We start from the raw sequence: 57,671 nt of genomic DNA on the forward strand, positions 1-57,671 counted from the left end.
TCCAGTTCATATCTTCATGAGCGGCAATAAATGATTTGGCAATACTCACTGCTTCAATCACATCATGACTATCTTCAATAAGATTAGTAAAAGTCCATTTTGGATTTAATTCTGAGCGACCTTGAATATCTTGAATTCGCTGTTTTTTACCTTCTCGTTGCAGCTGTTTGACGTCTCGGTTAGCTAAGGTTTCATATTCAGAGCGTAGATCAGAATATTGGGTATATTTTTCAGGAACATATTGGCGACCTAATGCTTTGCCTAGTCTTTGAATTTTATCTTTAATACTGTCCACGAGTTATATATTCCGATTGATAATGATGAAAATCTACTGTGAGTCTTTTTTACTATATTTTGCCACTAAATTTTTAGCGTTGTCGTCAGCTTGTATACCTGCTTTAGTTTGCACAATTTGTTGACCCACTTTTTGCACACTTTTAAATCCATGTGCTAAACGTTTTTTCTTTAAATTAAATACAAACTTTTGGGTCCATTGATACTCGCTAAATTGTGACTCCGGTCTACCTAACCAATAAGCAATAAAATCGCCCAACTCACTTGAATTATAATCATAATCGATAATGCCAAGTAGTTTTGCTAAATCGGCAATCAATTTTTCGTTAGGTAACCAGTCAATATGCATTTTATGCCAATTTAAGTGTAGCTTTGAATAGTCATCAATTTTCATTGTAGTAAGCGGAAGAACAAGGGTTTTACCGTTAAAACTGTGATTAAGTTCCACTTCGTTTTGGAAAGTGACTAAGCCTACACTTAGTAGCTCTTTTATTAAGCTGTTTACTTGTCTACCTAAAGTAAATTTTTCATCCTTAGTATTTAAAATGGATAACAATGATTTGTAGTTTAACGGTGATGTTATACCAGTTGAATCATTTGCAGTTGGTTTTATTCCAAGCATATACAATATTCGAGCGTCATTACTCAAACTTTGTAATAGGGCGGTTTGTTCTGCTTTATTGAAGTGCATCAAGATACATTAAGAGGTTACGCCAATTGTTGGTTGGTATTTAGCCAGGTTAAAATCCATTCAACGGCAATATCTTCAGGAATAGGATGATTAAGTACATCAATATGTAGGCTAGGGCAGATTAATTCGGCATCAGCCTCTAGCATGGCCTTTTCTAATTGTACTGAGCCAAAGCAGAAAGTGTCGTAACTGCTATCACCTAAACCAATAACTAAAAACTTTGTTTTGGCCAAATTTGCTGTTTTTAACTGCTCAGCAAAAGGTTGGATATTATCTGGTAAGTCACCTGCACCATGGGTAGACGTGCATATTAGCCATATCGCTCCGTAATCTAAATCGGATAACTGCGGGGTCAAATGCACCGTTGAACTTTGAGAGTGAGCTAATAAGGTTTCTTGTAAAGCATCTGCAACGTATTCACTTGCACCTAATACACTACCTACGATAATTTCAAACTTAGCCATTAATTTACTATTTTATTTGTTATTTATTGGTATTGTACATTGTGATTAATAGATCACCATGCCTAATTCTATCGTTAAATGTTATGTAGATTTATTATTTGCCAATGCAAAAAGATGAGAATATTTTGGTAAGTAGGTCGTCCGAAGTAAATTCACCGGTGATTTCATTTAGGTGTTGTTGAGTAATCCGTAATTCCTCAGCCAGTAATTCACCAGCTAGGTTATCCTCTAATTGGTATTTCCCTAGGTATAAATGTTCTGCAGCCCTGTCGATGGCATCTAGATGTCGTCTACGGGCAATGAATTGTCCCTCTGAACTAGCATTAAATCCCATGCAATCTTTTAAGTGTTCAGTTAAAAAGTTTAAACCCAATTGATTGCTAGCGGACATCGAAATTACTGGATATTTGCCGCTTTCATCAATGCCAACAGACTCATTACTCAGGTCTATTTTATTACGGATTACGCTGAGACCTATATTTTGGGGGAGTTGCTGATAAAATTCAGGCCAAATTTTTTCAGGTTGGGTTTCACTAGACTCAGTACTGTCTAACATAAATAACACCCGATCGGCTTGACGAATTTCTTGCCATGCTCGTTCAATTCCTATTTTTTCAACTGTATCTGGACTGTCTCTTAAACCGGCAGTATCGATTATATGTAGTGGCATACCGTCAATATGGATATGCTCTTTAAGTACATCCCGGGTAGTGCCGGCTATATCTGTGACTATGGCTGCATCTTTTCCTGCCAAGGCATTGAGCAAACTGGATTTCCCAGCGTTGGGTTTACCTGCTATCACGACTCTCATACCTTCTCTTAGTAGAGCGCCTTGTTTGGTTTGTTGCCGCAAAGTCTCAAAAGATTGGATAATAGTTTCGAGGTCTTTTTGAATTTTACCGTCGCTTAGAAAGTCGATTTCTTCATCAGGAAAATCGATGGCAGCTTCGACATACATTCGTAAGTGGATGACTTGTTCTACTAAAGCATGAATTTGTTGAGAAAATGCACCCTGTAAAGAACGTAGTGCTCCTTTTGCCGCTTGTTCAGAACTGGCATCGATGAGGTCTGCTATAGCTTCAGCTTGGGCTAAGTCTAATTTATCATTTAAGAAAGCTCGTTCACTAAATTCTCCTGGCTTAGCAATGCGAATTTCGGGAAGTTTCAAAATCGCATTGAGCAACATATCCAACACTACTTGCCCGCCATGGCCCTGCAATTCCAATACATCTTCACCGGTAAATGAGTTTGGCGCTTTAAAGAATAATGCTATGCCTTGGTCAATAACAGTGTTGTTGCTATCAGAAAATGCTAAATATTCTGCTTTACGCACTTCGGGGGTTTTACCTAATATTTTTTCAGCAACTATATTGGCGAGATTGCCAGAAACTCGGATTATCCCAACACCACCGCGGCCAGGAGCAGTAGCTTGGGCTACAATAGTGTCTTGTTGCAATGATAATCCTGAAGTGTGCATAAGGTGACTTAGTCTCTGAAATTGGTAAATTGTAAGGGTTGTTCTAAATCGGCTGCTTTCGCCAATGCCATAACTTGTTGCAAATCATCACGTTTCTTACCGGTAACTCGCACTTGCTCACCTTGAATTTGCGCTTGTACTTTTAATTTTGCATCTTTAATTAATTTGATGAGTTTTTTGGCAACAGGTTGTTCGATACCTTGCTTGAAGGCAATGGCCTGTTTGTAGATTTTGCCTATGTGCTGTACGTCTTTTTCTTCAAAGGCCGCAGTGTCAACGTTACGTTTTACGCAGGTACCTCTGAGGATATCGAGCATTTGCTTGAGTTGGAAATCGTTATCAGCGGTCATGGTAACTATTGTTTCTTTTAACTCGAAACTTGCTTCGACACCTCTAAAATCAAAACGTGTACTGAGTTCTCTATTGGCGTTTTCAACAGCATTACGTAATTCGGGCAAGTCAATTTCTGAAACTATATCTAATGATGGCATTGGGGTTCCTAAATTTTGCAGATGATGTTTATTAATTGTATGTACAAAAAAGCCCGTTTTATATGCTGATTAAGTATAAAACGGGCTTCAATTAAAACTAAGGATTTACTTGGTACTTAAGCCGCGCTTTTCCATTGATGCATAGATTATCTTAGCTTGAATCAAAGTAATAACATTACTTATTAACCAGTAAAGTACTAATCCTGCAGGGAATATAAAGAAGAATAGACTCATAGCAACAGGCATAAACTGCATTATTTTTTGCTGCATAGGATCTGTCATTGTCATAGGTTGCAGCTTTTGCAGTAAATACATGCTTAGTCCAGTTAACACAGGTAAGACAAAGTACGGGTCTTTTGCACTTAAATCTGTGATCCAGAATATAAAATCGGCATGTCTCAGTTCAACACTTTCCAGAAGAACCCAGTACAAAGCTAAGAAAATTGGCATTTGTAACAGTAAAGGGAAACAGCCACCCATAGGGTTAACTTTATCCTTCTTGTACATTTCCATCATAGCTTTTTGCATTTTTTGTTTGTCTTCCCCATAACGCTCTTTCAGCGCATCCATTTTGGGTTTTAATGCTCGCATCTTTGCCATAGATTCGTATTGCTTTTTAGTAAGGGGATACATTGCACCTTTTACAACTATGGTGATCAATATTATCGAGAATCCCCAGTTTCCTACTAAACTATGAATAAATTGCAAAAAGAAGAATAAGTATTTCGATATCATCCACAAAAAGCCGTAATCAACTGTCAGATCTAATCCTCTAGCTATTTCAGCTAAGGTATCTTGATCTTTTGGACCAAGATATAAAGCACTAGAAATTGTGGTGGTTTCGCCGGGTTGGATAGTGATTGATTGACCCGTAAAACCAATTACACCGTTGGTGTTTTGTAAAACTCGACTATATAAATTATTGGTTTCGTTTTGAGGTGGAACCCATGCTGATACAAAATAATGCTCTATCATGGCTGCCCAGCCAGCTGGAGTAGATTTCTTCAGATTTTTGTCGAGCATGTCATCAAAATCAAACTTCTCGTATTTGTCTTCTTCTGTTGAATATGCGGCGCCTCTATAAGTTGGCATAAACATACTGCCATCTTCTTTGAGCATACTTTGTTTAAGTTGACCAAACTGTTGTAGTTGTTTTGTATCACTAGTGTTGTTTTCAATAATATAACTAACGTCTATTTTGTGACTGTCCTTTGTAAATACAAAGTTCTTAGTGATTTTTACGCCTTCAGGAGTAACTAATGTAAGGGGGACCGTTAAAGATTCGCCTACAAGTGTATAGCTGTTTTCAGTTGCAGTATAAGTAGGACGCCCTTTACTATCAGGACCATCTTTACCAACTAAACCACTTTGAGCAATAAACAGGTCTTCGCCGGTTGGTCTTAATAAACTGTATGAGTCTTTTGAGTTTTGTTCGACAGGAAATTTAACTAGATTGGCTGATATAACGTCACCACCAACAGTATCTATTGTTAGATCAAGGGTATCGGTTTTAATCAAAATGGTTTTCCCAGACTGAACACTACTTGCTAGGTAATTTTGTCCATTTGAAGAGGCAACTGGAACGTCCTCTGAACTGGTAGGCATATCGGAAGTGATATTTTGTTGTTGATTAACAGTTTGAGCTGTTTCAACTGGTTTAGGTCCATAATCTAACTGCCATTGTTGCCATAATAGAAAGCCGACCATAGCAAGGCCAATCAATAAAAAACTGCGTTGGGATTCCATAAAATACTCTAATTAACTACTTATTATGTGTGTGACTTATTCATGTCAAAACATTAAACCACGGCGATGTTACTGTTTTACTTATGACCTGACTATTTATGAGGGCATAATTATAAAAATCATTGTTTATTTTGTTTTTTTTCTGGCACTGGATCATATCCACCATCATTGAGTGGATGGCATTTTAGTATGCGTTGCATAGATAACCAAGACCCTTTTATTATTCCGTGTTTAACAATAGCGTCAATTGCATAGTGAGAACAACTTGGATGAAATCTACAGGTTGGTCCTAGCATTGGTGAAAGCACCATTTGATAGAGTCTAATTATCCCAATTGGGATTTTTCGCAGCGCGACGCTAATTTTTTCCATAATTTACTCAGCAAAGAAAACAATTCCTGATTCGAAAGTTTATCTAATCCACTTTTACCTACTACTACTATATCAATATTTGGTAACGAATGACGTTGTAGACGAAAGCTTTCACGTATGACACGTTTAAGTCTGTTTCTGTCGTGTGCATATTTGACTCGTTTTTTGGCTAAAGTGATGCCTAAACGAGGATTATTTGAAGTATTAATTCTGGCAAGTAAGGTAATTTGAGGTGAAACAGATGGAATTGCATTACTGAAGACATATTCAAAGTGGGTGGGAGTAAGTAGCCTTAGCTCCCGAGAAAAATTATTTTCACCCACCTTGGATAATTAAGCTGATAAACGCGCACGGCCTTTAGCACGACGATTGGCAATAACCTTGCGGCCATTTTTAGTCGCCATACGGGCACGAAAACCGTGTGAACGCTTACGCTTTAAGTTGCTTGGTTGAAAAGTTCTTTTCATGACCTAGTCCCGCTATACATAAGGTTTAAACAAAATGAGCATTTATATGATAACCGCTTCGAGATAATCACCGTGCTCAAAAATGACGCTGAATAATAGAGATCACTTGGCTTGTTGTCAATATATTAGTCCAAGTATTAACGTTCTATTTTGCGTAGGGTTTAGGATTGGTTTCCATGAGAAGATGATAACTATTTAAAATGTTCATTTTATCCACAGTTTATTCAAATTATTACGGTTTATTTTGTGATTACACAGATATTTGGCATCAAAAATGCGTGTAAGCGGAAGATAATGTTGCTGAACACTATCATTGTAAATTATCGAAAAACATAATTAAAACAAAAAGATATAAGTATTTTTATTGTTATTTCAAATTAATTTAAAATGTATGTTGCGTTAATGAGGTGATTAGCGAGATAATTCACAATCAGTTTTAGGTTTGGCTTTTAACTGCTTAATAATAACTCAACTATTACTTTTCACTTTTGTGTTGTAATTCCTTTTTTGTCTTATTTTGACCCTTTATTTATAAGGATGGAGTCGTTTTTTTTGATGTCTATATGGAATCAGTGTCTTGATAGGTTACAACAGGATTTACCTATTCAGCAGTTTAGTATGTGGATAAGACCACTTCAGGCAGAATATGCCGACGCTTACATCACGCTTTTCGCACCTAATCGTTTTGTATTAGATTGGGTTAGAGATAAATACTTTTCACAAATCAATAATTTATTGGCCGAGTTTTGTGGTGATAAAGCTCCGCAATTGCGCTTCGAAGTTAAAGTAGCGAATATCGAAACAAACAAGAAGTTTGGGGCAACGAATTATCCACCAACTGTGGTTGAGCAAATTGGTCAACCTAAAGATAGTCCAGCGGTTTCCACCAACCCATCGGTTGCGGTTCCAAATATTGGTAGTACTGTACCAATAGCGGCGACCCATAAAAGCAATATTAACTTAACCTATAAGTTCGACAACTTTGTCGAAGGTAAATCAAACCAACTTGCAAGGGCTGCTTCACAGCAAGTCGCTGATAACCCTGGTGGTGCTTATAATCCTTTATTTATATACGGTGGTACGGGTTTAGGTAAAACCCATTTATTACATGCTGTTGGTAACGGAATAATGGACAAGAAAAAGAATGCAACTGTTGTATATATGCATTCCGAGCGGTTCGTACAAGACATGGTTAAGGCTTTACAAAATAATGCGATAGAAGAATTTAAACGATATTACCGTTCTGTTGACGCGCTACTCATAGATGATATTCAGTTTTTTGCCAATAAAGAACGCTCACAAGAAGAGTTTTTTCATACCTTTAACGCTTTGTTAGAAGGTAATCAGCAAATCATCCTAACGTCTGATCGCTATCCAAAGGAGATAGTTGGAGTAGAAGACCGTTTAAAATCAAGGTTTGGTTGGGGCTTAACTATTGCTATTGAACCGCCAGAATTAGAAACTCGGGTGGCTATTTTGATGAGAAAGGCTGTTGAAAACAAAATTTTCTTGCCAGATGAAGTCGCGTTTTTTATAGCTAAACGGCTAAGGTCAAATGTACGTGAGCTAGAAGGGGCATTGAATCGAGTTATTGCCAATGCTAACTTTACGGGACGTCCTATTACTATTGACTTTGTGCGCGAGGCGCTTCGGGATTTATTAGCGTTACAAGAAAAATTAGTGACTATTGATAATATTCAAAAAACTGTGGCTGAGTATTACAAAATCAAGATGGCTGATATTTTATCAAAACGACGCAGTCGCAGTGTAGCTAGACCGAGACAAATGGCCATGGCGTTATCTAAAGAATTAACCAATCATAGTTTGCCAGAGATTGGCGATGCGTTCGGTGGTCGTGATCATACGACTGTATTGCACGCTTGCAGAAAAATAGTACAGCTAAGGGAAGAAAGTCATGATATAAAAGAAGACTATCAGAACTTAATTCGCACATTGTCTTCATAAAAATTCACGAGTAAAAAGATGAAATTTAGCATCAGTAGGGAAAACTTCTTGCAGCCACTTCAGTTGGTTTCTGGCGCAGTCGAGCGTCGCCATACGCTGCCTATATTGTCTAATGTTTTGATTAAAGTTAGTGATAACTCACTGTGGTTAACTGGTACGGATTTAGAGGTCGAGTTGATTTCTAACGTAACATTGAGTGGTGAGTTTGTTGAAGGCGAAATTACAGTTCCTGCCAAGAAATTGTTGGATATCTGTAGAGGATTAAACGAGGGTAGCAACATTGATTTCAGTGTCGAGTCCAATAAAGCGTTACTGAAATCCGGTCGTAGTAAATATAGTTTATCTACTTTGGCTGCAGATGATTATCCTAATTTAGAAGATTGGCAGGGCGAGTTGGAGTTTGAGATACCGCAATCTGATCTTAAGCGACTTATTGACAGTACGCATTTTTGTATGGCGCAGCAAGATGTGCGTTATTATCTCAACGGTATGTCCCTTGAAACAGAAGATAACCTTATCCGCACAGTTGCTACAGATGGGCATAGGTTGGCGTTGTGTCGCCTCAGTTATACTAATGCCACTTTGCCAAATCGTCAGGTAATTATCCCACGTAAAGGCGTGCTGGAAATACTTAGGTTGATTGAAGATAACGATAAGTTAGTCAAGGTACAGGTCGGTTCGAATCATATTAGAATTTTCTCTACCGACTTTATATTTACTAGTAAACTAGTGGATGGGCGTTTTCCTGATTATAGGCGAGTGTTGCCAAAAGATGGTGATAAGAAAATTGAGTCGAGTAAAGATGTGTTAAAGCATGCTTTTTCGAGGGCCTCTATTTTATCAAATGAAAAGTTCAGAGGGGTACGCTTAAATCTCTCGAATAGTGAACTCAAAATTACTGCAAACAATCCCGAACAAGAAGAGGCCGAGGAAATAGTAGACGTCGATTATCAAGGTGACAGACTCGAAATCGGTTTTAATGTAGCGTATTTGATCGATGTTATGAATGGACTTAGTTGTGACGAAGTCCGTATTACATTGGCTGACTCCAACAGTAGTGCATTAATAGAAGATGCCAAGGATGACTCTGCGCTGTACGTAATAATGCCGATGAGATTGTAATTAGCGTTTATTCGAAGTTGCGATATTCATGAAACTGGACAAGCTCCAGATAAAGCATTTTCGGAATATTGATGATTTGTCACTGGTAGTCCATGGAAATATGAATATATTTCTTGGTGAGAACGGTAGTGGTAAGTCGTCTATTTTAGAAGCTTTACACTATTTAGGATATGCTCGCTCGTTCCGTACCCACAAACATAAAAATGTGATAAGTCATCAAAAATCCGGTTTTACGGTATTTTGCTCTACTGTAGAGGATAAGGATAAATATCAAAAATTTGGTATTAGTAGACAAACAGATGATAGTTGCGTTGTTAATATCAATGGTCAAAAGTCGAAACGAGCGACAGATTTAGCTAGTTACCTTCCTATTCAAATATTTACACCACAAAGTTCTGATTTGTTGTTGGGTGCGCCCAAGCTTAGAAGGCGCTACTTGGATTGGATGTTGTTTCACGTGGAACAGTCTTTTAACTTAGATTTTCAAATTTATAATAGGGGATTACGACAGCTAAACTCCCTTTATAAAAGTAGTTCTCATAGTCAAGATTATGGTTACTGGCAGGAACTACTTTGTGAAAGGGGAGAGCTAATAACCGATAATCGAGAAAAATTACTAAACGATCATCTTAAGCAGTTAATTTATACGAATTTAAAGACTTTTTTACCTGAGTTTTCCTTTGAAATTTCGTATTATAGGGGGTGGGATAAAGGTCACACGTTGGCAGAATCAGTCACAAAACATCGTCCTCGTGATCTTAAATATGGATTCCTTAGCGTTGGTCCTCATAAGGCTGATTTAAGAATCAAAACTCAGGGTTTGAACGCTCATGAGGTTTTATCAAGAGGGCAGTTACGAATGTTAGTCGCAGGTATGCAACTTGCGCAAACACAATATTTGCATCAACAGACTTCGAAAAGTTCAATTTTCCTATTGGATGATGTTGGTGCTGAGTTAGATGAAGAAAAGAGAAAAGTGTTTATTACAAGTTTAAACACGATTGACACACAGTTGTTTGTTACCGCTATAGATATCAAACAACTCGATTTTTTAAAGCACAATAACGATAAGAAAGTGTTTCACGTGGAACATGGCCAGGTGAAAGAGGAGACTTAGTCAAATGTCAGAAGAAAATGTTTATGATTCGGCGAGTATCAAGGTACTAAAAGGACTTGATGCCGTAAGAAAAAGACCGGGAATGTATATCGGTGATACAGATGACGGTTCTGGTTTACATCACATGGTTTTTGAAATTTTAGATAACTCTATTGATGAAGCATTGGCGGGACATTGCAGTGAGATTATCGTAAAAATTCACTTAGATGGCTCTGTTTCAGTAAGGGATAATGGTCGCGGAATACCTACCGCTATTCACCCTGAAGAAGGCGTATCTGCTGCGGAAGTTATCATGACTGTACTACATGCAGGTGGTAAGTTCGGCGGTGAAGATTCTGGATATAAAGTTTCTGGTGGACTACATGGTGTAGGGGTATCAGTTGTAAATGCCTTGAGTGACAAATTAGTATTAACGGTAAGACGTGAAGGCAAACTACATGAACAGGAATACCACTTAGGCGAACCAACTGCTCCTTTAGCCGTAATAGGTGATGCGACAGAGAGCGGTACAGAAGTTAGATTTTGGCCAAGTTCGACTATCTTTTCTGACATTACTTTTCACTTCGATATATTGGTTAAGCGAATCAGAGAACTATCATTTCTGAACTCAGGCGTTTCAATCCGCATTCTTGACGAACGTGACGAAGATAAACAAGAGCACTTCTTTTTTGAAGGTGGTATTCGTGCTTTTGTTGATTACTTAAACTTAAATAAAACACCAGTTAATACAGAAGTGTTCTATTTTTCACTAGAAAAAGACGATGGCATAATTGTAGAAGTTGCGATGCAATGGAACGATTCCTACAAAGAACAAATACTTTGTTTTACCAACAATATACCTCAACGAGATGGTGGTGCTCACTTAAGTGGTTTTAGAGGAGCATTAACTCGCACACTCAATAATTACATGAGTTCTGAAGGTCTAAACAAAGGAAAAGGTAAAAACGCTGTGGATGTCTCTGCAAGTGGAGATGATGCTCGAGAGGGCCTCACTGCCGTGATATCTGTAAAAGTTCCCGATCCAAAATTCTCTTCACAAACTAAAGATAAACTTGTTTCTTCAGAAGTTAAATCAGCAGTTGAACAAGCCATGGGCGAAAAATTAGCTGAATACCTCATCGAAAACCCAACAGTCGCTAAAAATATCATAATGAAAATTGTTGATGCAGCACGAGCACGAGAAGCAGCTCGAAAAGCCCGAGAAATGACTCGTCGCAAAGGCGCATTAGACATTGCTGGCCTACCAGGCAAATTAGCAGACTGCCAAGAAAAAGATCCCGCTCTTTCAGAATTATATATAGTGGAAGGGGACTCTGCTGGAGGTTCTGCAAAGCAGGGAAGAAATCGGAAAAACCAAGCCATATTGCCGCTCAAAGGTAAAATTTTGAACGTTGAGAAAGCTCGATTCGATAAAATGCTTTCATCCCAGGAAGTAGCAACATTAATTACCGCACTAGGCTGTGGAATTGGTAGGGATGAATACGATCCAGAAAAACTGCGTTATCATAGTATCATTATCATGACCGATGCTGACGTCGATGGTTCTCACATCCGCACCTTGTTACTTACGTTTTTCTACAGACAAATGCCAGAAATTATTGAGCGAGGTTATGTCTATATTGCCCAACCACCACTCTATAAAACTAAAAAAGGTAAACAAGAACAATACCTAAAGGACGATGATTCTTTGACTAAGTATCTAACGTCAATCGCCTTAGACAATGCATCGCTTCATGTAAACGAAAACGCACCTGCAATTTCAGGAGTGGCATTAGAAAGTTTAGTCAAACAGTATCAAGAGACTGTGGCTATGATTGCCCGTATCAGTCGACTGATGCCAGAAGTGATACTCAATAAGTTGGTCTACAGCGTTACTTTAGAGCCTGAAGATGTGAACGATGAGCAGAAACTAACACATTTTGCTGAAGAATTTACCAAAGGGCTTACCGATGATGAAATCGATGGAGCCACCTATTCGTTTGAAGTGCGCCATAACTCAGAAAGAAATAACTGGTTTGTGGTTATTATTATAAGACTTCATGGTATAGACACTGAATATAGAATCGACCATGAGTTCGTCAATTCAAATGAATATATACGCATCAAATCTCTTAATCAGGCAATAAATGGAATGATTGAGGCAGGTGGATACGTTAAGCGTAATGATAAAACCAAATCCATTTCTACATTTGTAGATGCGCTCGATTGGTTAATGGCTGAATCTAAACGTGGTCAATACATTCAACGATATAAAGGGCTAGGGGAAATGAACCCTAGTCAGCTGTGGGAAACGACAATGGATCCTGCCTCTCGCAGAATGCTTCAGGTGACTATCGAGGATGCTGTTGGAGCAGATCAACTCTTCACCACCCTAATGGGTGACCAAGTTGAACCAAGACGAGCATTTATTGAAGACAATGCACTTAAAGTTGCGAATTTAGATGTGTAACAATTAATAGTCAAAAAAAAGGCCGCTGATTAGCGGCCTTTTTTATATTTAAAATCAATGGGTTATATTACTTATCGATACTTTTGGCGCACCGAATCCACTGAAATCAATGGTGAATTCAAACAACCCAGTTTCCATAGGTGTAAATTGAAAGTTCTCATCTGTGGTATCACAGTTAGACGAGACTAACTCTCCAACTTCAATAATTCTATCCGATTCATTTGCAAAACCACAGTTCATCCCCGGAGTCCAACTAGAGTCGGCGAACTTAAAATCATAAGGTTGACCGTCAGCTATCAATTCAATCGATGTTGAATAAACCTGATCAGACACCTCTACTAACTTATATTTTTCGTCGGCTTCCCACCAAGAAAAAACACCTCTAAGATAGAGACCGTCATAATTTCGTTCAGTATTAAATGTATCAATAACATTAGTCGCACAACCACTTAGCAAGTTAGCAAGAATGGCCACAGATACAAAACCTATTTTCTTCATCTGATTTAACGTCCTAAAATTATTAAGTTTGCGAAATCTAATTTAATACTGATATATCTGCGCAGCACAAGAACAAACCTCTAAGACGTGATAATAATGATAATCGATTTCGCCTAATTGACTCATCTTCAGCCATTACCATAACATTCTCGAAAAAAGCATCAATCGGCTGTCTTAGTTCCGCCAACACAGTCAAAGCGCTAGCATAATCAGACTGTTCAATCATTGGTTGAATCTGCGCTTCAACAAGCTCCAGACCGTCTGCTAACGCCTTTTCAGCCGGTTCTTGAATCAGAGCAGAATCAAAACTGATCTCTTCATTAATGGCATTCTTAGCCAATATATTGGCTACTCGTTTATTCGCTGCGGCAAGCGCTTCTGCCGATTCCAATGTGTTGAAGGATTTCACTGCTTCAACTCTAGCTGCAAAATCAGCAGGACGAGTAGGGCGGTTAGCTGCTACTGCTTGTACTACACCAGCGGCAACACCTTGTTCGGCGTACCATGCTCTAAATCGCGCCAATACAAAATCAACTACCTTAGTTTGAAGCTCTTGCGTCTTTACTTTTCCCTCGAAAGTCGAAATCGATGCCCCAACCAAATCAACTAAATCTAAGGGCAGATTCTTCTCAACAATTATTCGCAACACACCAATTGAAGCGCGACGCAAAGCAAAGGGGTCCTTATCACCTTTGGGGGTTTGTCCAATCCCAAAAATACCAACTAAGGTATCTATCTTATCCGCCAACGCTACACATAGACTGACATCGTTCGTAGGCAATTTATCACCCGCAAAACGCGGCATATATTGTTCATTCAATGCTACCGCTACAGTCTCTGCTTCGCCGTCAACTCGCGCGTAATGCATGCCCATAACGCCTTGAACATCAGGAAACTCCATAACCATATTTGTCATTAAATCAGTTTTACACAACAATCCTGCTCGATAAGAGGCATCTTGATCGGCGCCAACCATTGCAGCAATATTCTTTGCCATAGACGCAATACGTTGTGATTTTTCGTAAACTGTACCCAATTGTTTTTGAAACAATACAGTTTTTAAACTCTCGAGACGCGATTCCAAGGTTTGTTTTTTATCAGTGTTAAAGAAAAATTCTGCGTCAGCTAACCTTGGGCGAATGACTTTTTCGTTACCGCTAACAATAGTCTGCGGGTCTTTACTTTCTATATTAGTGATAAAAATAAACTTGGACTTTAAATGGCCGTTACCATCTAACAAAGGAAAGTATTTTTGGTCATCTTTCATAGTGTAAATGAGCGCTTCTTTGGGAACCGCTAAGAAAGACTCATCAAAATTCGCCATTAGTGCTACTGGCCACTCTACCAATGCAGTTACTTCATCTAAAAGCTCATCGTTTATATCAGCAACGGCGTCTTCTTGTTTAGCTAAATCCTGAATCTGCTCAAGAATTATTGCCTTGCGCTGACTATGGTCTGCAATTACATAGTGTTGTTTGAGTTCGGTTAGATAATTGTTTGCATTGTTTAATTCAAATGGAGCGTCAGTATGAAATCTATGACCATTAATAATACGTGCTGAAGGCACATCTAGCACCTTTCCTTCAATAAGGTCCGCACCGTAAAGCATGGTAACCGTATGAATTGGCCTAATAAACTGCGTACTTTTTGCACCCCAACGCATTGGTTTGGGGATAGGTAGCCCTTTTAGTGCTTCTTCAACTATCGCGGCCAAAAGCTGTGCTATAGCCTGTCCTTTTACTTGCGCTTGATATAATAACCATTCGCCCTTATCGGTTTTTAAACGTTCAGCTTGGTTAACTTCTATTCCATTGGAACGCGCCCAGCCTTGTGCTGCCTTTGTAGGTTCTCCATTTGCATCAAATGCAGCAGAAACGGCTGGACCGCGTTTCTCTACTTGCTTGTCCGCTTGGAACTCTGATAAATTTTCAACTATCACTGCTAAGCGACGAGGTGATGCATACCAGTTAATCTGACCAAATGAGAAATCACTCTGACTAAATGCAGACTCGATATTATCTTTGAATGCAAGGGCCAATTTGGCCAAGGATTTTGGCGGAAGTTCTTCTGTTCCAATCTCAATTAATAAATTATCAGTTCGCATGGCTACTTCTCCTTCTTACACATTGGAAAGCCAAGTGCTTCTCGCGCTTCGTAATAAACTTTTGCGCAGGCCTTAGAAAGGGTCCTGACCCTTAAAATATAACGTTGCCGTTCTGTAACTGAAATCGCATGTCTCGCATCTAATAAATTAAATGCGTGCGATGCCTTCATCACTTGTTCATATGCAGGTAACGGTAGGTTAGCTGCAATCAACTTTTCGCTGTCTTTTTCACATTGATCAAAAGTTGCGAACAACGCCTCAACATCAGCATGTTCGAAGTTATAGGCTGATTGCTCTACTTCGTTTTGATGAAATACGTCACCGTACGTGACTGTACCCATAGGTCCATCTGTCCATACTAAATCATATATGCTATCAACGCCTTGAATGTACATGGCTAAACGTTCAAGACCATAAGTTATTTCACCGGTTACCGGAGAACACTCTAGACCACCCACTTGCTGAAAATAAGTAAATTGTGTGACTTCCATGCCATTCAACCATACTTCCCAACCAAGACCCCAGGCGCCAAGAGTCGGTGATTCCCAATTGTCTTCTACAAATCTAATATCATGCACTAAAGGATCAAACCCAAGCTCTCTTAGAGAACCTAAGTACAATTCTTGAATATTGTCTGGTGAGGGTTTAAGCATTACCTGAAACTGATAGTAATGTTGGAGTCTATTAGGATTTTCGCCGTAACGACCATCAGTAGGGCGTCTACAAGGTTGCACATAGGCACTGCTAATGGGTTCTGGGCCTATTGACCTTAGGAATGTCATTGGATGGAATGTACCTGCACCCACTTCCATATCTAGTGGTTGGATTATCACACAACCCTGTCGCGCCCAATAATCTTGAAGCGCCAAAATGAGTCCTTGAAATGTCTTACAATCAAACTTTTGCATATTCTCTAGCATTTCCTCAGCCAACTTAGGCCTTTCGAATAATTAATTTTAAAAAAACGCCGGCAAGTATACCTTTTGTCGCGGAGTCTATGTAGGCTTAAAGGCGATTAAAACAGCATTTAGACATAAGAAGTGAGCTCCAAATGGCAAAATTACGCTGTAGTTGGGTAAGTGAAGATAAAACCTATCAAAATTACCATGACAATGTTTGGGGAAGGGCGGTAACAAACAGTCAAGAATTGTATGCAAAACTCTGCCTTGATGGCCAACAAGCGGGATTGAGTTGGATTACTATATTAAAGAAACAAACCAATTATGAGGAGGCGTTTTGCAATTTCGATCCTACAAAAATATCAATATTCACTGAAGAGGATGTGGATCGTTTAATGCAAAACTCTGGAATCGTTCGTAACCGACTAAAAATCCAATCAATTATAAAAAACGCTAGAGCATATTTAGCTATAGAAGCGTCTGGAATGACTTTTAGCGATTATATTTGGCAATTTGTTGACGGCAAAACCATCGTCAATAGATGGTCCTCCAAAAGCGATGTGCCTACTTCAACGCCGCAGTCAGATAAAATGGCAAAGGCACTTAAAAAACAGGGGTTTTCGTTCGTAGGAACAACGATATGTTATGCATTTATGCAAGCTGTAGGCATGGTAAACGATCATACAACAAACTGTTTTTGTTATGAAAGTAGTATTCTGGACGCTAAAAGCTAAGATTTCGAGATTGCTAACAAATTAAAGGTTTTCAATATCGAAATCTCAATCAATATTTGTGTTTCTAGCTTAGCTTCTAGTTCTTCCCTATGGGTATCTTGGCGCCTGATTTCAATTTTACTTTGCGCTTTTCTAGCTTCATGAGTGGGTAGCATTTTTATCTGGTCGTAAAGTGAATATAGAATTGGAAACTGCTGACCAAAATTCGGTTTGTCTTTTATGGGTAAGGCTTCTAAAAGGTGATACAGCCTTATACTTCCTTCTGACAGGTTACATTGCTGTTGTTCCATGGCTTTGGCAATAGTTTGGATACTTTGGCATATGTTTTCGATTCGTTGCTGAGTTTTTTGCTCTCGTATTTGCTGCTGTAGTTTTAACTTAAACAGCAATGAACCTGCATAAAAAGCCAAGGTAGCAATAATAATTAATGGGACAAGCAACAACAGCATGTTCATATATAGCTACTTATGCTTAATCTTTAAAGTCATTAATATCGATAGATTCAAACTGCGAAAATACGTCGATTTCTTGCTCTGAAGTCTCTTGGTGATTTTCATCGTCGTTGCTAATACCAAGTAAATCACAAAGTACTTTATGTCTCGCTAAGGTTTGATCTACATATTGTTGATCTTCTCTGGATATTTTTTTATCCTTTTCAAGTTTGTTCAAAAGTGTAGCTAGCCGTGGATCTTGTTCAATTGCGGCCAGCTCTTGAGTCGGAGAAAAGTACTTTATTTTCTTGGGTACAGTTTTTTGTTCGCTTGTTTCTACAATCAAGCTAACGGGTTTCTTACTGCCATGCCTCGGATCCTTAACGACCTTTTTAGGTCCTTGGCTGTCTGTAAGTGCCGCGCTGTTGCGACTTCCAGCTGGTTTTCCGAGATGTTTTTTTACACGCTTTTCAGTTGGTTTACGTACATTTGAAGATGTTTTGGCGACACCAATTTTACCAACTTTACGAGATTTTTTCTGCCTAGCCATAGCTCACCTGTGTAGGGCCTTAATATGGGCGTGATTCTACCTTAGTACAAGCGTGATAACAGCGAATTTTTGACAGAAAAAAAGCGATAGTTGAACTATCGCTTTTTCATAGATAAGAGTGTCGTCTGACACTTCTCCCAATATTTGTTCATCCTAAACAAGATCAATCCTTTGCATCTTCACTTATTATTATTATTAACAAAGATACTTTATTGTTATAGGTCTTCCTGACACTTTATTTTTCGTCCGTGTTTTCCCGTAAGGCTTTCAAAGGCAAAACTACTGCTGAGGTTTTGCTACTTCCGTGACAAGCTAACAGCTTGTAATTCCATTTTGTTTTTATTTGCACGAGAGAATACAGGATAAATAAAAATTTACAACTTATTTACAATTGGGATACAAAAAAATGAACTTTTTCTGAAGAGTAACACCGACTAACCAATAATTGCGTCATTGGCTAGTCGCGAAAAACTGTGATTAATGAAGTCCAGCAACGTAGCTTGAGATAACTTCAATATCCTTGTCAGTCATTCTTTTGGCAATATCTGCCATCATTCCATTAAGCGAATTAGCTCTTTCACCAGAACGAAAAGCTTTAAGCTGCGCGGCTATATAATCAGAGTGTTGCCCGCTAATATCGGGAAATCCAGATAGGCTGGTACCATTCCCTTTTGGCCCATGACAAGCAATACATGCCGTGATACCACGCTGTAAGTCGCCACCAACATAGAGTTTGCTGCCTTGAGCTACGGCGTCTTCTGAAGCCTCCCCCTGAGTTGCTTCTTGACTAGAAAAATACGCAGATAAATCAAGTATGTCCTGCTCTGACAGTGCAGCTGCCATGCCATTCATCACAGCGTTATTTCTGCCTTCTTTACCGCCAGTTTGACTGGCCAATTTAAATTCTTGTAACTGCTTAACTAAATAGTTTTTATGTTGACCAGCGAGTTTTGGGTTGATAGCGATTAAACTATTCCCATCCGCCCCATGACATGCAGCACAGGTACCGGATATCGCTTTACCGTTTTCGGCGTCACCTGATTCAACCGCACTCACATTAAAACCTATAAACAAACAGACTAGCAGAACTATATTTTTCATCTTTATCTCATTAAGCAATTGATTAGCTGGCTATTCTTAAAAATCTTAACTGGGTATTTTACACATTTACGACGACAGTAAAATGAATTCATTACATAAGTTGTATTTTTATCTATTTTTAAGTGCGCAGCGATTACCCTTTTCCCTGATATAATCACAAAAATTAGTATAATAACAATAGTTTTGCAGAGATTTCAGGAGAACATGTGAGTCATTATAGTCAAGCAAAGTTTAGTATCAGTGCTCCTGATATTACGCACCTAGGACCGGATGAAGGAATTGAAATAGCCTTTGCTGGTCGCTCTAATGCTGGGAAATCCAGCGCCTTAAATAAATTAACTCGACAAAAAGGCTTGGCTAGGACCAGTAAAACACCCGGTCGGACACAATTAATCAATGTATTTCAATTGGATGAAAATCGTAGATTAATAGATTTGCCTGGTTACGGTTATGCAAAAGTGCCAATTGCCATAAAGAAAAAATGGCAAAAATCTCTGGGAGAGTACCTGCAAAAAAGAGAAAGTATTAAAGGGTTGGTAGTATTGATGGATATTCGGCATCCTTTCAAAGATTTAGACCAAGAACTAATACATTGGGCGGTTGCAGCAGACTTGCCGGTACTCGCACTTCTTACTAAGGCAGATAAGTTAAAGTCAGGTAAGCGTAAAAATCAATTGATGATGGTTAGAGAAGCAGCGATGGCTTTTTGTGGTGATGTATCAGTAGATGTGTTTTCTTCTCTTAGTGGTATTGGACTAGAAAACCTAGAACGAAAATTGGACAGTTGGTATGGGTATGAAAGGAAAACGGTTTAGCTCATAAAACATAAAAAAGCCCTACACAAATTAGGTAGGGCCAAAAAATTGAGAACACATAAAACTCTTTATATAGACCGACTAAATTAAAAAATATTTCCACCTTTCGTAATTAAACTACATTTTTTCTAATTCTATCGATATCTATTCTGCTGTTTATTAACGCAGTTACTTAAACAGGCTGAATTTTAGGCAAAAAAAACCCCATTAAAGAATGGGGTTAAAACACATAGAGACACACATAAACTGTACATAAGAGGTTTCTTAAATCATAAAGTTCAAAATTAATTAAAAAATATTTGCAGATAAAAAAAACCTCGGCACAAGGCCGAGGTTCAAGCAAAGGTTAGATAATATCTGACCTCTGTACCCTACGGCTCGAAGTCTAGTTAAAAAGTACTAATAAGCCAAGAGCGTTTTGGTATTAAATAACCTTTCTAAAATATGAGGCGCTAATGTGCTTCGTCCCAATTTTCGCCAACCCCAGCAGCAACAATAAGCGGAACATCTAATTGCACAGCTTGTTCCATTAGCGAAATTATTTTGTTTTGATACTCAGATAACTTTTGTTGTTTAATTTCAAAAATTAATTCGTCATGTACTTGCATGATCATGCGAACATCATCAAAAGGCAAAGTTTCAATCCACTGATCGACTACCAACATGGCTTTTTTGATGATATCTGCAGCCGTACCTTGCATGGGGGCGTTTATCGCTGCTCGTTCAGCTCCTTTACGACGCATGCCATTACTAGCATTAATTTCAGGAAGATATAAACGCCGCCCAAAAACAGTAGAGACATAACCTTTTTCTTTAGCAATTTGTCTGGTGTCTTCCATATAGGTTAATACCATTGGGTAGCGTTCGAAATATAGATCCATATATTTTTGGGCATCGTGTCTTGGGATATTAAGTTGTTTGGATAAACCAAACGCTGACATGCCATAAATAAGACCAAAGTTAATTGCCTTCGCATTTCTACGTTGGTCTACAGTGACTTCTTCAATAGGAGTATCGAATACTTCAGACGCCGTTGCAGTATGGATATCTTGCCCCGTTGCAAATGCGTTTAAAAGGCCCTTATCACCGGACAGATGTGCCATTATGCGCAACTCAATTTGTGAATAATCAGCGGCAACAATCTTATATCCATCTCTAGCAATAAAGGCTTGTCTAACTCTTCGGCCTTCTTCTGTTCTAATGGGAATATTCTGTAGATTCGGATCGGTAGAAGACAATCGGCCTGTTGCCGCGATAGCTTGATGATAAGAGGTGTGTACTCTACCAGTTCGAGCATTAATCATTTTTGGCAATTTATCAGTATAGGTATTCTTTAACTTACTTAAGCCACGATATTCCATCAATAATTTTGGCAAAGGATAATTGATGGCCAATTCCTGAAGCACTTCTTCGGCTGTGGAAGGTGCTCCCTTAGGGGTCTTCTTCAAAACAGGCAAATCCATCTTTTTATACAAAATTTCCTGCAATTGTTTTGGAGATCCTAAATTAAACTCTTCACCAGCAAGCTCATGTACTTCTCTTTCTAGCTCCAAGATACGCGACGCTAAGTCTTGGCTCTGTTGTGCAAGTTTTTGACTATCTATGAGCACGCCAAATTGTTCCATTTTGGCTAAAACTGGAGACAACGGCAGTTCAATTTCCTCAAAGACACTTACTAAGTCTTCTTCAAAACTCAGCTTTTGCCATAGAACATTGTGAAGCTGTAATGTGATGTCTGCGTCTTCAGATGCGTAGGGCGCCGCTTTTTCTATCTCGATTTGATTAAACGTAAGCTGTTTAGCACCTTTACCAGCAATATCTTCAAAATGAATTGTGGATTTACCTAGATAGGTTTCTGCCAAACTATCCATATCATGCCGAGTGGCGACACTATTGAATACATAGGACTCGAGCATAGTATCATAGGCTATACCTTGTAAATTGATGTTGTAATTGGCGAGTACGTTTTTGTCATACTTAAGATGTTGCCCAACTTTTTTAATCGAAGGGTTTTCTAAAAGAGGTTTAAGAGCATTTAATACCTGATTGCGATCAAGTTGTTCAGGAGCGTCCAAATAATCGTGGGCGACGGGAACATAGGCCGCTTCACCAACCGATACTGAAAATGATACACCTACCAGTTCAGCATCCATATAGTTTAGACTGGTGGTTTCTGTATCAAATGCAAATATATCAGCTGATTTGAGTTTTTCTAACCAAAGATCAAAATCGCTTTGGGTTAAAATAGTTTCGTAGTTAGCGGTATTAGAGTTTTGGTCTTTTTGTTCATTTGCTTCAGAACTTTGAGAACTAGAAGATTGTCCCATTCTTTGTTGAGTTTCGGTTACCAATCTTTTCAACTCAAATTGACTGCTCAGCGCAAGCAACTTATCTAAATCGGCCGTTGTCGCTTTTATGTCTTGTACTTTTTCAGGTAAATCTACATCAACTTTAATGGTTGCTAATTCGTAGGACAGTGGCAAATGACCAAGGGCATTACGCAAATGTTCGCCAACTTTGCCTTTTACGTTGTCAGCATTGGCCATGACTTCTTTAAGCGAACCATGTTCATTTAGCCATTTTGCAGCTGTTTTAGGACCACACTTGTCGACTCCTGGAATGTTGTCGACTTTGTCACCCATTAATGCGAGGTAGTCGATAATTTGGTCTGGTCTAACTGCAAACTTTTCGACAACACCTGCTTCATCCATTTCTACTTTGGTCATGGTATTGATAAGTCGTACATGAGGAGTCACCAGCTGAGCCATATCTTTGTCGCCGGTGGAAATGACAGTTTCCATACCTAATTTAGTTGCTTGATTTGCTAGGGTACCAATCACATCATCTGCTTCGACTCCCTCTATTACTAGCAGTGGCAAACCCATTGCTCGAATAATGTCATGTAGCGGAGCAATTTGAGTTCTAAGATCATCCGGCATAGGTGGGCGATTGGCTTTGTACTCTGAATACATATCATTACGAAAGGTTTTCCCTTTGGCATCAAACACCACCACAATATTTCCACCTGGATAATCTTTCTGTAGGCTTTTTATCATATTCAACACACCGGTTATTGCTCCAGTGGGTTGTCCGTATGACGTGGAGAGTGCTTGCAAATAAGGGACATGATATGCCCTAAACAAATAAGATGAGCCGTCTACTAGTACTAGCGGGTTGGAGAGTGTTTCTGCTTCAGATGCCATAATTGGAGCCCATTTATTTAATTTAAAAAGTTGTGAATCTAAGTGAAAGTAATAAAAGAAGAAATTTATCATAAATCCACATAAGATTTTGTGGATAACTATGTAGATAACGTATTAGATAATTAATATATTGGCGAGTGCATTTATAATAAAAAAGTAAAATTCTCTTAATAAACATGTATTTATAGAAAGAGTTTTATTTCAACAATGAAAAATTTAACGACTCTTGTTGTGTGGATAAAATTTTGAAGCTAGCTGACACGTATTCAAAATCAACGTAGAAGATACACTCATGTTAAACACTAGAAAAGAACATTTTTAAATTATTTTAAGTCTCTTTTAAGGGTAAGAGTTAACAAAAAATTATAAGCCTTGATTGGCGTATTGTGCAGCCCTATTGATGCATTTGAGGTGCAGCAATCTCATTACTAATTTTAGTTTGTAAGTGCTCGCAAACAAATGTGATGATAATTGCATTAACAAAGGTAGAAAACAAAATTTGTTATTCAGGTTTACCTCGATATATTCCTTGGGCGGGACCTTTCTGTTATTTTTTTAATCGAAAATCACGAACATTAATTACATAAGTTTATTTTTTGAATTAGACTTTGGCTCTACACGTAGCCAATGATAATTATAAGAAAAATAATAAAACCAATGATTTACCCAAGTTCGAACTTCATACCACTTATTTTGCCAAGAGTGTTGCGTGGCGTATATATTTTGAGTCAAAGCTAAGCTATGCAATACCGTACTATTATTAGAATTTTGGGACTGCTAGTGGCTTTGTTCAGCGTCACAATGATCCCGCCTGCAATCGTATCTGTGATATATGAAGACGGCAGTGGCTTGCCATTTTTATTGGCATTTGTTTTATGTTTAATTACAGGGTTAACCATTTGGTATCCAAATCGAAGTTTTAGGTACGACTTAAGAGCTAAGGAAGGGTTCTTAATTGTGGTGCTTTTTTGGACCGTGCTAGCGAGTTTTGCTGCACTGCCTTTCTTGTTGTTAGAGCAGCCACAAATGTCTACTACAGATGCATTTTTTGAGTCTTTCTCTGGGCTAACAACTACTGGTGCAACAGTGATCGAAGGTATCGATTATCTTCCAAAGGCAATTCAATATTATCGTCAGCAACTTCAATGGTTAGGAGGGATGGGGATCATTGTACTCGCTGTGGCAATCCTACCAATCCTAGGTGTTGGTGGAATGCAGCTATACCGCGCAGAAACACCGGGCCCCGTAAAAGATTCGAAGATGACTCCTCGAATTGCCGATACTGCGAAGCATCTTTGGTACATCTACTTATCATTAACGACTGTTTGTGCCTTAGCTTTTTGGGTTGTGGGTATGAATTGGTTTGATGCTATTTGTCATGCATTTTCGACTATTGCTATAGGTGGATTCAGTAACTATGACGCCAGCATAGGTCATTTCAATAGTGTCGGCGTAAACATAGTTTGTGTTGTCTTTTTATGGATTGCGGCATTGAACTTTGCACTACATTACGCGGCCGCAAGTGGACGCTCGTTAAAAGGTTACTTTTATGATCCTGAATTGAGGGCGTTCTTTCTAATTCAAATTAGTTTGGTTTTGATTTGTTTTTCGGTGCTAATTCAATTTAGTTGGTTTGCAGATTCAAGCGTCGCATTCGACCAAGCTTTGTTTCAATCAGTATCCATGAGTACAACTGCTGGCTTCACCACTACAGGCTTTTCAGACTGGCCAGTGTTTTTACCCATAATGCTAATTTTTTCAAGTTTCATTGGGGGCTGCGCTGGCTCAACAGGAGGTGGCCTTAAAGTTATCCGAGTATTGTTACTATACCTACAGGGAAAGCGGGAAGTAGACCGATTGATTCATCCTAAAGCGGTGTATTCGGTTAAGTTGGGAGACAGAGCATTACCAGATAGAGTGGTTGAAGCCGTATGGGGATTCTTTTCAGCTTATGCGATGATCTTCGTGATTATTATGGTCGCTCTCATTGCTACTGGTATGGACGACGTAACAGCCTTCAGTGCAACGGCTGCAACCCTTAACAACTTAGGCCCGGGATTAGGAGAAGTGGCAGCCACTTATGCTGAAGTTACCGATGGGGGTAAGTGGTTATTAATCGTAGCAATGTTGTTTGGTCGATTAGAAGTGTTTTCTTTGTTGGTGTTATTTTCTCCCACTTTTTGGCGTAGCTAGAATCTCTATAAAGACTGCTATTTAGATAGGTTACAGAGGCTAAAGTAGGGATAAAACCAGAATCGAATGCTTTAGCAGAATGACCTAAAGTGTTTCAACAAATAGAAACACTTTAAATCGACACTATTTTGTTTAAGGTAGTTTAGCTATGTCAGCCTTAAGCGCAACGCCGGCCATGATATTTCCTGCTCCACATTCAAATTCAGTTCTACTGGCGAAACTTTGATGCTTGTAGTTAGAAGTAATGTTAACAACCGCATTCATACCATCTCTTTGTGCTCTTTCTTGTAGAGCCTTTATAGCCGACAAAAAGGCCCACTCACAAGCTTCTTGATCTGATTTAGCAAAACCACTGGTTTTTTTGTTCGTAGTGATCCCTGATTGTTTACTAAGTGGTTTGGGATGAGACTGATCAGCAAAGTACAAAGGTACATCATATAAAGCATTTTTTGCTTTGTCGGTTTTCAGTAAGTCAGGGATTGAAAACTTGAGTCTATCATCTCTTGCTATTGCGGGTGATGCTAGAAATATGCAGCTTGTAACACAGGCTACTAATATTTTTTTCATAAAATTTGCTCCGAATTTTAAAATATTCTTATACTAAGACAAGCGCAGCCTGTCAGTTATTTTCCCTATAAACCTAGGTATTACTATTCACTGTCTTTCATAGCGATAGTTAACCCAACAGCGATCCAGAGGACACAGGTTATAATAAATTCATTTAACAAAAATTACCATTACAGCATGGTTAAGTCTGTCCTAATGTATTCAACAGGTTTCAGCAACTAACTAAAATAAAATTAGTACTGAATTTTACCTTGTTTGAGGGTATCAATTTTTATTTGATAGCCGTCTAAATAATGATTCATTAGGCTGCTATTAGTGCTGTGTTCCATGCTAAAAATTAATGCATTTCCACGCATAAAGTCACGTCTCTGCTGGTTTTTAGGGGAAAGGTTAATGTGTAGATTTTGAAGACCTAATTGACTCTCTTGTATTGGCCAATTAGCCAATTGGTAATATGCCAACATCACCCGCGCATCAATTTCTTTTGCCAAAATGTTGGACTTGAGCTGTATCCCTAGTTCTTGGGACCAAGATAACTTAAACAAAACTAAACCCGCTGCAGACAAACCCACCATATTAATTTGATTGGGGAGTAATTCTGTTTGCAGTAAAAGCTCATATTTGTCTTGGGGAGTAGTGATCATTAGCTTTTGCAAACTAGAGCGTCCCCAAAGTGCTTTTGGCACGGGTTGTAAATTAAATTGGCTGTGTTTGTCTAAGAAAATAGGCGTGTTTGGATTGTGCCAAGAAGAGCAAGCATTAAGCAACATCACAGCTATCAATAGTAAAATTTTCACACTTGAGTCTTACCTTGATTGATAATCTGTGATGGTAACAAATTGCACAATAACCACCCCAGTGAAACACCTAGTAAAACGGTCAGTCCGAATTGCCAGATGGCGGGAGTGTTACTGAAAACCATAATGCCAAAGGCCAACGCTGAGGTTGTGGCTGATAGAAAAATCGACTTTAAAACGTAGTTGAGTCGACCATGTTCTCGCAGGAAAAATACGTAATCTACATTTAAGGCTAAGATTAAAATACACCCTAGTAAGTTGAATATAGTGACCGAACCAACAATAAGCTGGGTGATTGCCAAAGAGCTAGAAGCCACCAAAATTGGTAGGCTAGCAAGTTTCAACGCCACTTGAACCGGGTAACGAACTAACATGATTAAAATTAAGGAAACCACAGCCATACCTAAAAAGTACGACACATAATGCCGCAACTTTTTTAAGGCCGCGCTGTATTGTGCGGGTTGATCATAATAATGAATTGCAAAGTCTAAGCGCTGCTGAATTTGCGTCACTAAATCTGCGTCTAAAGGACCCATGTAGCTTAAAATTCCCACAATTTGATTGTCTTGCTGAATAAATGATGGGTACAGTCGCCCAATAAAATCAGGTAACTTATCTTTGGTTAGCCACTGCTCAGAGTTTGAAATGAGTTTTTCTTTGGTGCCAGGAGCCATCACGTCAACAATAGGAGCTAGTTGTTGCTGTTCTATCCCCGCCTTAAGCCATTGAGCATTATTTCTTTGTGTGGCAATAGAAGGTAGCCAAAGATCAATTCCCTTGAGTTCATGGGCCGAAGAGGTTAAATCTTTTATGACTTTTCGAGCTTTTTCAAAACGTTGCAACACTTGCTGCTGGTTTTCACCATGAACACTTATAAATCTTGGATATTGGTGATTTCCTACCAGCTGACTGACCCTGACTTCACTATCCAATAGATGTTGAGGGGTGCTATTAAACATATTGATATTATCTTCAAATTTCCATTGAGATACAGCCACCACACCTCCCAAAACCAACAAACCTAAGAGTAATTTGAAGCTTTTCGGTGACCTAGCTTGGGGAGGGGAAATTTCAGTATTAGCAGACACTTTGAGCGGCCATCTTGTGATAACACTAAGGCCAGTGAAAATAGCGAAAAATATTCCGAACCCTACAAAAACAGCCACTTGTTGTAGTAGTAAAATAGGAAGCAATAACAATAATAAATAACTAAGTAAGGTGGTACCAGCCCCCATTAACAGTGCTGGAGCAAGGTGATTGATTAGGGCTTTTCCTTTTAACCCCGTAAACTTAGCGGCAAACATTATGTGGTACCCATAATCTACAGCTATGCCAATTAAACTGATGGCAAATACCAAAGATAACAAATGTATTTGATCAAACAGCAATATCAGAGCTGTCATGCCGGCTAACATCGAAGCTGCGACTAGTACCAATATACATAATAGCGGTCGTATATTTCTAAAACTCACTAATGTCAGTAACAGCACGCCTACCAATGACAAAACACTAAACAACTGCATTTCGAAACGAATTCGTTGAGTGACAGCAGCGCTATGAAAAGCTAAACCACTTTTGAAAACAGTGACTGGCTTAGATAAGTTGTTTACGGAAAGTGCCTGATCAAGTTGTTCAACTGTAGCAACTACCTGATCTATCTGTATGGACTGAGGAGTGAACTCTATAAATAAGGGATAGTAGCGCTGGCCATCATTTTCAATAAATAGAAATTCATCGTCTTGTTCCCATAGAGGGTGATTGAGTCGACCTGAAAACCAATCGGCGATATTCAGTAACGGAGCTTCAGCAATGCTTAGGGTAACTAGCGGGTTACTAGGCTGACTCAAAAGTAACATGTATCTTTGAATGATAAATCCATAGTCATTGTTATCCCTTGCTAGCTGCGCTTCGTCGCTTAGAAATGCCAAAGGATGTTCGCTATATGTAGAGATGAGCTGTTTGATTTCTACATTATCGCTGGGGTTGAAACTGGCAGAATGGATAGCAGTTTGTCTGGCCAAATTAACTTTTAACTCACGAAGGTATCGTTTGTTGTCTGACGTAGAGTTAAGTTCGAATAATAACAGAGCCTTGTTTTCATAGGGCTCTCTAGCTGCTTTTGTAAGTGCGCCGCTGTTATCTTGCATATCTAAGATATTTAAAATATTGGCGTCAAACTTAATTGATTGATTAATAACGTTATATAGCAAAACACCACCGCAAATAAGCGTAATGACAACCCAGCTATATAACAGACGTGATTGGGTCATTGATGAAAACCTATTGCCCCTGTTCACTTGAGTCTAATTGACTCAAAAAAATATTGGTGTAGTTGCCTTCAGGTTCGCGTAACACAATTTTTTGTATTTGATTGTCTTCTATTAGCACTGATATTTCCAAAATAATACTGGCAATTTGTGTCGATTTAGGAGTCAGCGTAAGGGTATTATCCTGCTGCTCAATAGAAAATTGCTGCTGTAAACTTTGTTGCTTACCGCTAAATAAAGCTAGTAACAACTCACTAAATTGTGAGTTTGTAGTAAGGGATTTGAAGTGCCCCTCTGCTTGACGTTCGCTTACACCATCAGTGGTGATCCTTAATAGACTTTCTACAGGGTGCTGAGTGTGCCAAATTAAACCAGCCTCGCTTTGATAATGATAGGTGCCTTTTGTGATAAAGGGTTGGGTCAATACCGCTAGGTGTTTTTCTTGCACAAATTGACCTTGTTGCTCAGAGGATGACTGCAGAGAAAAAGGTGCTGCTTGTGCCTTTGCAAAAAGCACGACTAGTAGCAATACTAGAGGTGTAAATTTGATACTGCGCATAAAAAACCTGTTCCTTACATCTGGCATTTTAACTAGCGGGAAGCTTATATTTGTATTTCTTACGAACTAGCCACTCAACTGCCGTCAATAAAGCCATGATACAGTATGAGATAAAGCCATTATAAAGTGTCCAAATTTCGATATCGCTATATACAGCTGTGTAAAACGCGATGATTCCATTTATTAAGAAAAAAACGCACCAGCTTATTGTCACTTTACGGGTGTAGGATATCGCACTTTCTGGTAGATCAGGCTCTCTAATTCGCGCTATACGTTCAATTATGCTTTGCTCAGACCATAGAGAAATAGCAAAAATTCCCAAAAACAACAAACTAGTCACTACAGGATAAAAGCGGATCCCATAGCTTGAATCGGTAATAAGAGAATATCCTAACACCACTATAACAGTAACAATAAAGAGCCTGACATAGGTGGTATTTAACAGCAGTGAGTGTCCGAATTTATAGCGCAGTAATAGTATTACAATCAAACCTAAGGCCACCAAACTCGGTGAACCATATGATAAACCTACGTAGGCAATAACGGGATATAATATCGCCAATATGCCTATCACCCATGACATCTGTTAGGCGCTCTGAATTTGTTGTAATTCGTTTACTACATCACCTACAGTGCGTATTTTTTTAAAAGCATCAGGTTCAATATCCAAATCAGTGAGTTCCCGCAATTTAACTAGAAGATCTATGGCATCGATGCTATCTAGTTCAAGTTCCTCATATAGATCCGTTTCTTGGGAGATCATATTTTCTGGTAGTTCAAAGTAGTTCACCAAGAGTTCTTTTAATTGTTGATAAAGTTGATTCTTCATATGTTCTTTTTCCGTAAAATATCGCTTGGCACCATACTCACCAAGCTCATTCTGGTCAGTCCAGTGGCTATTGATCAGAGTTTAACATTTAAAGTGTCGAATCAAAACGCGCTAATTCGTTACTGAACTCTTTTTGGATATCACGAGTCAATTTACGCACCGACAAACTAATATTGTCATGCAAATAAGGACTGACATCGAACTCTTCTAATACTGTTAAATGTAAATGGATTTGCCGAGGTGGAATTCTGTACCACGGCCAACCTTTGGTTAATGCTGGCGGTGACACGTGAATGAGGACTTTCTGGAAATTGGCGCCAGTGCGCAGTGCTAAATTAGCTGCACCTCTTTGAAACGATAGGGGGCTGCCGGGTTTGGTTCGAGTGCCTTCTGGAAAAATAATTAAATTGCTACCTTGACCTAAAGACTCCCCGCAGTCAGTAATTAAGTCTTGAGGTTCAGCATTATTGAGGTAACCGGTATTTCTCAAAATTCCTCTAGTAAAAATGTTTTTCCAAAGGGATTGTTTCACCACACAGTTGGCATTGGGGATCAGTGAAATCAATACCACAACGTCGATAAGGGAAGGATGATTAGCAATCACAATTTTACCCTTAAGATTACTGAGTTTTTCTATTCGGTCGGTAGTCACTTTAGTTACGCCGACACAATACATTAACCAAATAAAAGATTTGAAGGCGAGATGCACTGCATAACGGCAAGCCTTCTTACGAGATTCTTCATTGCGATATTTAATGCGGTATAAAGGTAGCCATAGAAGGGCCATTAATATGCCGCACAGGCCGAAGACCGCGAAACAAAATGCTGTTGCAAAAAAACGCCATACTTTACTTATTTGCGCCATTGCCAGCACTCCATTACTCGTTTTACCGATCCCAAAAAAACCTTTAACGGAAATTTAATTGAATCAGTTAGTGGGTATTTATATCTTTGCCGCCAACCAAGCGGACGACTCAATTGCTGATTTCGCATCTAATCCTACTACATTGTTGGCGCCACCGATGACATGAACGGGTTGTGAGAACTTAGTTAAGTCGTACTCTTGATGGCTTTGTTGCCCCGCGCACACTATTATTGAATCTGCTTCTAATTCAGTGTGCTTGCCTCGTATATTCAGTTGTAAGCCTTGCTCAGAAATACCTTGGTATTTCACTAGAGATAACGTTCTTACGCCACGATTTTTGAACTCCTTTCTATGGATCCAAACAGTGGTTTTCCCAAGTCCAGCTCCAGGTTTGCGGACTTTTCGTTGTAGCATAGTGATTCGCTTTTCGTTATCTGATTTTTCTGCTGGAGAAACCAATCCGCCATTAATTTTATTACTATAATCAATGCCCCAATGTGCCGCAAAATCCTGCTGCTTTTCTAATAATGACCAGCTTTTGGTGTTGTTGCTAGTGAGTTTGGCGACAACGTCAAATGCAATTCCACCAGTGCCAATTACTGCAACGTTTTCGCCCACCTCGACTTTTTCTTCGATTACATCCTGATAGCTCATGACGTTTTTATGGTCTATTCCTGGAATATCTAAATGGCGAGCCTGGGTACCAGTGGCAAGGATCACTTCATCAAATTCACTTAATTGATCATAGCTAGGTGAATGTCCTAAATTTATCTCGACTGTAGACTGCGTTAAGGTTTGCTTGATATAACGTAAAAATTCTTTGAATTCTTCTTTTCCAGGTATTTTTGCAGCGAGGTTTAACTGCCCTCCAATCAAAGCGTTTTGCTCAAATAAGGTTACTCTGTGGCCTCGTTGCGCTGCATAAATGGCAAACATTGCTCCTGCTGGACCTGAACCAACAACCGCCAGTTTTTTTGAATTAACAACCGGATCAAAATTAAGCAAAGTTTCATAACCTGCTCTTGGATTAACCAAACAACTTGCTACCTTGTTGACAAAAATATGGTCTAAACAAGCTTGATTGCAGGCGATACAAGTATTAATCGTTTCAGCTTGGTTGATGGCGGCCTTCTTTACAAATTGACTATCCGCCAAAAAGGGGCGTGCCATGGACACCATGTCGGCCATATCATTTTTTAAGATATCCTCAGCAACCTCAGGGGTGTTGATACGATTACAAGCGACTATGGGTATGTTAGTTAATTTCTTAACTTTGGCTGTAATAATACTGAATGAGGCTCTAGGCACTACACTGGCGATAGTGGGGACTCGGGTTTCATGCCAACCTATGCCACTGTTAATAATGTTAACACCGACTTTTTCCAATGCTAAAGCAAGTTCAATGACTTCTTGTAAGTCACTGCCATTTTCTACTAAATCTAAAATAGAAAGGCGAAAAATGACTATGAAGTTTTCCCCATAACGCTGCCTTATGCGGCGCACTATCTCTAGAGGAAATCGGGTTCTGTTTATGAAACTACCGCCCCATTGGTCACTGCGTTTGTTAGTATGACGGCAAATAAATTGATTAATTAGGTATCCTTCAGAACCCATAATTTCAATGCCATCGTATCCCGCTTCTAGCGCTAAGCCGGCACAATTGACGAAATCTTCTAGCTGTTGTTCTATCTCATCGTGGCTAAGAGCATGGGGAATAAAAGGCACAATGGGCGCTTGAATAGCGCTTGGAGCGACTATTTGACTATGATAACCGTAACGACCAGCATGGAGTATTTGCATGCATATTTGGGTGGGGTATTGATGCACTGCACGGGTAATCAATTGGTGGTCAGCTACATGTTGCTGACGGCTGAGAATTACTCTTTTGGGCGCCAAAATACCTGATTCATTAGGGGATACTCCTCCTGTTATTATTAAGCCTACACCACCGGCTGCTCTTTCTGCATAAAAAGCGGCTAAACGCGAAAAACCATTGATTTGTTCTTCGAGATTGGTATGCATAGAGCCCATAATGACCCGATTGTTCAATGTAGTGAAACCCAAATTTAGTGGGGCCAGTAAATGGGGGTATGGCATAAATCTTCAAGGTAACGGAGAATCTTCTAAGTTTAACATGATTTTGACAAATGATAAGCCAGCCACCCCGCTAAAAGGTAGACAACAGAAATTGAGGAAAGAGAATTTGACCACGAATAAAATTTATCTGTATTACCTGGATACGCGACAAATTAGGGTGGCTCAACACGAGTTATTTGGAGTTTTGAATCAAAGTGAACAAAGTCGCTACGATGGTTTCAAGAATACTGCTAGGCAAACTCAATTTATTATGTCGAGATGGTTGATTAAACAGTGTCTGAATCAGTTGTTTGCGCTGCCTATTACACATGACTACCAATTAATTGATTATTGTTGCTGGAAGATTGCTAAGCAAGACAAAAGTTACTCCATTTCTATTAGTCATAGCGGTCATTTTATTGGGGTGGCTATCGCGGCTTTTCCTTGTGCTATTGGGTTGGATATCGAACAGCACAAACCCCGAAATTTTAGCGAATTAGTGCAAATTATTGGCACCACAGAAGAACAGAATTTAGTGTGCAATCATGCAGATCCACAATTAACATTTTATCGTTTATGGACTGCCAAGGAAGCCTTGTTAAAAGCCTCAAAGAAAAATGTTGAGCAAGTGTGCAAAGAGAGTTTGCTTAGTTGTTTGCGACATCCGTTTGGGCTAGTCGCAGGCTACCAATATCTAACGGGGAACTTGGCAGAGGATACATATAGTTACTGTGTAATGAGTCATTCCGAGGCGATGATACAAGTCAAAGATTTTGCTGTGAGCTAGCAGCGTACCTAAACATAGGTGAGGTTAACTCAATGTTGAACCCTAAGACTGGCTTTAGTAGACTGCGTTTTTTGACTAGGGTAGGCCAATGTCCTTGAAATTTGAAATTAGCAAATGTGTAGCATGGGCTCCTGGCTTGGAATCAGAGCAGGACTGGCAATCATGGCAACAAGGAGATAAGCCTCTCACTGACGAGTTGGCACTACCGCAGTTATCCAGTATTCCAGCGATGCAAAGACGGCGTTTAAGTCCGTTTGCAAAGGTGGCAATACATTGTGCTTTAGAAGCAAGTGGAGAATACCAGTCAGATATACCTTGTGTTTTTTCTTCTCGCCACGGTGATCTGCAACGTACCACCAAACTAATCGAAAATATTGCACTCAATCAAGATTTGTCACCTACCCAGTTTGGATTATCAGTACATAACGCCGCCGCTGGATTATTTAGCATATTTACCGGAAATCGAGCGCCTTTGTCGGCTATTTCTGGTGGCCAGAGTAGTTTTATGCAGGGACTATTAGACAGTGTGTCAAAACTGCAGACAAATAACCTCTCTAGAATTTTATATGTTTATTGCGACCTAAATGTACCTGAGTGTTACCGACCTTATGTGACCGACGATACACCACTAGGTATTGGATTGCTTATTGAAGCGCCAAAAGGCGATAAAAATGCCTTTAGTTTTTGCTTTAATACCCAGGGAACGAGTCCACAAAGTGATAACCAAGCACTCGATTTTATGAGATTTGTATTAAGCAATCGCACCGAGTTATTAACACATATTCATCAACAAACTTGGTTACTACATCGAAACTGTTAATATGATTAACAATCTCGCAATTTATTTTTTACGGCATCTATGCCTAGATGTTGCGTATAAGCTACAGAATGATATTATTATCGAATAAAAGAGTCATAAGCACTCGGTTACTACTGAATCATCTAACATGCCTTTCATTCCCCACTGTATTGAACTCCAGATTAATCATTGCAAAGGATTGAAGTCATCGATTGTCGGGTATAACAACGATGCGATGCTCCCAAAATAATTTTAAAAAGGAAAATAGATGAGTGACCTGAATCATGAAATTAAGCTGTTAATTATAGACGCTTTGGATTTGGAAGATATTTCTGCAGATGATATCGAGGACGATGCACCTTTATTTGTAGATGGCTTAGGCCTTGATTCGATTGATGCTTTGGAACTCGGTGTTGCAATTAAAAATGCCTACAATATTAAGATTGACGGTAGTACCGAAGATAGCAAAAAGTATTTTTATTCTGTTAAAACCTTGAGTGATTTTATTCAGATTAGTAAGTAAAGAAGGTTTGTAAAAAGATGAATAAAGAACAAATTTTATCAATGGTAACAACTATCTTGGTCAATGAGTTTGAGATTGACGAAGCCCAAATCACACCGGAAACCAACATCTATGAAGAGTTAGATATTGATAGCATTGATGTGGTAGACCTTGTTGTTCGCCTTAGAACCGAAACAGGGCGCTCGATTGAACCTGATAATTTTAAACAAGTTAGAACCATTGAAGATCTGTTAGTGGTGTTAGATAAAGTAATAAACAAATGATCCCCGCAACCTGCTCAATGAGTCACGTACGCTCAGTATTCGAATTCTGTACAAAGTGATTTAGGTCACTGTACAAGCCTTAAGAAAGCAACAGTTAAAATGCAAATGGACTTAACAAGTTACCTTATCGATCCCAATGACATTCAATTTGTCGACGGCGATCATGACTACGAACAATGGTTCAATATTGTTGCGGGTTATCGTACTCAATTAATGCAGTCATCTTCTCAATCTTGGTTGTTATTTGAGTCAGATACCTTTTTGTTTTCAGCGATGTTTTATGCTTTGTTAGCGGCAGGTAAATCCATAGTATTGCCCCAAAACGCACAGCCAGAACATATACGTGATATAAAAAATCGGGTGCAGGCAAGTATTGGCTCTGCAGATATTAACCCTGATATTGTCACCAAAACTTCCTGGCCAAAAATGCCTGCAACTATTGTGAACATTAATGGCGAGACGAATGTCACTTTTTTTACTTCAGGCTCTACAGGGCAAGCCAAAGCTATTGAGAAAAAGTTTTGGCAGTTGCAAACCGAAGTCAACAGCCTCGAAGCCAACTTTGGCGCGACCATTAAAGGTAGTGCTTTGTTGTCAACGGTTTCTCATCAGCATATTTATGGTTTGTTATTTAAGGTTTTGTGGCCCATTTCAAAGGGGCATGCGTTTGTATGTCAAGCGCTTGAATATCCAGAACATATTGTTAATAAAATCACCACCCAAAAATTGGGTGCTGTCACTTTAGTTGCCAGTCCGGCTCACCTACACCGCTTATTTTTAGACAACCCTCTAATACCGTACAAACAGCATATCCATAATATTTTTTCTTCAGGAGGTCCTTTAGACGCTGACAAAAATATTAGCCTACAACAACAGCTACATTGTCGATTAGTTGAAGTTTATGGCAGCACTGAAACCGGCGGAATTGGATGGCGCCATAGAGATTCTATCGACGACGATATTTGGCAAACCTTTGACGAGGTCAGTGTTGCACATCAACCCGATACCGAACTATTGCTATTATCGTCACCCTATATGATTGATAATCCATTTTATGGGGATGACAAAATAGAGTTACTGAGTCCCCATAAATTTCGGTTGTTAGGAAGAGCAGACGATATAGTCAAAATTGAAGAGAAACGCATATCTCTGCAAGAGGTACAATTGCGCTGTAAGCAACATGAATTTATCCAAGACGTTTGTGTGATTGTGATAGGAGTCAACCGTAAACAATTGGCGGCGGTTATTGAGCTAAATGATTTGGGAAAACAGGCTAAAGAGACGATGCCTTTACATTTGTTTAATCGATTATTTAGGCGTTACCTAGCACGGTGGTTTGAAGCTGTGACCTTACCAAAAAAATTTAGATATCCGTTACAAATTCCTTATAATGCCCAAGGGAAGTTAAACCGACAGGCCATGGAGTCCTATTTTGAGTGATTATGTACATCATGGCGAGTTGTTGTCAGTTGAAAAAGAAGATAACTCAGTTTTTTTAGAGTTAAAAATCCCCGCAAACTTATACTATTTCCAAGGCCATTTCCCTAGCGCTCCAGTTTTACCTGGTGTGGTATTGACTCACTGGGTTGTGGAATACGCGAGCCAATATTTTAACGCTGATCCCAGCAAATTTGAGTCCTTTAGCGGGCTTAAGTTTCAAATTATTGTGGGTCCAGAACAGATTATTAAGCTTAAGCTAAGTCAAATCAACGACAACAAATACACTTTTAGCTATCACTCAGACCATGGAAAACATGCTTCAGGCAAGGTGATGTTTGTGTGAGCCAAAATTACTGTTTTGTTATTCCCAATTACAACCACACTCAGGCTGTCGCTAATACTATTGAAGCATTGCAACCCTATGAGTTTCCAATTGTTTTAGTCGACGATGGTAGTGATGCGGCCACCCAAATTCTGCTAGAACAGCTCGACGCACAATACCCCAACGTGACTCTGATTAGACGGCCAGTGAATGGTGGCAAAGGTGCCGCAGTAAAAACGGGGTTGAATATAGCTTCTGAAATGGGTATGAGTCATGCGGTGCAAATTGATGCCGATGGTCAACATAATTTGGCCGACATAGATATTCTATTAAACGAATCCAAGTCTCATCCAGATGCAATGATAAGCGGTCAGCCTGTATATGATGATAGCATTTCCAAAGGTCGTTACTACGGCCGCTATATCACCCACATTTGGGTGTATATTGAAACTTTATCCTTAGCAATTAAAGATTCTATGTGTGGTTTTAGAGTTTACCCTTTATCTGCTTGTATGGTACTCATGGGTAAACAAGCTTTGGGAAATAGAATGGATTTTGATATTGAGATTATGGTGCGACTTTATTGGCAAAAAGTCCCGATTCGCTTTATCTCAACTAAAGTTTTATACCCAGAAGATGGCGTCTCCCATTTCAACATTTGTAAAGATAATTGGTTGATTTCCAAAATGCATACTAGGTTGTTTTTCGGCATGTTAGTACGTCTTCCTGTTTTATTAGCCGCAAAACTCAGGAGTTCTCAGTGAGCCAACAAGCACATTGGTCAACTATTAAAGAACGTGGCAGTCTTTTGGGAATACGCTTTCTAGTGGCTGTCTATAAATTGTTTGGCAAAGGTTTCTTCCGGATCTGTTTCTTTCCCGTGATGTTGTATTTTTACCTAACAGGAGGTCAGGCTCGTAGCGGCGTAGTGAAATATTGGCGCCAAATTGAAAAAGCACGCCACGAACAACCTAGCAATTCTGTTAAAGTCCATTATCAAGGGTTTAAGGTTTTTTTGACGTTTGGCTGGGCCATTGTTGATAAGTTCGACGCATGGCTGGGTAAGATTCACTTGAAAGATCTCGATATTGTTGATCAGCAAAACTACGGAAAACTCACTGCTGGTGGCGGTTGTGTGATCCTCAGTACCCACCTTGGTAATATGGAAATATGTCGGGCCATTTTCGGGGCGGGTGAAAACAAAAAAAAGCTCAATGTCATTACCTACAATGAACATGCCCCTTCGTTTAATAACTTCTTAAAGCGTATTAACCCTGAAGCAGCGATTAATTTTGTGCATATCGATAATTTTGGGCCAGACGATACAATTAAACTTAAACAAAAAATTGAAGACGGCGAAGCTGTGGTGATTTTTGCGGACCGTACCTCGGTTACCAATCCTAATAGTGTCCATTTTGTTCCCTTCTTAGCTGAACCTGCGCCTATTGCGATTGGCCCATTTGCTTTAGCCACTATTATGGATTGTCCGGTTTATTTCATGACCTGTCTCAAAAATACAGATACCAATAGATACCAAGTGCATATCGAAAATTTCGCTGAACCGGTCAAAGTTAGACGCAAAGAACGACAAGCATATTTTCAGCAATTAATGTGCAAATATGCAGACAGGCTGAGTTATTACTGTTTGAAAGCTCCCTATCAGTGGGGCAACTTCTTTGACTTTTGGCGTGGTAATGAAACGCTGGAAGAGACAAGCTCGAAAACAGATAATAGTCAGTAAACTTCGACCCTACTGGGAACTTAAAAATTCTTGGAGGGTTTTGATGTTAATGTAAAAATAATTGGGAGCAACAGTTCCCGAAAACTAGAGAGAAATTGGAGTAAGCTAGATGGGGTCAGGGTCGAATAAACTGAGCTTTGGAGCTCAAAAAATAAGTATTGAAGATATAGTTCGCGTTGCCCATCAAGGTACTCCTGTTGAACTATCTACTGACACCTTATTTACCAAAAAAGTTGACGAAGGGGTGCGCTTTTTAGACCAATTGCTTAAGGAAGAAGGGCATATCTATGGTGTCACTACCGGTTATGGAGACTCATGCACAGTTGAAGTACCGCTATCCCTTGTAGATGAATTACCTATGCACTTAACCCGTTTTCATGGTTGTGGTTTAGGTAACTATTTCTCGCAAGAACAGGGTCGCGCCATATTGGCGGCACGATTAGTATCTTTATCACAGGGTTATTCAGGCGTCAGTTGGGATCTATTAAACTTGTTGGTAGATATGCTCAACAACGAAATCATTCCAGTGATACCTGAAGAAGGTTCAGTAGGTGCAAGTGGCGATTTAACTCCCTTGTCCTACGTTGCGGGCGCACTAATCGGTGAGCGTGATGTGTATTATAAAGGTGCTATTATACCAAGCGCAGAGGCCTTTAAACAAGCAAGTTTACAACCCATTAAACTGCGTCCTAAAGAAGGCTTAGCAATCATGAATGGTACGGCTGTTATGACCGCCCTTGCATGCTTAGCTTTTGAAAGAGCAGAATATTTAAGTAAGTTAATGGCGAGGATCACCGCACTATCAAGCCTTGCATTAAAGGGGAACAGTAATCATTTTGATGATATTTTGTTTAGTGTGAAACCGCACCCAGGTCAGAACCAAATAGCTGCTTGGATCCAAAATGACTTGAATCATCACTCTCATCCGCGTAACTCTCAGCGATTGCAAGACCGTTATTCTATACGTTGTGCCCCGCATATAATTGGTGTGTTACAAGATAGTTTACCTTGGTTTAGAACCTTCATTGAAAATGAATTGAACAGTGCTAATGATAACCCTATCGTTGATGGTATAGGTGAACACGTATTACATGGAGGGCACTTTTACGGTGGTCATATTGCAATGGCAATGGACTCAATGAAAAATTGCGTCGCTAACTTAGCAGACTTGGCCGATCGTCAAATAGCCACAATGGTAGACGTAAAAATGAATCATGGCTTACCCTCTAATTTGTCTGGCGCAAAGGGTGAACGTCGCTATATAAACCATGGGTTTAAAGCGATACAAATTGGGTGTTCAGCTTGGACTGCTGAGGCATTGAAACTCACTATGCCAGCGAGTGTTTTTTCTCGTTCAACTGAATGCCACAATCAAGACAAAGTTAGCATGGGGACAATAGCGGCTAGAGATTGTTTAAGAGTGTTACAGTTAACAGAACAAGTGGTTGCCGCGACTTTATTGGCTTCAGTACAAGGCATTGGGTTACGAATTGAAATGGGAGAGTTGGATAAAAGCTCTTTGACTAAAGATGTCAGTACTATGTTGGATGATATTGGCAGTTTCTTTACCTTAATCGATGAAGACAGGCCAACAGACGGGTTGCTACGAGATACCATAGGGTATATCCAACAAAAAAGATGGAACTTATATGAAAGCTAAAGCATTGCTCAGTACTACTACTGAGTTAGAAGTACAGTTTTTTGATGTAGATTCGATGCGTGTTGTTTGGCATGGTAATTACGTTAAGTATCTCGAAGTTGCTCGTTGTGAACTACTGAAATTATTTGATTACAATTATCTGCAGATGGAAGCATCAGGCTATATGTGGCCCATTGTGGATATGCGACTTAAATATGTAGCATCAGCTAGGTTGAGTGAATGGATAACTATTGAAGCTCGTTTAGTTGAATATCAGACACGAATAAAAATAGAATACATAGTGCGAGATAAAGCGACTGGGGCAGTGTTGACCAAAGCCCATACCATACAAGTCGCAGTGGAGATGAGTACTGGGGAGATGTCTTTCAACACTCCCCAATGTTTGCTTGATAAATTGGCCCCGTTTCTAGAAAAGGAATAAATATGAGCGAGTGTGAAGTTTGTGATGTTGTTATCATTGGTGCAGGTCCCGCCGGCGCAATAGCGGCTTCAATGCTGGTTCAAGATGGTTGGAACACAGTTGTAGTAGAGCGTGAAAGTTTTCCGCGATTTTCAATTGGTGAAAGTTTACTGCCTCATTGCATGGAATTTGTTAAACAAGCTGGTATGTTAGACGCACTTAACGCCAATGCTGAAGACTTAGCCTTCCAATTTAAAAACGGCGCGGCTTTTTACCGTAAAGGTGAACGCTCTGAGTTTAACTTTGAAGAAAAATTCTCTGACGGCCCAGGTACAACTTTTCAAGTTAAACGCGCTGCTTTTGATAAGTTACTAGCTGACGAAGCTGCTCGTATTGGTGCCGATATTCGTTATCAGCAAAGTGTTGAAGAAGTGGTAACCCATGATGAAGGTGTTACCTTAAAAATAGCATCTGCAGAACATAGCTATCAACTAAAAGCCCGCTTTGTGCTTGATGCCAGTGGCTTCGGTAGAGTATTACCGCGGTTGTTAGATCTGCACGTACCAAGTGACTTGCCGCCTCGCAATGCGGTGTTTACTCATTTCAAAGACAATATTAAAGCTGACGCAAATTTTGACCGAAATAAAATTTTGATTACGGTTCATCCTGAAATTGAAGACTTATGGTACTGGTTGATCCCCTTTTCAGATGGCACTTCTAGCTTGGGAGTGGTGGCTCGCCCCGAATTATTTGATGCCGACAAATCATTAGAAGAGCAGTTGTGGGCCTTTATCAATCAAGATGATAATTTAACTGAATTATTTGAAAACGCTGAAATTATACAACCAGCAAAAATGATTGGCGGGTACGCATCTAACGTTAAATCTTTATATGGTCCTGGATTTGCCTTACTTGGTAATGCTGGTGAATTTCTCGATCCGGTGTTTTCTTCTGGGGTGACCATTGCGATGCGTTCCGCTGTGAGCGCCGCGCAATTAGTCACTCGAGAACTCAATGGCGAACAAGTAGACTGGCAAATTGAATACGCCGATAACCTTAAAAAAGGCATAGAAGTATTTAAGACTTTTGTGACCTCTTGGTATGACACCAGCTTCCAAAACGTGGTTTTTTTCCAATCTCAAGATACTGAAATTAAACCTATGATCACCTCCATTCTTGCGGGTTATGCATGGGACGAGAATAATCCTTTCGTAAAAAGTTCAAAACGTGGCATGCGTATGTTATCTAAATTATGTGAGGCAGATTAATACCATGGCCGAGCACCACTTTGGTCAGTTGGATAATATTTACATTAATGACTTTGGTTTAATCAACGCGCTAGGGGGTACTCTAGAAGAAGTCAGTCTGAATTTATTCGCAGGCTCGCAACAAGGGTTTGTAGAGCGTAATGATATTTTGCCCGACGCAGCAGTGTTTGTGGCAGAAGTCGCCAGTCAATTACCAGACATAAAAACCTATCCCAAACATTTCCACAGTCGCAATAATCAGCTGGCTTTGCAGGCCTATAACCAAATAGCAGCCACAGTAGAATCACTCAAAAACAAATATTCTGAGCAACGAATAGGGGTGATATTAGGCACCAGTACCTCAGGGATTGCTCAAGGTGAATCGGCTATGGAAGTTAAGCAACAAGCCGGTGCGTTTCCTGCGGAATATGATTATCGAGTCCAAGAAATTTCCAATGTGGCCGAATTTATTAGTTTAGTAGCCGGGCTTTCGGGCGTTTCTATGGCAATCTCAACCGCCTGTTCTTCTAGTGCTAAAACCTTTATAACCGCCAGCGAATTAATTCGCGCAGGTGTGATTGACGCAGCCATAGTGGGAGGTGTTGATTCTTTATGCTCAATGACGGTCAATGGGTTTAGTGCCTTGGAGTCTACATCATCTGGAATTTGTAAACCTTCGAGTGTTAATCGCGATGGCATTAATATTGGAGAAGGTGCGGCTTTGGCTATCATTAGTAAAGATAAATCCGACTTACGGCTACTAGCTGGTGGCGAGTCAAGTGATGCTCACCATATGTCAGCTCCCCATCCACAAGGGCGAGGAGCGATTGATGCCATGCAGCAAGCCCTTAATAACGCTCAGTTAACTAGTCAACAAATCGACTATATTAACTTGCATGGTACCGCCACACCTAAGAATGACTCTATGGAGGCCATCGCTGTAGCAGAACTTTTTCCCCATCAACCTTTTGTGAGCTCTAGTAAAGGCAGTATTGGGCATACGCTGGGGGCCGCAGGGGCTACAGAGATAGGTTTTTGTTGTTTGGTGTTACGTCAGCAAAAATTAGCACCCCATGTGTGGGATCATGAGGTTGACCCCGAGCTGCCCGTACTTAATTGGGTTGAAAACTGTCACGACAATACCAGTAAAATTCGCTGTTGTTTGAGTAACTCTTTTGCTTTTGGTGGTAACAACGTAAGTCTAATTGTAGGACGTGAATATGAATGAATACCCAATAGAGCTGGTTCTGCCCCACGCCCATCCTATGATCTTAGTGGATAGGTTAGTGCATTACACAGATATGTCTTCAACCTGTACGGTTAAAATCACCCAGTGCAGCAATTTTTACAACCCTGAACGCAATAGTGTACCTTCCTATGTAGGCATTGAGTATATGGCGCAAACCATAGCGGCCTATGCCAATGTCTTAAAACTCGATAGCGGTGGTAAGGTTAGTTTAGGTTTTCTAGTAAGTGCTCGAAATTATATGACTCAGGTTAGGGAGTTCGCCCTAGACACTGAATTATTAATTCAGGTGGAATTATTATTTAAAGAGGCGAACGGCTTAAGTGTATTTGATTGTCGAATCAAACAAGGTGAGCAAGTAGTCGTTGAAGCAAAGATTAATGTTTTTGAGCCAGATGAGCCCGAACTATATTTGCAGGAGCAAGCACAAAAATGAATAGAAGAGTATTAGTCACAGGTTCCAGTAAAGGTATAGGTAAAGCCATTGCACTGCGGTTGGCTCGAGATGGTTTTGATATTGTTGTGCATTGCCGAAATGATGCCGCTGGCGCCCAAGAAACAGTCGCAGCCATTAAAGAATTGAACGTAGATGCCTATTTTTTACAATGTGATGTAGCGAACCGAGCACAGTGTAAAGAAGTGTTTGACGCAGATATTGCGGAGCACGGCGCCTATTACGGTATTGTTTGCAATGCAGGTGTAACACATGACACCGCGTTTCCGGCAATGACAGGAGACGAATGGGATAGCGTGATCCACACTAATTTAGACGGTATCTATAATGTATTACATCCATTGGTGATGCCTATGGTCAGTAAACGCAAAGGTGGCCGCATAGTTACCATGGCGTCGGTATCAGGGGTAATAGGCAATCGTGGTCAAGTAAACTATAGTGCTTCTAAGGGGGGCGTTATAGCCGCCACTAAGGCGTTATCCTTGGAGTTAGCCAAACGCAAGATTACAGTTAATTGTGTGGCACCGGGCTTAATTGATACGGGTATGACAGATGAACTGCCCATAGATGAAATTGTGAAAATGATCCCCCTAAAACGAGTTGGCCAAGTGGATGAAGTAGCGGCGACCGTAGCTTTCTTAATGTCTGATGACGCGTCGTATATTACTCGGCAAGTTATTTCAGTGAATGGTGGAATGGCCTAATGAAACGAGTAGTCGTAACTGGTATGGGGGTGGTGTCAGCCTTTGGTGACAATTGGACTGATTTTGAAAAACACCTACGAAGCAATGCCAATGCTGTCAAACATATGCCGCAGTGGGAAGATGTGAAAGGTTTGCATTGTAAACTCGCTGCGCCGGTTACCGATTTTGTGAAACCCAGCCACTATACCCGTAAAATGACGCGCTCCATGGGGCGAGTGTCTGTGATGGCTACCAAAGCAACCGAATCTGCTTTGGAACAAAGTCAATTGCTTAATAGCGAGGTTATCACTAACGGAGATACTGGCATTTCTTATGGTTCTTCTATTGGTTCCACTCCACCCATAGTAGCCTTTGGTGATTTACTGAAAGATCACGACATGTCGGGTATTACGGCAACCAGTTATATTCAAATGATGAATCATACTAGTGCTGTAAATCTAGGCGTCTTTTTTGGCGTAAAGGGCCGAATTCATACTACCAGCTCAGCATGTACATCAAGTTCACAAGGCATAGGTTATGCCTACGAAGCTATAAAGTTCGGCAAGCAAAAAGTAATGATTGCTGGTGGCGCTGAAGAATTATGTCTTTCTGCTGTGGCGGTTTTTGATACTTTGTTCGCGACTAGTACCCGAAATAATGACCCTCAATCGACCCCCCGTCCATTTGATGTTGATCGAGATGGCCTAGTGATAGGAGAGGGAGCCGCAACCCTGATTTTAGAAGAGTATGATCATGCAGTAGCGAGAGGCGCACCAATATTAGCGGAAATCGTTGGCTTTGCTACCAATTCAGATGGTGTACATGTGACTCAACCAGAGTCTGACACTATGGCGACCGCTATGAAATTGGCCTTAGAAGATGCCAAGCTACCCGCTTCTGAGATTGGTTACGTGAGTGCCCATGGCACTGCAACAGATAAAGGAGATGTTGCGGAAACGTCGGCAACAGCTTTAGTACTAGGCAAAAACAAACCTATTAGTTCACTGAAGAGTTATCTTGGTCATACTTTAGGTGCGTGTGGAGCGTTGGAGGCGTGGGCTAGCATTGAAATGATGGATCGCAAATGGTTTGCGCCCACATTGCAGTTGCAGAATATTGACCCTCGATGTGGTGAGTTAGATTACATCGCGGGGCAGGGGATGCAGATAGATACTGAGTATGTGATGTCTAATAATTTCGCATTTGGAGGCATCAATACCTCACTAATCTTTAAGAAATGGGCGTAATTTTCTGGTTTTTATGCGGCTAGATAAATAAACAGACACTAGCTTAAGCAGTGTCTGTTTAATCAAATCAGCGAATTTGAGTAACTACACCTTTGTCATCAAAATCGATGGCTTGACGAGTCCATTTATTTGACCAGTACATCCAAGTATTGCCATCTAATGTTGGATTGGCATGTATAGGTGGCCTACCCATAGTAAAGAGAATCGCGTCCTTAGTCATTCCGACTCTGGGTTTCCCCGATTTAATGCCGTCCTGATCTGCCTGACTTAAACTTGCGACTTTAGCTTCGTCACAACTTGTTCCAAAGTATTGTTTAAAGTTTTGTTCTAAGGATTGACCTGCTTTTTTGGTGTGTTTGTCCCACACGTAACGGTAAGTCATCCCTTGATAGATAAATTCAATTTCCTTTTTACCAATATCCTCTATTTTTACTTCTGAACACATAGGGATCAAACTAGGTAGTTGATAATTAAGTGCATAAAGCACTCTGCGTTTTGGGTCGGGATGTAAGTTAACTTTGGTGAGCATAGTCGCATTTTCTTTAAATCCGCTTTTTGCTTCAGCGTTTACTACTAAAGAATGGCTCATAGCTACTGTACCAATAGCTAAAACTATAGTTCGTAACGAGTTTGCTTTAATGTTTAACTTCATATTTTAGTCCTTTTAAAGTTAGATTAGAGACGGTAACTAGATAACATCATTTAAATGCACTTAAAGATAATAATCTACTTTGAAGCTGTTTTTCCATTTCTGCACATTTAATCAATACATCGCTGATATCCTGCAGCGAGATTGACTTCCTATCTTTACAAAATAACACTGCTTGTACAGCAAAACTGCGCCATTGATCGCCAATTTCAGTGACAAATTGTGACAACTCAAATAACTCAGAGTCACCTGTTAATTTTGAAGATTCATCCAAAAAACTAGCAAATATAAACCTAAATCCAGCCCCACCTGTACCAATCTCTTCTTGCATACGCACTATATGCCCTAAGTATAGACGCGCGTATTTACTCGGCTTATTTTCAAGCTCTACAATCTTTTTTGCTAAGTAATGAATGCCTTTAACCCCAAAGAAGGGGATTCCCGGAATAGGTATGCCATTCATCATTTTCGCAGTTTTTTTGATGGCCTTATAAATTTGCGGTGCCAAGTCTATATTGTCGGGGATTTCTCCGAGAATATACATCAGACCCTTAGGTGCTAGTGCGCCCTTTGCAAATCGAGCACGCTCAAGATCCTCCGGAGAGCAGGTCACGACTTCTTCAAACACAGGATCACTGATGAGGTAGTCACCCTGTTGATTTTTTCCATACACAGTAAGGTTGTGCGCATTGAAATGAAACCGCATATCTTCAGGAAAATAAGGCAACCAATAGACCGAAGTTTGCAAACCTACAATATGCCCTTCTTCCAGTGCCTTATCTAATGCTTGCATACCTTTTGGGGGGCTAGAGAATCTTTGGCTCATAAGTTCAATATTGAGCTTTTTTGCAACCGATTTGATAATGCTTTTAGGCGGCATACGGTAAGCGATTAACGGCAAACCGGCCATTTTAACAAAAGGCAAATACGCAAAAGTTAGCGCTGATGCTAAGCCGAAAGCCATAGGTTCACTCATGGCAAAACCTTTACTACTCAACATGTTAGATACTACGCCTGTTTCACAATGAGAAGATTGCTGGTGTCGCAGATGATTAACTATTTCACTCATGGTTTTTCAGGGACTCTGGTTAATTGTTCTGTAGTAATCGAAAATGTTGCTGCATAAATTTTGAGTTTTCGTTGGCTTAACCGGTTAAATGTCTGTGGCACAAGGTGACGACGAATTTGCCATTGGAAAAAGCCAGTAGCTTGAGATAAGGAAGTGATATCCAGGCGATGTTTACACATGTGGTATGCCAGTGCTGAAGTTTTACCAGAATGGTAATCTTCGATGGCGTCAATTGTTTGTTGTTTAAGCTCATCCACTGCCATCTGGGTCGCAAAGTTTTCAATTTCCCAGCCACTAGATTGAATACCTGTATAGTGACCATTGTCTTCTACTGCATAAAGCAACTTCTTATGGCCGCTATAACTGGGGCTGTTATCTTGAGGAACCTGTTTGGCTTTCATGTATTTATACTACCGTTAGTTGCATAAATGCACTGGAAAACCTGCCACTTTCAGGGATGTAACACAATATTTTCTGTCCGGCTTGTATAGGACGTGTTTTAAACAACTCTTCAAGCATAATCAAAATTGACGCTGAACCGGTATTTCCCTTTTCACTTAAATTGGTAAACCATTTTTCATAGGGTAATTCAAAGTCAATATTGACTAGTGATTGGTACACTTTCTCGCGAAAATACGCTGATGAGTAATGGGGCAGAAAATAATCGTAGTCGTCTGCATTTAACTGACGTTTAGCCACTATACGTTTAAGGGTTTCTTCTACCGTAATGCGCACTACGTTGTCGTTTAACAGTCGCACATCTTGTTTGACTGAAAAAACTGCTTGTTGGCCTCTCTCTTCACTGTTGTATGTGGTCCAACTTTTTAATTTGCCTTCTACTTTTTCTGCACCTGCATACATACAGGCTTCTAGTTCATTGGCAAAAGAAAAGCTATCAATCCAATCCAAACGCAAAGACAGTCCATCGGGATTGGGTTGATCAGTTACCAAGGCTGCTCCTGCCCCGTCTGATAACATCCATCTAAGAAAGTCTTTTTCAAAGGCCATTTCTGGGTGTTGTGCCAATGAGTCGATTTTATGCTGGCGCTCGGCCTCAAAATTCCGGGCATGCATCACCGCTGAGGCTAACTCACTGGCTACTACTACACTTTTACGACTTTCACCGGATTTGATATTGAGATAGGCGTATTTAAGGGCGGTGACACCACACAAACACACCCCTGAAGTTGATACAATTTCACAGGGAGGATTATTAAGTTCACCATGCACCATGGCGCCGTGGTTAGGCATTAGTTGATCAGGGATCGACGAAGAAGCCACTAAAGTGTCTATGTCTTGCATTTCACTGTCTTCGTTAAACAAGCCTCGCACAGCTTGCGCGGCTAAAGCAGCATTAGTGTAATTTTGTTTTCCTGTTTCTGGGTCGATGGCATAGTAACGTTGTTTGATGCCATTACTTCTCAAGATTACAGCGCGGGCACGTGACTTCACCCCGCCTACTTTACCCAAAATATCTTCCATTTGATTATTGTTGACTACAGTATTAGGCAGAGCAACAGACAAGTTGTTGATGTAAACGTGTTTTGTCATTGATTAATTATTCTCCTGAAGGCTCTGCATAATACTTCTTTTGTTCCGTAATTTTGGTTCGTGTTAATGGTGAGATAAGTTTCTTAATCAGTGCGCTTATAGGTACAACTGTTAGAATCAGAGTCAATAAAAATACCACGTACACCGTCAATCCAAGGGCTCTTCGGGTGCTTTGTTGTGGACCAATTTTGCGCAGTATTTTTGACCAGATACCAAAACTATGATTAGCCATTCTTTCACTAGCGATTAGTTTTTCATTGATGGTAACGGCCGATAATCCCTTAAACATGCTTTGAGATAAAGGAGTGGGGTCATTCTCAAGTCGACTTTTAATTGCTACACCGAAACGTTCGGCATCAGCAATGTCTTGGTCAGATACACCGGCAGCTGGCACCCAAGAAAGAGGCTTTTTGTTGCCAGTTAACATCCACAATGGTGTGGCTAGAAAGCTGAAAAATGCACCGCAATCATCACTTAGTACTACATTGTCCAACAACTTAGCTTGTAATTTCGATAACTGTGCTTTGACTTTTTCTTGCGCCATTAGCCACATACCGCGGCAGCCTATAACAGTGATAACTGGAGTGTCAGCTAACAACGATTTCGCCTGTGAACTTTGTAAAAAAGTTGCAATGGGTAATGAAGGTGATAAAAACCACACCTGATAGGACAAAATGACTAGGTCATATTGTTGGTATTTGGGAGTGATAGGTTTTAGTTCCACAGGTTCCATAGCCACTGTTTCAGGAAAAATCCTAAAAAATTGCAGAAACGGCCAAGGAAACGGGAATGGTTTAGCCGGCTCTACGTTAACGACTTCGAATTCTATTTGTTCACTTTGGGTAATTGGCTGACTAATAGATTGTAATATTCGAGAGAGTTGACCGGTTTGAGAGTAGTTAATTGCAAGCACTTTACGCATAAATAGAGGGCCAGTTTGTCCTTCAACAAGTTAGCCGTTAGTATACCTATTAACGATTATTTGTGAACCCTGAGACAAAGTGTGTTGAAGAATAAATATTTTTTAGTGAGTTTTTTATGGGCACTTTTGAATATGCCAAGTGCACTCGCAGAAGCATTGACTATAGAAATCCAAGGTCATGACAACAAACCCGGGCAACTTCATATAGCCGTTTATCAAGTCAAAGAGGCACTAACTGACCAATTAAAATGGGATGATTTGGAGTTAGTACATAAACTGACTGAACTCGTGGATGAGGGCCAGGCACAACAGCCAAAGGTTAAATTGATAATAAACGATCTAACCTTTGGTTTAACCTGTATTCGTGTGTATTTGGACTTAAACAATAATCAAACATTGGAGCGTTCTTCAATGGGGATCCCACTGGAACCTGTAGGTTTTAGTAATAATCCTTCACTATTTAAGGGAGAACCAATACCTCTCGATAGTTGTTTTTTGTTGCAACAAGGCAGCAATACTCAAAACATTAAACTCAAACATCATAAAAAGCGAAAATGAAAGTTTAAGCAATATTCAGTTATAAATTAACATCAACTACCGCTGGCAAATCAATAGTGGCAAGAGAACTGAGCTGACTTAAGTCTTGCAGTTTGGGATAGATGTTATGTTGTGCTTGGGGAGCGCCTAATAATAAAGCGTGGCAGACTCGTTCTAATTCGGTTTCTTGCCAAATTAGTAATATTACTGCCGCTTCCACGTCTGCATTGGTTTCTAGAGCACTAAGCATTAAACTTTTCTTTAAGGCATCTGTATCAGCACCAATGAATAAATTGCTACCGCCTATGGAAAACTCTTTGGCAATATAAAAATTCGCAGCATTGCCTACTGTAGCTACAAAGTCTAAAGGGCGAATCGCACGATTCTGCTTTAAGTCGAGTAACATTTGCTGAATTAATTCGATAGAAAAATACTGGGCACAACTTATTAAAGAGTATTTTTTGAAGTCAAGATTTTTTGTGCCTAGCTCTGCTACCGCCCCTAAAGCACACAAGGTAAAATTATCCAAACGTCGCACAGCTACCGCATATTTTTGTTTGATTTGCTGGCGCAAACTTTTATTGTCGAGTGCGCGACTATGAGTAAAACAGGCATAGTTATATAAAGTAATTTGCATGATTAAATTGTCTCCAATACTAGAGCTGCATTATTGCCACCAAACCCACAGTGATTAATCAATATATGCTTAAAACTCTTGATTGCCTTATCTGCTTCAGCAAAAGGTAACAAGATACTTTGCGGATGTTCTGACACGTAACTCGGTACGGGAAGTGTTTCTTGAGTCAGTAAATAATCCAATAATGCCAATTCAATTACACCACATGCCCCTAGGGTATGACCGATAAAAGGCTTTAGGGCCAAAACAGGGGGAAGGTCGTCAAAGTAATTGTTGAACGCGTTAAATTCAGCAAGGTCATTGTTGTATGTGGCTGTACCATGTACTTTAACTAAGTTTATGTTTTTTGGGTTTAATCCAGATTTTGTAATGGCTTGGTTGATTACAGTGGTTATATGGCTACCATCTTCAACTGTCATGGTAAGGCTTGATGTATCACAAGCAGAGTCACTTTCTAGTATTTGATAACATTGTTTTTTCGAAGGTTTGTTTTCGGACAATAATAGTGCCCCTATACCCTCACCTAATATTAGCCCTTGACGCTTTTCATGGAAGGCTAAAAGCTGCTCAGAACTAAGTAAATCTAAAGAATGGAACCCTGCAGTAGTTAACTTATTATAAAACTCACAACCTACAACAATAACTTGTTTGATTGCCGTTTGTTCGAGTAATTTTTTGCCGTATGACACTGCATTTATACTGGCGGTACAAGCGGTATTGACTACTAGGTTATAGGGGTGCAACCCAAAATATTGTTGCAAATATTGACTCAGGCGATCAATTTTAGGTAATCCTAATGCTTTGTCCTGAGATGGGGTCAAAGTACCTATATCCAAAGATGTGGAGCCTAAAAGAAGCGCCGTTTGCGCAAGGTCACTTGATGTTAACTCGCTATTGTCAATTAACTGCTGGAATACGGATGTCAAACTACTAAACAGCCTAGCTTCGCTGCTGTCCAATGGTATCTGATGCATCGCAAAAAAATGTATATATTGCGGGTCATCCTCAATGTTTGTAGTCACCTCTAGGCGAGTGTTTGGCACAGTAGAAAACCTAAGAGAGGGATCCAAATAACTATTACCACAGGCGCTATGACTGACACTGGAATGAATATATACCGCCACGTTATTTAGCTGGCCCAACAGTTTGGATATATTCGACAATACTATTAATGGATTGTAAGTGTTTACGAGACTCTTTCGAGCCCTCTACCTTTATGCCAAAGTGCTCTTTTAATACTAAGGCAAGTTGTAGTGCGTCGAGGGAATCTAAGCCTACTTTAGACTTATTACCAAATAATGGCTCATCGTCCTCGATATCTTCCCAAGTCATATCATCTTCTTTGTCACATTCGACCACTATCAATTGTTTTAATTGTGTTTTTAGTTCTTCTAATTCCATGAAAGCTCCCTTAGGCGACGCTTAAATAATAGCGCTGATATTGTAAGTGAAATTGATGCAAATACTGCAAGATAGATAAAACTCATCCAATGATCATCACTAAATTGACCATACATAGTGCCTTTAACCAGTTGGGCTGACCAATACATAGGTGAAAACTGGGCAATGTGTTGCAGGGTTGTTGGCATGATATCAAGCGGCACCATAAACCCACTCAATGCCGCCATGATAATATTCACGCCACCACCAAGCACAATTGCTTGTTCAAAGCTGCGTACCAATGAAGCAATAATTGAGGCAAAACTGACAGCGGCTAAGCATACAATTAAGGCTGTACTCAATAGTTCCCACAAATGGTTGTAAGGCACTGGAGGCTGTTCAATTAATAGCGGTATTAGGCGCCAGCCAATTAAACTTAGAAGTAAAAACTGGCCCACGCTAAATAGGTAAAAGGCCAACAATTTGACTAAAAAGTAGTGATGCAAATTGAGAGGAAAAGTCTTTAATCTGATTAAGGTGCCATTTTGTACTTCATTCAACAGAGTGACAGAAATAGGTAATACAATAAAATAAATTCCAAAAATTAACCAAGACGGCACACTATAACTGATAACTGGAAGTGACGAGTTGTTGTTAGTAACGTGAATATATTGGGAAGTGTCGGTTTGCTGGTTAATTTGTGACATTTGTTTATCTAGGGGTAATCCTTCATCAATTTCACCAGTATCAAGCATATACATATGTAGCTTTAATCGCGCAAAGGAAAGTTGTATATGTTGGCTCAGCAACGCTTGAATTGCAGGGGAGGTTGCAGAGCTATATTCGATTTGAATCAATGGATGTTGTTGATTAGAAAACAGCTGCTGTTTTAAGTTTGACTCAAGAACCAAGCTGGCGTTTGCCTTGGGCATTTCCGGATGCAATCGGTAACCAAAATGAGTAAGATATTGTCCAAACAAGATCTGTTCGAATTCATTATTTGTCTTAAATTCGACCTGAAGGTTTTGGATCATATCTTCTTGACGTTCACTCATGGCAAAGGTCATTATCAACATAAAAACAACAGGCATCAGCAATAAAACCGCGACACTATGTAGATCGCTAAACACCAATATAAATTCCTTTTTAATACTCTGTACTATCATTTTCTTCCATATGATTTAAGTAATATTGGGTTAATGAGGTTTGATCATAGTGAATGTTGAGAATTGGCAGTTGACTGTTACCAATCAAAGCGAGCATCGTCAGTAATTCTTCTGATGTTTCAATATAGGCTGTAACTTTGGCCTCTTTACATTCGACTTTGATGGGCAAGGCGTGAAACTGCTTAGTCCAATTCTCAGAAAGTGCTGTAGCAAATGTGATAGTTATAAATTTTTGCTGTGTATTTAAGCTTAGATAGTTAGCTTTTCCTCGAGTTAGCATGACTACTTGGTCACATATATCTTGCACTTCTGTCAACAAATGAGAAGTGTAAACAATGGTTTTTCCTTGATTCTTCAGTGACTTAAGTAGTGTCAGGATAGCGCTTCTTGAAATCGGATCAACACCCACAGTTGGTTCGTCTAAATAAAGTATTTGAGGATCTTTTAACAACGCGATCGCCAAGTTTAATCTACGCTTGTATCCCCCTGAAAGAAGCTTAGCCTTTTGAGTGCTGACCTGTTGTAGTTGGCATTGCTGCATAACACTCTGCACTTTTATTTTGCCCTTAGTGTTAGTTAAACCACACAAACTAACGAAATATTCTAAATTCTGTAAAACGCTCAATTGAGGATAGAAAGCATATTCTTGGGGCACTAAGGCTACATTTTCTTGTACAAATTTAGACAAGGTTGTTTTTTCGTTTTGGCCAAAATGTAGCGTACCTGAAGTTGGTATCAATAAACCTGATAATATCGATAAAAGAGTAGATTTTCCTGCTCCATTTGGGCCTATCAAACCTAGGCATTGTCCAGCGTCTAGATTAATATTAACGTCTTGAAGTGCGGGGACCGAAGAATTTGCATAACGATATCCGAGATCCGTTACTTTAAATGCTGACATCATGTCTCAGTAGGATATTTAAATTCTGAGGTTGTGATTGCGCTTGATTGATTCATTTCAGATTGTGGCATATTGGTTTCATCTACAACTTAAGATAATTGCTAATCAAAGTTATATTACGTTAAATTTTGCGGCACTGTAAGTGTTTAAAATAATTGTACAATTCAGCGTTGGTCTGCTTTGTGGCAAGGGAAACACTTTAATTGGAATTTTTAGCTGACTAAGGGCGTGAATGTGTAGCGTACGACAAATATACCAAAAATATTGGATAGTGCCTTGGTTGTGGTGGCTAGGTATCGTCATGCCTGGAGTGTGCTTTATTGTTACCTCAGTTGGTTTTTTGCTGGCGATGCATTGGCCCAAAAACTATCAAAATGTTGTTAACATCAGCCTCGATACTGATGTCGAATATTTAACTTTATCGGTGCATGGTGTAAAAGACTCACCAGCAAGTTGGAGTGATGAATTACAACTCAAATATTCCCATCTGCAACAGATGCCGTTTAGTAAATTACATAGCCAACATATCAGTTTTGGCTGGCAACCCTATTCGGATAATGTTCTTAATTGTTCTGTTGATGGTAAAAAAATTGGCGAGCAGTTAGGTGAGAAATTCGCGTATTTACCTAAGCTTCAAGGCGTGCATTTAGTGGGACACAGTTGTGGCTCGTTCGTTATATTGGGAATATGTGAGGCTCTAAAAGTGCGAAATGAGGCTTTGAGTATTCAGACTACCTACTTAGATCCTGTATCTGTTTATTCAGGCATTTTTTGGGACTATGGTATTAAATATTTTGGTAGCTGCGCAAACTTCAGTGATGCCTATATTGATACCCAAGACACTGTTCCTGGTAGTAATCAAGCGCTTAAAAATGCTGTGACTTTTGATGTGACACAAATTAGGGTGCAGAATAAATTGAACCATGCACCGCACGCCTGGCCAACGCAATTTTATATCCATGCTTTAAGAGAAAAGCAGGTGCCGATTTACTTTAATTCGGTAAACAAACTCAGCTCAGAATATCCAAAAAATACCCTGACTATTTGGCCATACGCATACAAGTCAAAGTAATTGCTAATGAATTATTAGCTTTGAGAAGTAAACCGTAGGCAAACATTTCAGTTTTTGTAATCGAACCACAAAATAGCGCATTCATATCACTGAGGTGATTTATACAACACCCCATTTATAAGGGTTTCTTCCCTTGAATCTGGATCTTCTACTCTGCCAGTGAGGGTTTCCCAAAGGCCTAAATCTTCTCGAGACCACCATAAAAATGGGCGAGACAATTGTTTTTCTACTACGTCAAAGCCCGCCTTTTCTAAAAGCTGTAAATATTCCAGATCGGTTTTTTGTACATGCATGGGATGCCGAAATAACACCCGAATAACCGTAGAATGGATATAACGTCGACAAGACTCAGCAAACAACAAACAACCGTCCGGCTTAAGTACACGATGGAATTCTTTAATCGCAGAATCTTGATCCACTATATGATGAAAGGTTTGATGACAAAAAATCATATCAACGGAGTTATCTGGCAAGTCAATTTCTGCGGCATTGTTAATCAAAAATTCGATATTAGCCTGACATTTTTGACCATTGCTGCCGGCCTTATCAACCACATCTGGATCCACATCCAATCCAATAATAGTATTGGGAGAGAATCGATTATCTAGTTCAATTAGTGAATGCCCAAAGCCTGAACCAATGTCTAATATGGTGTGAAATCGTTTTGGTTTATCTTCAGGAATTAATTTTTCTAGATCATCGAGTGCTCTTCTTAATACATGTATTAGCCATGTATCAGTGTTTAGAAACCAATCACCAAATTTACTTTCTCTTACCCAAGCTTTTTTAATGTCTACTTTGCTCAATTGCTTGCCTCTTCCTTTTTACCTTTCAGACGCTGCGGCGTACCAAACACTTTAATTACGTAAATTGAACTTCTGAATTGGGCTGCGTGCTACCTCGAATAATTATTCTAATCTATAAAAAGTTACGGTTCACGGAAAAAACAGTCAGTTTATTTGCTAATCACTACCCAAAAAAGAATGCACTGGGTTGGAATAATTTCTCCACATGACTGATAAACTTCTTATCAACCAAGAATAGAATAACGTGGTCATTGGCTTCAATTTTGGTATCACCATGAGCAATAATTACCTCATCACTACGAACTATTGCGCCTATAGTGGTCCCAGGAGGAAGTTTAATTTCACGGATTTCGCGACCTACTACTTTTGAGGTATTTTGATCGCCATGGGCGATTGCCTCAATCGCTTCTGCTGCACCTCGCCTTAGTGAGTAAACATTTACTATGTCTCCACGCCTTATGTGAGTGAGAAGGGCAGAGATGGTGGCTTGTTGAGGTGAAAACGCAATATCAATTTCGCCACCTTGTACTAAATCAACATAAGCGCCGCGCTGGATGAGTACCATGGCTTTTGCCGCACCTAGTCGTTTAGCTAACATGGCCGACATGATGTTCGCTTCGTCATCGTTAGTGACAGCTATAAATGCGTCTACTTGTTCGACGTTTTCTTCGGTTAACAACTCATGATCTGAAGCATCACCCGCAAAAACAATGGTTTTGTCTAAGTGGGCCGACAGGTATTTGGCTCGTTCGGGACTAAACTCGATTAACTTCACATTGTGGTTATGTTCTAACATTTTGGCTAAACCGGCGCCAATGAGTCCTCCACCAGCAATCATTATTCGTTTGTAACTTGATTCCAATTTCTGCAGTTCACTCATAACCGCACGAATATGTTTAGTTGCAGCAATAAAAAACACTTCGTCATCGGCTTCGATAATTGTGGTGCCTAGGGGGCGAATAGGTTTTCCGCGGCGATATATGGCGGCCACTCGGGTTTCAACATTAGGAATATGTTCTTTAAGTGT

At 39.7% G+C, this 57,671-nt stretch carries 60 protein-coding genes (2 of these 60 cut by a window edge); 24 read left to right on the plus strand and 36 right to left on the minus strand.

Going from position 1 to position 57,671, the window contains the following annotated elements; all coding sequences use genetic code 11:
• The 9 genes from KO534_RS08895 to rpmH form a co-directional block, all read right to left on the minus strand.
• Window positions 1-295 carry the 5' portion of an ATP-binding protein gene (locus tag KO534_RS08895; protein ID WP_215929297.1) on the minus strand. 530 nt of this gene lie to the left of the window's left edge, so only the first 295 of its 825 coding nucleotides appear in the window; its start codon is at window positions 293-295; its stop codon lies beyond the left edge, outside the window.
• A 33-nt stretch (window positions 296-328) separates the two neighbouring features.
• Complete coding sequence (locus tag KO534_RS08900) at window positions 329-985, minus strand: DnaT-like ssDNA-binding domain-containing protein (protein WP_215929298.1); 657 nt, start codon at window positions 983-985, stop codon at window positions 329-331.
• A 17-nt stretch (window positions 986-1,002) separates the two neighbouring features.
• Window positions 1,003-1,449 carry an FMN-binding protein MioC gene (mioC, locus tag KO534_RS08905; RefSeq protein ID WP_215929299.1) on the minus strand — a complete coding sequence of 149 codons (447 nt, stop codon included), beginning with the start codon at window positions 1,447-1,449 and terminating at the stop codon, window positions 1,003-1,005.
• Between the two features lie 94 nt (window positions 1,450-1,543).
• A complete protein-coding gene (gene mnmE, locus KO534_RS08910; RefSeq protein WP_215929300.1) occupies window positions 1,544-2,926 on the minus strand; it encodes a tRNA uridine-5-carboxymethylaminomethyl(34) synthesis GTPase MnmE in 1,383 nt (460 codons plus the stop codon).
• Between the two features lie 8 nt (window positions 2,927-2,934).
• Window positions 2,935-3,417, minus strand: coding sequence for a YajQ family cyclic di-GMP-binding protein (locus tag KO534_RS08915; protein ID WP_215929301.1), 483 nt, complete (start codon window positions 3,415-3,417; stop codon window positions 2,935-2,937).
• A gap of 105 nt (window positions 3,418-3,522) precedes the next feature.
• A complete protein-coding gene (yidC, locus tag KO534_RS08920) occupies window positions 3,523-5,163 on the minus strand; it encodes a membrane protein insertase YidC (RefSeq protein WP_215929302.1) in 1,641 nt (546 codons plus the stop codon).
• 119 nt (window positions 5,164-5,282) lie between these two features.
• A complete protein-coding gene (yidD, locus tag KO534_RS08925) occupies window positions 5,283-5,534 on the minus strand; it encodes a membrane protein insertion efficiency factor YidD (RefSeq protein ID WP_215929303.1) in 252 nt (83 codons plus the stop codon).
• A complete protein-coding gene (rnpA, locus tag KO534_RS08930; protein ID WP_215929304.1) occupies window positions 5,489-5,857 on the minus strand; it encodes a ribonuclease P protein component in 369 nt (122 codons plus the stop codon). The genes yidD and rnpA overlap by 46 nt, the downstream gene beginning before the upstream one ends.
• A 9-nt stretch (window positions 5,858-5,866) precedes the next feature.
• Entirely contained in the window at window positions 5,867-6,001 is a 135-nt protein-coding gene (rpmH, locus tag KO534_RS08935; RefSeq protein ID WP_007615483.1) for a 50S ribosomal protein L34, read from the minus strand.
• 555 nt (window positions 6,002-6,556) lie between these two features.
• Between rpmH and dnaA the strand changes: the two genes are divergently transcribed.
• From dnaA to gyrB, 4 genes are read left to right on the plus strand one after another with little or no spacing between them, the layout of a single operon-like run.
• On the plus strand, window positions 6,557-7,966 hold the full coding sequence (gene dnaA / locus KO534_RS08940) for a chromosomal replication initiator protein DnaA (RefSeq protein WP_215929305.1): 1,410 nt from the start codon (window positions 6,557-6,559) through the stop codon (window positions 7,964-7,966).
• Between the two features lie 18 nt (window positions 7,967-7,984).
• A complete protein-coding gene (dnaN, locus tag KO534_RS08945) occupies window positions 7,985-9,088 on the plus strand; it encodes a DNA polymerase III subunit beta (RefSeq protein ID WP_215929306.1) in 1,104 nt (367 codons plus the stop codon).
• 28 nt (window positions 9,089-9,116) lie between these two features.
• Window positions 9,117-10,205, plus strand: a complete 1,089-nt coding sequence (gene recF, locus KO534_RS08950) for a DNA replication/repair protein RecF (RefSeq protein WP_215929307.1) — start codon at window positions 9,117-9,119, stop codon at window positions 10,203-10,205.
• Window positions 10,206-10,209: 4 nt separating this feature from the next.
• Window positions 10,210-12,654, plus strand: coding sequence for a DNA topoisomerase (ATP-hydrolyzing) subunit B (gyrB, locus tag KO534_RS08955; protein ID WP_215929308.1), 2,445 nt, complete (start codon window positions 10,210-10,212; stop codon window positions 12,652-12,654).
• A 54-nt stretch (window positions 12,655-12,708) separates the two neighbouring features.
• Here the strand turns inward: gyrB and KO534_RS08960 are convergent, their stop codons facing one another.
• The 3 genes from KO534_RS08960 to glyQ are packed head-to-tail and all read right to left on the minus strand — an operon-like array spanning window position 12,709 to window position 16,164.
• Window positions 12,709-13,152, minus strand: a complete 444-nt coding sequence (locus KO534_RS08960) for a hypothetical protein (protein ID WP_215929309.1) — start codon at window positions 13,150-13,152, stop codon at window positions 12,709-12,711.
• A gap of 37 nt (window positions 13,153-13,189) precedes the next feature.
• The gene (gene glyS, locus KO534_RS08965; protein WP_215929310.1) at window positions 13,190-15,256 is read right to left on the minus strand and encodes a glycine--tRNA ligase subunit beta; all 2,067 of its coding nucleotides are present in this window, start codon (window positions 15,254-15,256) and stop codon (window positions 13,190-13,192) included.
• Between the two features lie 2 nt (window positions 15,257-15,258).
• A complete protein-coding gene (gene glyQ / locus KO534_RS08970; RefSeq protein WP_215929311.1) occupies window positions 15,259-16,164 on the minus strand; it encodes a glycine--tRNA ligase subunit alpha in 906 nt (301 codons plus the stop codon).
• A 143-nt stretch (window positions 16,165-16,307) separates the two neighbouring features.
• Here glyQ and KO534_RS08975 point away from each other — a divergent pair, with 143 nt between their 5' ends.
• On the plus strand, window positions 16,308-16,889 hold the full coding sequence (locus KO534_RS08975; RefSeq protein ID WP_215929312.1) for a DNA-3-methyladenine glycosylase I: 582 nt from the start codon (window positions 16,308-16,310) through the stop codon (window positions 16,887-16,889).
• Here the strand turns inward: KO534_RS08975 and KO534_RS08980 are convergent.
• The 3 genes from KO534_RS08980 to KO534_RS08990 form a co-directional block, all read right to left on the minus strand.
• Window positions 16,886-17,344 (minus strand): DUF2489 domain-containing protein, encoded by a 459-nt coding sequence (locus tag KO534_RS08980; RefSeq protein WP_215929313.1) that lies wholly within the window; start codon window positions 17,342-17,344, stop codon window positions 16,886-16,888. The two genes, KO534_RS08975 and KO534_RS08980, sit on opposite strands and share 4 nt — an antisense overlap.
• A gap of 16 nt (window positions 17,345-17,360) precedes the next feature.
• Window positions 17,361-17,870, minus strand: coding sequence for a Der GTPase-activating protein YihI (yihI, locus tag KO534_RS08985; protein WP_215929314.1), 510 nt, complete (start codon window positions 17,868-17,870; stop codon window positions 17,361-17,363).
• Between the two features lie 477 nt (window positions 17,871-18,347).
• Window positions 18,348-18,971, minus strand: coding sequence for a c-type cytochrome (locus KO534_RS08990; RefSeq protein ID WP_215929315.1), 624 nt, complete (start codon window positions 18,969-18,971; stop codon window positions 18,348-18,350).
• Window positions 18,972-19,177: 206 nt separating this feature from the next.
• On the opposite strand from KO534_RS08990, the gene yihA reads away from it, so the two are divergent.
• Window positions 19,178-19,786, plus strand: a complete 609-nt coding sequence (gene yihA, locus KO534_RS08995; protein WP_215929316.1) for a ribosome biogenesis GTP-binding protein YihA/YsxC — start codon at window positions 19,178-19,180, stop codon at window positions 19,784-19,786.
• Window positions 19,787-20,238: 452 nt separating this feature from the next.
• On the opposite strand, the gene polA is transcribed toward yihA, so the two are convergent.
• Window positions 20,239-22,989 carry a DNA polymerase I gene (gene polA / locus KO534_RS09000; RefSeq protein WP_215929317.1) on the minus strand — a complete coding sequence of 917 codons (2,751 nt, stop codon included), beginning with the start codon at window positions 22,987-22,989 and terminating at the stop codon, window positions 20,239-20,241.
• 741 nt (window positions 22,990-23,730) lie between these two features.
• Here polA and KO534_RS09005 point away from each other — a divergent pair.
• A complete protein-coding gene (locus KO534_RS09005) occupies window positions 23,731-25,182 on the plus strand; it encodes a TrkH family potassium uptake protein (protein ID WP_215929318.1) in 1,452 nt (483 codons plus the stop codon).
• A gap of 132 nt (window positions 25,183-25,314) precedes the next feature.
• On the opposite strand, the gene KO534_RS09010 is transcribed toward KO534_RS09005, so the two are convergent.
• The 8 genes from KO534_RS09010 to KO534_RS09045 all read right to left on the minus strand — a co-directional run bounded on the left by KO534_RS09010 (window position 25,315) and on the right by KO534_RS09045 (window position 33,163).
• Complete coding sequence (locus tag KO534_RS09010; RefSeq protein ID WP_215929319.1) at window positions 25,315-25,749, minus strand: excinuclease ABC subunit A; 435 nt, start codon at window positions 25,747-25,749, stop codon at window positions 25,315-25,317.
• A gap of 233 nt (window positions 25,750-25,982) precedes the next feature.
• Complete coding sequence (locus KO534_RS09015) at window positions 25,983-26,546, minus strand: DUF3261 domain-containing protein (RefSeq protein WP_215929320.1); 564 nt, start codon at window positions 26,544-26,546, stop codon at window positions 25,983-25,985.
• Entirely contained in the window at window positions 26,543-28,816 is a 2,274-nt protein-coding gene (locus KO534_RS09020) for a hypothetical protein (RefSeq protein WP_215929321.1), read from the minus strand. The genes KO534_RS09015 and KO534_RS09020 overlap by 4 nt, the downstream gene beginning before the upstream one ends.
• 10 nt (window positions 28,817-28,826) lie before the next feature.
• Window positions 28,827-29,372 (minus strand): outer membrane lipoprotein carrier protein LolA, encoded by a 546-nt coding sequence (locus KO534_RS09025; RefSeq protein ID WP_215929322.1) that lies wholly within the window; start codon window positions 29,370-29,372, stop codon window positions 28,827-28,829.
• Between the two features lie 28 nt (window positions 29,373-29,400).
• On the minus strand, window positions 29,401-29,955 hold the full coding sequence (locus tag KO534_RS09030) for a hypothetical protein (protein WP_215929323.1): 555 nt from the start codon (window positions 29,953-29,955) through the stop codon (window positions 29,401-29,403).
• A 3-nt stretch (window positions 29,956-29,958) separates the two neighbouring features.
• Window positions 29,959-30,201, minus strand: a complete 243-nt coding sequence (locus KO534_RS09035) for an acyl carrier protein (RefSeq protein WP_215929324.1) — start codon at window positions 30,199-30,201, stop codon at window positions 29,959-29,961.
• Window positions 30,202-30,289: 88 nt separating this feature from the next.
• On the minus strand, window positions 30,290-31,066 hold the full coding sequence (locus KO534_RS09040; protein WP_215929325.1) for a lysophospholipid acyltransferase family protein: 777 nt from the start codon (window positions 31,064-31,066) through the stop codon (window positions 30,290-30,292).
• 78 nt (window positions 31,067-31,144) lie between these two features.
• Window positions 31,145-33,163, minus strand: a complete 2,019-nt coding sequence (locus tag KO534_RS09045) for an NADPH-dependent 2,4-dienoyl-CoA reductase (protein WP_215929326.1) — start codon at window positions 33,161-33,163, stop codon at window positions 31,145-31,147.
• Here KO534_RS09045 and KO534_RS09050 point away from each other — a divergent pair.
• From KO534_RS09050 to KO534_RS09120, 15 genes are all read left to right on the plus strand, one after another.
• Window positions 33,099-33,929, plus strand: a complete 831-nt coding sequence (locus KO534_RS09050) for a 4'-phosphopantetheinyl transferase family protein (protein WP_252732039.1) — start codon at window positions 33,099-33,101, stop codon at window positions 33,927-33,929. The two genes, KO534_RS09045 and KO534_RS09050, sit on opposite strands and share 65 nt — an antisense overlap.
• 88 nt (window positions 33,930-34,017) lie before the next feature.
• Window positions 34,018-34,749, plus strand: a complete 732-nt coding sequence (locus tag KO534_RS09055; RefSeq protein WP_215929328.1) for a beta-ketoacyl synthase chain length factor — start codon at window positions 34,018-34,020, stop codon at window positions 34,747-34,749.
• A gap of 247 nt (window positions 34,750-34,996) precedes the next feature.
• Window positions 34,997-35,251 carry a phosphopantetheine-binding protein gene (locus tag KO534_RS09060; RefSeq protein ID WP_215929329.1) on the plus strand — a complete coding sequence of 85 codons (255 nt, stop codon included), beginning with the start codon at window positions 34,997-34,999 and terminating at the stop codon, window positions 35,249-35,251.
• A 17-nt stretch (window positions 35,252-35,268) separates the two neighbouring features.
• A complete protein-coding gene (locus KO534_RS09065; protein WP_215929330.1) occupies window positions 35,269-35,514 on the plus strand; it encodes an acyl carrier protein in 246 nt (81 codons plus the stop codon).
• A gap of 99 nt (window positions 35,515-35,613) precedes the next feature.
• On the plus strand, window positions 35,614-36,954 hold the full coding sequence (locus KO534_RS09070; RefSeq protein WP_215929331.1) for an AMP-binding protein: 1,341 nt from the start codon (window positions 35,614-35,616) through the stop codon (window positions 36,952-36,954).
• A complete protein-coding gene (locus tag KO534_RS09075) occupies window positions 36,947-37,297 on the plus strand; it encodes an ApeI family dehydratase (protein ID WP_215929332.1) in 351 nt (116 codons plus the stop codon). The genes KO534_RS09070 and KO534_RS09075 overlap by 8 nt, the downstream gene beginning before the upstream one ends.
• On the plus strand, window positions 37,294-38,040 hold the full coding sequence (locus KO534_RS09080; RefSeq protein WP_215929333.1) for a glycosyltransferase family 2 protein: 747 nt from the start codon (window positions 37,294-37,296) through the stop codon (window positions 38,038-38,040). Before KO534_RS09075 ends, KO534_RS09080 begins: the two co-directional genes overlap by 4 nt.
• On the plus strand, window positions 38,037-39,017 hold the full coding sequence (locus KO534_RS09085; protein ID WP_215929334.1) for an LpxL/LpxP family acyltransferase: 981 nt from the start codon (window positions 38,037-38,039) through the stop codon (window positions 39,015-39,017). Before KO534_RS09080 ends, KO534_RS09085 begins: the two co-directional genes overlap by 4 nt.
• A 109-nt stretch (window positions 39,018-39,126) precedes the next feature.
• Window positions 39,127-40,677, plus strand: coding sequence for an HAL/PAL/TAL family ammonia-lyase (locus KO534_RS09090; protein ID WP_215929335.1), 1,551 nt, complete (start codon window positions 39,127-39,129; stop codon window positions 40,675-40,677).
• The gene (locus KO534_RS09095; RefSeq protein WP_215929336.1) at window positions 40,667-41,098 is read left to right on the plus strand and encodes an acyl-CoA thioesterase; all 432 of its coding nucleotides are present in this window, start codon (window positions 40,667-40,669) and stop codon (window positions 41,096-41,098) included. The genes KO534_RS09090 and KO534_RS09095 overlap by 11 nt, the downstream gene beginning before the upstream one ends.
• 2 nt (window positions 41,099-41,100) lie before the next feature.
• Entirely contained in the window at window positions 41,101-42,345 is a 1,245-nt protein-coding gene (locus KO534_RS09100; protein ID WP_215929337.1) for an NAD(P)/FAD-dependent oxidoreductase, read from the plus strand.
• 4 nt (window positions 42,346-42,349) lie between these two features.
• On the plus strand, window positions 42,350-43,552 hold the full coding sequence (locus tag KO534_RS09105; protein WP_215929338.1) for a beta-ketoacyl-[acyl-carrier-protein] synthase family protein: 1,203 nt from the start codon (window positions 42,350-42,352) through the stop codon (window positions 43,550-43,552).
• A complete protein-coding gene (locus tag KO534_RS09110; protein WP_215929339.1) occupies window positions 43,545-44,006 on the plus strand; it encodes an ApeP family dehydratase in 462 nt (153 codons plus the stop codon). Before KO534_RS09105 ends, KO534_RS09110 begins: the two co-directional genes overlap by 8 nt.
• Window positions 44,003-44,728 carry a 3-oxoacyl-ACP reductase FabG gene (gene fabG / locus KO534_RS09115; protein WP_215929340.1) on the plus strand — a complete coding sequence of 242 codons (726 nt, stop codon included), beginning with the start codon at window positions 44,003-44,005 and terminating at the stop codon, window positions 44,726-44,728. The genes KO534_RS09110 and fabG overlap by 4 nt, the downstream gene beginning before the upstream one ends.
• The gene (locus KO534_RS09120; RefSeq protein ID WP_215929341.1) at window positions 44,728-45,954 is read left to right on the plus strand and encodes a beta-ketoacyl-ACP synthase; all 1,227 of its coding nucleotides are present in this window, start codon (window positions 44,728-44,730) and stop codon (window positions 45,952-45,954) included. Before fabG ends, KO534_RS09120 begins: the two co-directional genes overlap by 1 nt.
• Window positions 45,955-46,021: 67 nt before the next feature.
• Here the strand turns inward: KO534_RS09120 and bamE are convergent, their stop codons facing one another.
• Genes bamE through KO534_RS09145 form a run of 5 tightly spaced genes read right to left on the minus strand, consistent with a single transcriptional unit; the run spans window position 46,022 to window position 50,145 of the window.
• The gene (bamE, locus tag KO534_RS09125; RefSeq protein ID WP_215929342.1) at window positions 46,022-46,606 is read right to left on the minus strand and encodes an outer membrane protein assembly factor BamE domain-containing protein; all 585 of its coding nucleotides are present in this window, start codon (window positions 46,604-46,606) and stop codon (window positions 46,022-46,024) included.
• Window positions 46,607-46,652: 46 nt separating this feature from the next.
• Window positions 46,653-47,672: a BtrH N-terminal domain-containing protein gene (locus KO534_RS09130; RefSeq protein ID WP_215929343.1), complete on the minus strand. Its 1,020-nt coding sequence runs from the start codon at window positions 47,670-47,672 to the stop codon at window positions 46,653-46,655.
• Window positions 47,669-48,073, minus strand: coding sequence for a hypothetical protein (locus KO534_RS09135; protein WP_215929344.1), 405 nt, complete (start codon window positions 48,071-48,073; stop codon window positions 47,669-47,671). The genes KO534_RS09130 and KO534_RS09135 overlap by 4 nt, the downstream gene beginning before the upstream one ends.
• Before the next feature lie 4 nt (window positions 48,074-48,077).
• Window positions 48,078-49,223, minus strand: coding sequence for a beta-ketoacyl-ACP synthase III (locus tag KO534_RS09140; protein ID WP_215929345.1), 1,146 nt, complete (start codon window positions 49,221-49,223; stop codon window positions 48,078-48,080).
• Between the two features lie 7 nt (window positions 49,224-49,230).
• Entirely contained in the window at window positions 49,231-50,145 is a 915-nt protein-coding gene (locus KO534_RS09145; protein WP_215929346.1) for a dialkylrecorsinol condensing enzyme, read from the minus strand.
• Window positions 50,146-50,277: 132 nt separating this feature from the next.
• On the opposite strand from KO534_RS09145, the gene KO534_RS09150 reads away from it, so the two are divergent.
• Complete coding sequence (locus KO534_RS09150; RefSeq protein ID WP_215929347.1) at window positions 50,278-50,703, plus strand: DUF2141 domain-containing protein; 426 nt, start codon at window positions 50,278-50,280, stop codon at window positions 50,701-50,703.
• 19 nt (window positions 50,704-50,722) lie between these two features.
• On the opposite strand, the gene KO534_RS09155 is transcribed toward KO534_RS09150, so the two are convergent.
• From KO534_RS09155 to KO534_RS09175, 5 genes are read right to left on the minus strand one after another with little or no spacing between them, the layout of a single operon-like run.
• On the minus strand, window positions 50,723-51,319 hold the full coding sequence (locus KO534_RS09155; protein ID WP_215929348.1) for a hypothetical protein: 597 nt from the start codon (window positions 51,317-51,319) through the stop codon (window positions 50,723-50,725).
• 2 nt (window positions 51,320-51,321) lie between these two features.
• Window positions 51,322-52,443, minus strand: a complete 1,122-nt coding sequence (locus KO534_RS09160) for a beta-ketoacyl synthase N-terminal-like domain-containing protein (RefSeq protein WP_215929349.1) — start codon at window positions 52,441-52,443, stop codon at window positions 51,322-51,324.
• Between the two features lies 1 nt (window position 52,444).
• Window positions 52,445-52,720 (minus strand): phosphopantetheine-binding protein, encoded by a 276-nt coding sequence (locus KO534_RS09165; RefSeq protein ID WP_215929350.1) that lies wholly within the window; start codon window positions 52,718-52,720, stop codon window positions 52,445-52,447.
• Window positions 52,711-53,865 (minus strand): ABC transporter permease, encoded by a 1,155-nt coding sequence (locus KO534_RS09170; RefSeq protein WP_215929351.1) that lies wholly within the window; start codon window positions 53,863-53,865, stop codon window positions 52,711-52,713. The genes KO534_RS09165 and KO534_RS09170 overlap by 10 nt, the downstream gene beginning before the upstream one ends.
• Window positions 53,846-54,766: an ABC transporter ATP-binding protein gene (locus tag KO534_RS09175; protein WP_215929352.1), complete on the minus strand. Its 921-nt coding sequence runs from the start codon at window positions 54,764-54,766 to the stop codon at window positions 53,846-53,848. Before KO534_RS09175 ends, KO534_RS09170 begins: the two co-directional genes overlap by 20 nt.
• A 232-nt stretch (window positions 54,767-54,998) precedes the next feature.
• On the opposite strand from KO534_RS09175, the gene KO534_RS09180 reads away from it, so the two are divergent.
• Window positions 54,999-55,838 (plus strand): hypothetical protein, encoded by an 840-nt coding sequence (locus tag KO534_RS09180; RefSeq protein ID WP_215929353.1) that lies wholly within the window; start codon window positions 54,999-55,001, stop codon window positions 55,836-55,838.
• Between the two features lie 86 nt (window positions 55,839-55,924).
• Here KO534_RS09180 and KO534_RS09185 read toward each other — a convergent pair whose 3' ends face one another.
• Both KO534_RS09185 and trkA read right to left on the minus strand, forming a co-directional pair.
• Window positions 55,925-56,644, minus strand: coding sequence for a class I SAM-dependent methyltransferase (locus KO534_RS09185; RefSeq protein ID WP_215929354.1), 720 nt, complete (start codon window positions 56,642-56,644; stop codon window positions 55,925-55,927).
• A gap of 163 nt (window positions 56,645-56,807) precedes the next feature.
• Window positions 56,808-57,671, minus strand: partial view of a Trk system potassium transporter TrkA gene (trkA, locus tag KO534_RS09190; RefSeq protein WP_215929355.1) — the 3' portion only. Its footprint extends 516 nt past the window's final position; the window shows 864 of its 1,380 coding nt (coding positions 517-1,380); its start codon lies beyond the right edge, outside the window; the stop codon is at window positions 56,808-56,810.

Source organism: Paraglaciecola arctica (assembly GCF_018861065.1).
In the GTDB taxonomy this organism is placed as follows: Bacteria; Pseudomonadota; Gammaproteobacteria; order Enterobacterales; family Alteromonadaceae; genus Paraglaciecola; species Paraglaciecola arctica_B.

Excerpts from the sequence above, each read along its gene's own strand:
- KO534_RS08900 (WP_215929298.1), bottom strand. The coding sequence starts at position 985 with ATGCACTTCAATAAAGCAGAACAAACCGCCCTATTACAAAGTTTGAGT.
- mioC (WP_215929299.1), bottom strand. The coding sequence starts at position 1,449 with ATGGCTAAGTTTGAAATTATCGTAGGTAGTGTATTAGGTGCAAGTGAA.
- mnmE (WP_215929300.1), bottom strand. The coding sequence starts at position 2,926 with ATGCACACTTCAGGATTATCATTGCAACAAGACACTATTGTAGCCCAA.
- KO534_RS08915 (WP_215929301.1), bottom strand. The coding sequence starts at position 3,417 with ATGCCATCATTAGATATAGTTTCAGAAATTGACTTGCCCGAATTACGT.
- yidC (WP_215929302.1), bottom strand. The coding sequence starts at position 5,163 with ATGGAATCCCAACGCAGTTTTTTATTGATTGGCCTTGCTATGGTCGGC.
- yidD (WP_215929303.1), bottom strand. The coding sequence starts at position 5,534 with ATGGAAAAAATTAGCGTCGCGCTGCGAAAAATCCCAATTGGGATAATT.
- rpmH (WP_007615483.1), bottom strand. The coding sequence starts at position 6,001 with ATGAAAAGAACTTTTCAACCAAGCAACTTAAAGCGTAAGCGTTCACAC.
- dnaA (WP_215929305.1), top strand. The coding sequence starts at position 6,557 with ATGTCTATATGGAATCAGTGTCTTGATAGGTTACAACAGGATTTACCT.
- dnaN (WP_215929306.1), top strand. The coding sequence starts at position 7,985 with ATGAAATTTAGCATCAGTAGGGAAAACTTCTTGCAGCCACTTCAGTTG.
- recF (WP_215929307.1), top strand. The coding sequence starts at position 9,117 with ATGAAACTGGACAAGCTCCAGATAAAGCATTTTCGGAATATTGATGAT.
- gyrB (WP_215929308.1), top strand. The coding sequence starts at position 10,210 with ATGTCAGAAGAAAATGTTTATGATTCGGCGAGTATCAAGGTACTAAAA.
- KO534_RS08960 (WP_215929309.1), bottom strand. The coding sequence starts at position 13,152 with ATGAAGAAAATAGGTTTTGTATCTGTGGCCATTCTTGCTAACTTGCTA.
- glyS (WP_215929310.1), bottom strand. The coding sequence starts at position 15,256 with ATGCGAACTGATAATTTATTAATTGAGATTGGAACAGAAGAACTTCCG.
- glyQ (WP_215929311.1), bottom strand. The coding sequence starts at position 16,164 with ATGCAAAAGTTTGATTGTAAGACATTTCAAGGACTCATTTTGGCGCTT.
- KO534_RS08975 (WP_215929312.1), top strand. The coding sequence starts at position 16,308 with ATGGCAAAATTACGCTGTAGTTGGGTAAGTGAAGATAAAACCTATCAA.
- KO534_RS08980 (WP_215929313.1), bottom strand. The coding sequence starts at position 17,344 with ATGAACATGCTGTTGTTGCTTGTCCCATTAATTATTATTGCTACCTTG.
- yihI (WP_215929314.1), bottom strand. The coding sequence starts at position 17,870 with ATGGCTAGGCAGAAAAAATCTCGTAAAGTTGGTAAAATTGGTGTCGCC.
- KO534_RS08990 (WP_215929315.1), bottom strand. The coding sequence starts at position 18,971 with ATGAAAAATATAGTTCTGCTAGTCTGTTTGTTTATAGGTTTTAATGTG.
- polA (WP_215929317.1), bottom strand. The coding sequence starts at position 22,989 with ATGGCATCTGAAGCAGAAACACTCTCCAACCCGCTAGTACTAGTAGAC.
- KO534_RS09005 (WP_215929318.1), top strand. The coding sequence starts at position 23,731 with ATGCAATACCGTACTATTATTAGAATTTTGGGACTGCTAGTGGCTTTG.
- KO534_RS09010 (WP_215929319.1), bottom strand. The coding sequence starts at position 25,749 with ATGAAAAAAATATTAGTAGCCTGTGTTACAAGCTGCATATTTCTAGCA.
- KO534_RS09020 (WP_215929321.1), bottom strand. The coding sequence starts at position 28,816 with ATGACCCAATCACGTCTGTTATATAGCTGGGTTGTCATTACGCTTATT.
- KO534_RS09025 (WP_215929322.1), bottom strand. The coding sequence starts at position 29,372 with ATGCGCAGTATCAAATTTACACCTCTAGTATTGCTACTAGTCGTGCTT.
- KO534_RS09030 (WP_215929323.1), bottom strand. The coding sequence starts at position 29,955 with ATGTCATGGGTGATAGGCATATTGGCGATATTATATCCCGTTATTGCC.
- KO534_RS09035 (WP_215929324.1), bottom strand. The coding sequence starts at position 30,201 with ATGAAGAATCAACTTTATCAACAATTAAAAGAACTCTTGGTGAACTAC.
- KO534_RS09040 (WP_215929325.1), bottom strand. The coding sequence starts at position 31,066 with ATGGCGCAAATAAGTAAAGTATGGCGTTTTTTTGCAACAGCATTTTGT.
- KO534_RS09050 (WP_252732039.1), top strand. The coding sequence starts at position 33,099 with ATGACCCGATTGTTCAATGTAGTGAAACCCAAATTTAGTGGGGCCAGT.
- KO534_RS09045 (WP_215929326.1), bottom strand. The coding sequence starts at position 33,163 with ATGCCATACCCCCATTTACTGGCCCCACTAAATTTGGGTTTCACTACA.
- KO534_RS09055 (WP_215929328.1), top strand. The coding sequence starts at position 34,018 with ATGTCCTTGAAATTTGAAATTAGCAAATGTGTAGCATGGGCTCCTGGC.
- KO534_RS09060 (WP_215929329.1), top strand. The coding sequence starts at position 34,997 with ATGAGTGACCTGAATCATGAAATTAAGCTGTTAATTATAGACGCTTTG.
- KO534_RS09065 (WP_215929330.1), top strand. The coding sequence starts at position 35,269 with ATGAATAAAGAACAAATTTTATCAATGGTAACAACTATCTTGGTCAAT.
- KO534_RS09070 (WP_215929331.1), top strand. The coding sequence starts at position 35,614 with ATGCAAATGGACTTAACAAGTTACCTTATCGATCCCAATGACATTCAA.
- KO534_RS09090 (WP_215929335.1), top strand. The coding sequence starts at position 39,127 with ATGGGGTCAGGGTCGAATAAACTGAGCTTTGGAGCTCAAAAAATAAGT.
- KO534_RS09095 (WP_215929336.1), top strand. The coding sequence starts at position 40,667 with ATGAAAGCTAAAGCATTGCTCAGTACTACTACTGAGTTAGAAGTACAG.
- KO534_RS09100 (WP_215929337.1), top strand. The coding sequence starts at position 41,101 with ATGAGCGAGTGTGAAGTTTGTGATGTTGTTATCATTGGTGCAGGTCCC.
- KO534_RS09105 (WP_215929338.1), top strand. The coding sequence starts at position 42,350 with ATGGCCGAGCACCACTTTGGTCAGTTGGATAATATTTACATTAATGAC.
- KO534_RS09110 (WP_215929339.1), top strand. The coding sequence starts at position 43,545 with ATGAATGAATACCCAATAGAGCTGGTTCTGCCCCACGCCCATCCTATG.
- fabG (WP_215929340.1), top strand. The coding sequence starts at position 44,003 with ATGAATAGAAGAGTATTAGTCACAGGTTCCAGTAAAGGTATAGGTAAA.
- KO534_RS09120 (WP_215929341.1), top strand. The coding sequence starts at position 44,728 with ATGAAACGAGTAGTCGTAACTGGTATGGGGGTGGTGTCAGCCTTTGGT.
- bamE (WP_215929342.1), bottom strand. The coding sequence starts at position 46,606 with ATGAAGTTAAACATTAAAGCAAACTCGTTACGAACTATAGTTTTAGCT.
- KO534_RS09130 (WP_215929343.1), bottom strand. The coding sequence starts at position 47,672 with ATGAGTGAAATAGTTAATCATCTGCGACACCAGCAATCTTCTCATTGT.
- KO534_RS09135 (WP_215929344.1), bottom strand. The coding sequence starts at position 48,073 with ATGAAAGCCAAACAGGTTCCTCAAGATAACAGCCCCAGTTATAGCGGC.
- KO534_RS09140 (WP_215929345.1), bottom strand. The coding sequence starts at position 49,223 with ATGACAAAACACGTTTACATCAACAACTTGTCTGTTGCTCTGCCTAAT.
- KO534_RS09145 (WP_215929346.1), bottom strand. The coding sequence starts at position 50,145 with ATGCGTAAAGTGCTTGCAATTAACTACTCTCAAACCGGTCAACTCTCT.
- KO534_RS09150 (WP_215929347.1), top strand. The coding sequence starts at position 50,278 with ATGCCAAGTGCACTCGCAGAAGCATTGACTATAGAAATCCAAGGTCAT.
- KO534_RS09155 (WP_215929348.1), bottom strand. The coding sequence starts at position 51,319 with ATGCAAATTACTTTATATAACTATGCCTGTTTTACTCATAGTCGCGCA.
- KO534_RS09165 (WP_215929350.1), bottom strand. The coding sequence starts at position 52,720 with ATGGAATTAGAAGAACTAAAAACACAATTAAAACAATTGATAGTGGTC.
- KO534_RS09170 (WP_215929351.1), bottom strand. The coding sequence starts at position 53,865 with ATGATAGTACAGAGTATTAAAAAGGAATTTATATTGGTGTTTAGCGAT.
- KO534_RS09175 (WP_215929352.1), bottom strand. The coding sequence starts at position 54,766 with ATGTCAGCATTTAAAGTAACGGATCTCGGATATCGTTATGCAAATTCT.
- KO534_RS09180 (WP_215929353.1), top strand. The coding sequence starts at position 54,999 with ATGTGTAGCGTACGACAAATATACCAAAAATATTGGATAGTGCCTTGG.